This is a genomic window from Pseudomonas sp. NPDC087817, assembly GCF_044742875.1.
GTDB lineage: Bacteria > Pseudomonadota > Gammaproteobacteria > Pseudomonadales > Pseudomonadaceae > Aquipseudomonas.
Window position 1 is genome coordinate 1 of record NZ_JBIUVJ010000025.1, and the last position, 57,671, is coordinate 57,671.

50 protein-coding genes (1 of these 50 running past the window's edge) are annotated in these 57,671 nt (G+C 60.1%); 26 read left to right on the plus strand and 24 right to left on the minus strand.

What is annotated here, in order from left to right; genetic code table 11:
• Both ACIONG_RS17065 and hslO read right to left on the minus strand, forming a co-directional pair.
• A partial coding sequence (locus ACIONG_RS17065; protein ID WP_401301276.1) for a phosphoenolpyruvate carboxykinase (ATP) occupies positions 1–575 on the minus strand: 575 nt, incomplete at its 3' end.
• A 181-nt stretch (positions 576–756) separates the two neighbouring features.
• Positions 757–1,659, minus strand: coding sequence for an Hsp33 family molecular chaperone HslO (gene hslO / locus ACIONG_RS17070; protein WP_103304141.1), 903 nt, complete (start codon positions 1,657–1,659; stop codon positions 757–759).
• A 105-nt stretch (positions 1,660–1,764) separates the two neighbouring features.
• On the opposite strand from hslO, the gene ACIONG_RS17075 reads away from it, so the two are divergent.
• Positions 1,765–2,565: a phosphatase PAP2 family protein gene (locus tag ACIONG_RS17075; protein WP_103304140.1), complete on the plus strand. Its 801-nt coding sequence runs from the start codon at positions 1,765–1,767 to the stop codon at positions 2,563–2,565.
• 159 nt (positions 2,566–2,724) lie between these two features.
• Here ACIONG_RS17075 and ACIONG_RS17080 read toward each other — a convergent pair whose 3' ends face one another.
• Positions 2,725–3,132, minus strand: coding sequence for an RNA-binding S4 domain-containing protein (locus tag ACIONG_RS17080; RefSeq protein WP_103304139.1), 408 nt, complete (start codon positions 3,130–3,132; stop codon positions 2,725–2,727).
• Positions 3,133–3,248: 116 nt separating this feature from the next.
• Here ACIONG_RS17080 and ACIONG_RS17085 point away from each other — a divergent pair, with 116 nt between their 5' ends.
• From ACIONG_RS17085 to rimK, 3 genes are read left to right on the plus strand one after another with little or no spacing between them, the layout of a single operon-like run.
• Entirely contained in the window at positions 3,249–4,028 is a 780-nt protein-coding gene (locus ACIONG_RS17085) for an EAL domain-containing protein (protein ID WP_103304138.1), read from the plus strand.
• 34 nt (positions 4,029–4,062) lie between these two features.
• Entirely contained in the window at positions 4,063–4,524 is a 462-nt protein-coding gene (locus ACIONG_RS17090) for an ATP-dependent zinc protease (RefSeq protein ID WP_175555634.1), read from the plus strand.
• The gene (rimK, locus tag ACIONG_RS17095; RefSeq protein ID WP_007949201.1) at positions 4,521–5,426 is read left to right on the plus strand and encodes a 30S ribosomal protein S6--L-glutamate ligase; all 906 of its coding nucleotides are present in this window, start codon (positions 4,521–4,523) and stop codon (positions 5,424–5,426) included. Before ACIONG_RS17090 ends, rimK begins: the two co-directional genes overlap by 4 nt.
• Before the next feature lie 199 nt (positions 5,427–5,625).
• Here the strand turns inward: rimK and ACIONG_RS17100 are convergent, their stop codons facing one another.
• Positions 5,626–6,939 (minus strand): ATP-binding protein, encoded by a 1,314-nt coding sequence (locus ACIONG_RS17100; protein WP_401301281.1) that lies wholly within the window; start codon positions 6,937–6,939, stop codon positions 5,626–5,628.
• Between the two features lie 113 nt (positions 6,940–7,052).
• Positions 7,053–7,793, minus strand: coding sequence for a two-component system response regulator OmpR (gene ompR, locus ACIONG_RS17105; protein ID WP_016986271.1), 741 nt, complete (start codon positions 7,791–7,793; stop codon positions 7,053–7,055).
• Between the two features lie 359 nt (positions 7,794–8,152).
• Here ompR and ACIONG_RS17110 point away from each other — a divergent pair, with 359 nt between their 5' ends.
• The 7 genes from ACIONG_RS17110 (at position 8,153) to tauD (ending at position 16,696) form a co-directional block, all read left to right on the plus strand.
• Positions 8,153–10,477, plus strand: coding sequence for a Tex family protein (locus tag ACIONG_RS17110; protein WP_401301283.1), 2,325 nt, complete (start codon positions 8,153–8,155; stop codon positions 10,475–10,477).
• Positions 10,477–10,860, plus strand: a complete 384-nt coding sequence (locus tag ACIONG_RS17115; RefSeq protein WP_401301286.1) for a PaaI family thioesterase — start codon at positions 10,477–10,479, stop codon at positions 10,858–10,860. The genes ACIONG_RS17110 and ACIONG_RS17115 overlap by 1 nt, the downstream gene beginning before the upstream one ends.
• A gap of 317 nt (positions 10,861–11,177) precedes the next feature.
• Positions 11,178–12,761 (plus strand): glutamate--cysteine ligase, encoded by a 1,584-nt coding sequence (gshA, locus tag ACIONG_RS17120; RefSeq protein WP_103304133.1) that lies wholly within the window; start codon positions 11,178–11,180, stop codon positions 12,759–12,761.
• 328 nt (positions 12,762–13,089) lie between these two features.
• Positions 13,090–14,067, plus strand: a complete 978-nt coding sequence (gene tauA / locus ACIONG_RS17125) for a taurine ABC transporter substrate-binding protein (RefSeq protein ID WP_315445215.1) — start codon at positions 13,090–13,092, stop codon at positions 14,065–14,067.
• A 16-nt stretch (positions 14,068–14,083) separates the two neighbouring features.
• On the plus strand, positions 14,084–14,878 hold the full coding sequence (gene tauB / locus ACIONG_RS17130) for a taurine ABC transporter ATP-binding subunit (protein ID WP_097086895.1): 795 nt from the start codon (positions 14,084–14,086) through the stop codon (positions 14,876–14,878).
• Positions 14,875–15,708 (plus strand): taurine ABC transporter permease TauC, encoded by an 834-nt coding sequence (tauC, locus tag ACIONG_RS17135; protein ID WP_166221357.1) that lies wholly within the window; start codon positions 14,875–14,877, stop codon positions 15,706–15,708. Before tauB ends, tauC begins: the two co-directional genes overlap by 4 nt.
• Before the next feature lie 145 nt (positions 15,709–15,853).
• On the plus strand, positions 15,854–16,696 hold the full coding sequence (gene tauD / locus ACIONG_RS17140) for a taurine dioxygenase (RefSeq protein ID WP_103304129.1): 843 nt from the start codon (positions 15,854–15,856) through the stop codon (positions 16,694–16,696).
• A 160-nt stretch (positions 16,697–16,856) separates the two neighbouring features.
• Here tauD and mgrA read toward each other — a convergent pair whose 3' ends face one another.
• The 3 genes from mgrA to ACIONG_RS17155 form a co-directional block, all read right to left on the minus strand.
• On the minus strand, positions 16,857–17,894 hold the full coding sequence (gene mgrA, locus ACIONG_RS17145) for an L-glyceraldehyde 3-phosphate reductase (RefSeq protein ID WP_315445213.1): 1,038 nt from the start codon (positions 17,892–17,894) through the stop codon (positions 16,857–16,859).
• A gap of 174 nt (positions 17,895–18,068) precedes the next feature.
• Complete coding sequence (locus ACIONG_RS17150; RefSeq protein ID WP_401301293.1) at positions 18,069–19,388, minus strand: LLM class flavin-dependent oxidoreductase; 1,320 nt, start codon at positions 19,386–19,388, stop codon at positions 18,069–18,071.
• 1 nt (position 19,389) lies between these two features.
• Entirely contained in the window at positions 19,390–21,615 is a 2,226-nt protein-coding gene (locus ACIONG_RS17155; protein WP_401301296.1) for a TonB-dependent receptor, read from the minus strand.
• Between the two features lie 205 nt (positions 21,616–21,820).
• Here ACIONG_RS17155 and ACIONG_RS17160 point away from each other — a divergent pair, with 205 nt between their 5' ends.
• A complete protein-coding gene (locus ACIONG_RS17160) occupies positions 21,821–22,858 on the plus strand; it encodes a LacI family DNA-binding transcriptional regulator (RefSeq protein WP_401301299.1) in 1,038 nt (345 codons plus the stop codon).
• A gap of 183 nt (positions 22,859–23,041) precedes the next feature.
• The gene (locus ACIONG_RS17165) at positions 23,042–23,302 is read left to right on the plus strand and encodes a hypothetical protein (RefSeq protein ID WP_103304124.1); all 261 of its coding nucleotides are present in this window, start codon (positions 23,042–23,044) and stop codon (positions 23,300–23,302) included.
• Positions 23,303–23,325: 23 nt separating this feature from the next.
• Here the strand turns inward: ACIONG_RS17165 and betT are convergent, their stop codons facing one another.
• Together betT and epsC are read right to left on the minus strand one after the other, a co-directional pair.
• Positions 23,326–25,287 (minus strand): choline transporter BetT, encoded by a 1,962-nt coding sequence (gene betT, locus ACIONG_RS17170; protein ID WP_401301367.1) that lies wholly within the window; start codon positions 25,285–25,287, stop codon positions 23,326–23,328.
• Positions 25,288–25,686: 399 nt separating this feature from the next.
• On the minus strand, positions 25,687–26,613 hold the full coding sequence (gene epsC, locus ACIONG_RS17175; RefSeq protein WP_103304122.1) for a serine O-acetyltransferase EpsC: 927 nt from the start codon (positions 26,611–26,613) through the stop codon (positions 25,687–25,689).
• Positions 26,614–26,803: 190 nt separating this feature from the next.
• Between epsC and ACIONG_RS17180 the strand changes: the two genes are divergently transcribed.
• The 11 genes from ACIONG_RS17180 (at position 26,804) to ACIONG_RS17230 (ending at position 38,523) form a co-directional block, all read left to right on the plus strand.
• Positions 26,804–27,814 (plus strand): D-cysteine desulfhydrase, encoded by a 1,011-nt coding sequence (locus ACIONG_RS17180; RefSeq protein WP_103304121.1) that lies wholly within the window; start codon positions 26,804–26,806, stop codon positions 27,812–27,814.
• Positions 27,815–28,179: 365 nt separating this feature from the next.
• The gene (gene tcyJ, locus ACIONG_RS17185; RefSeq protein ID WP_103304120.1) at positions 28,180–28,980 is read left to right on the plus strand and encodes a cystine ABC transporter substrate-binding protein; all 801 of its coding nucleotides are present in this window, start codon (positions 28,180–28,182) and stop codon (positions 28,978–28,980) included.
• Positions 28,980–29,645, plus strand: a complete 666-nt coding sequence (tcyL, locus tag ACIONG_RS17190; RefSeq protein WP_007918741.1) for a cystine ABC transporter permease — start codon at positions 28,980–28,982, stop codon at positions 29,643–29,645. Before tcyJ ends, tcyL begins: the two co-directional genes overlap by 1 nt.
• A 4-nt stretch (positions 29,646–29,649) precedes the next feature.
• The gene (gene tcyN / locus ACIONG_RS17195) at positions 29,650–30,399 is read left to right on the plus strand and encodes an L-cystine ABC transporter ATP-binding protein TcyN (RefSeq protein ID WP_213027224.1); all 750 of its coding nucleotides are present in this window, start codon (positions 29,650–29,652) and stop codon (positions 30,397–30,399) included.
• 473 nt (positions 30,400–30,872) lie between these two features.
• The gene (locus tag ACIONG_RS17200) at positions 30,873–31,637 is read left to right on the plus strand and encodes a hypothetical protein (protein WP_401301305.1); all 765 of its coding nucleotides are present in this window, start codon (positions 30,873–30,875) and stop codon (positions 31,635–31,637) included.
• A gap of 381 nt (positions 31,638–32,018) precedes the next feature.
• Positions 32,019–33,260 carry an SfnB family sulfur acquisition oxidoreductase gene (locus ACIONG_RS17205; protein WP_401301308.1) on the plus strand — a complete coding sequence of 414 codons (1,242 nt, stop codon included), beginning with the start codon at positions 32,019–32,021 and terminating at the stop codon, positions 33,258–33,260.
• 24 nt (positions 33,261–33,284) lie between these two features.
• Complete coding sequence (locus ACIONG_RS17210) at positions 33,285–34,478, plus strand: SfnB family sulfur acquisition oxidoreductase (RefSeq protein ID WP_401301311.1); 1,194 nt, start codon at positions 33,285–33,287, stop codon at positions 34,476–34,478.
• Positions 34,478–35,830 (plus strand): LLM class flavin-dependent oxidoreductase, encoded by a 1,353-nt coding sequence (locus ACIONG_RS17215; RefSeq protein ID WP_103304115.1) that lies wholly within the window; start codon positions 34,478–34,480, stop codon positions 35,828–35,830. The genes ACIONG_RS17210 and ACIONG_RS17215 overlap by 1 nt, the downstream gene beginning before the upstream one ends.
• 125 nt (positions 35,831–35,955) lie before the next feature.
• The gene (locus ACIONG_RS17220; RefSeq protein ID WP_401301315.1) at positions 35,956–36,765 is read left to right on the plus strand and encodes a MetQ/NlpA family ABC transporter substrate-binding protein; all 810 of its coding nucleotides are present in this window, start codon (positions 35,956–35,958) and stop codon (positions 36,763–36,765) included.
• A 2-nt stretch (positions 36,766–36,767) separates the two neighbouring features.
• Positions 36,768–37,889 (plus strand): methionine ABC transporter ATP-binding protein, encoded by a 1,122-nt coding sequence (locus ACIONG_RS17225; RefSeq protein WP_401301318.1) that lies wholly within the window; start codon positions 36,768–36,770, stop codon positions 37,887–37,889.
• Positions 37,879–38,523 carry a methionine ABC transporter permease gene (locus tag ACIONG_RS17230; RefSeq protein ID WP_064116958.1) on the plus strand — a complete coding sequence of 215 codons (645 nt, stop codon included), beginning with the start codon at positions 37,879–37,881 and terminating at the stop codon, positions 38,521–38,523. The genes ACIONG_RS17225 and ACIONG_RS17230 overlap by 11 nt, the downstream gene beginning before the upstream one ends.
• 83 nt (positions 38,524–38,606) lie before the next feature.
• Here the strand turns inward: ACIONG_RS17230 and ACIONG_RS17235 are convergent, their stop codons facing one another.
• Positions 38,607–40,016: a hypothetical protein gene (locus ACIONG_RS17235; RefSeq protein ID WP_401301321.1), complete on the minus strand. Its 1,410-nt coding sequence runs from the start codon at positions 40,014–40,016 to the stop codon at positions 38,607–38,609.
• 241 nt (positions 40,017–40,257) lie between these two features.
• Here ACIONG_RS17235 and ACIONG_RS17240 point away from each other — a divergent pair, with 241 nt between their 5' ends.
• A complete protein-coding gene (locus ACIONG_RS17240; RefSeq protein ID WP_401301324.1) occupies positions 40,258–40,884 on the plus strand; it encodes a class I SAM-dependent methyltransferase in 627 nt (208 codons plus the stop codon).
• Position 40,885: 1 nt separating this feature from the next.
• Here ACIONG_RS17240 and ACIONG_RS17245 read toward each other — a convergent pair whose 3' ends face one another.
• From ACIONG_RS17245 to ACIONG_RS17260, 4 genes are all read right to left on the minus strand, one after another.
• Positions 40,886–43,138 carry a glycoside hydrolase gene (locus ACIONG_RS17245; RefSeq protein ID WP_401301327.1) on the minus strand — a complete coding sequence of 751 codons (2,253 nt, stop codon included), beginning with the start codon at positions 43,136–43,138 and terminating at the stop codon, positions 40,886–40,888.
• Between the two features lie 90 nt (positions 43,139–43,228).
• Positions 43,229–46,294, minus strand: a complete 3,066-nt coding sequence (locus tag ACIONG_RS17250; protein ID WP_213027216.1) for an efflux RND transporter permease subunit — start codon at positions 46,292–46,294, stop codon at positions 43,229–43,231.
• Positions 46,291–47,355 (minus strand): efflux RND transporter periplasmic adaptor subunit, encoded by a 1,065-nt coding sequence (locus ACIONG_RS17255; protein ID WP_401301331.1) that lies wholly within the window; start codon positions 47,353–47,355, stop codon positions 46,291–46,293. The genes ACIONG_RS17250 and ACIONG_RS17255 overlap by 4 nt, the downstream gene beginning before the upstream one ends.
• A complete protein-coding gene (locus tag ACIONG_RS17260) occupies positions 47,352–48,455 on the minus strand; it encodes an efflux RND transporter periplasmic adaptor subunit (protein WP_103304107.1) in 1,104 nt (367 codons plus the stop codon). Before ACIONG_RS17260 ends, ACIONG_RS17255 begins: the two co-directional genes overlap by 4 nt.
• 286 nt (positions 48,456–48,741) lie before the next feature.
• Here ACIONG_RS17260 and ACIONG_RS17265 point away from each other — a divergent pair, with 286 nt between their 5' ends.
• Positions 48,742–49,902 carry an AAA family ATPase gene (locus tag ACIONG_RS17265; protein ID WP_315445207.1) on the plus strand — a complete coding sequence of 387 codons (1,161 nt, stop codon included), beginning with the start codon at positions 48,742–48,744 and terminating at the stop codon, positions 49,900–49,902.
• Positions 49,903–50,024: 122 nt separating this feature from the next.
• Here ACIONG_RS17265 and ACIONG_RS17270 read toward each other — a convergent pair whose 3' ends face one another.
• From ACIONG_RS17270 to ACIONG_RS17310, 9 genes are all read right to left on the minus strand, one after another.
• The gene (locus tag ACIONG_RS17270; protein WP_401301336.1) at positions 50,025–50,906 is read right to left on the minus strand and encodes a transporter substrate-binding domain-containing protein; all 882 of its coding nucleotides are present in this window, start codon (positions 50,904–50,906) and stop codon (positions 50,025–50,027) included.
• Entirely contained in the window at positions 50,903–51,685 is a 783-nt protein-coding gene (locus ACIONG_RS17275; protein ID WP_213027213.1) for an amino acid ABC transporter ATP-binding protein, read from the minus strand. Before ACIONG_RS17275 ends, ACIONG_RS17270 begins: the two co-directional genes overlap by 4 nt.
• On the minus strand, positions 51,682–52,341 hold the full coding sequence (locus tag ACIONG_RS17280) for an amino acid ABC transporter permease (RefSeq protein ID WP_401301339.1): 660 nt from the start codon (positions 52,339–52,341) through the stop codon (positions 51,682–51,684). The genes ACIONG_RS17275 and ACIONG_RS17280 overlap by 4 nt, the downstream gene beginning before the upstream one ends.
• Complete coding sequence (locus ACIONG_RS17285) at positions 52,322–52,987, minus strand: amino acid ABC transporter permease (RefSeq protein ID WP_213027212.1); 666 nt, start codon at positions 52,985–52,987, stop codon at positions 52,322–52,324. Before ACIONG_RS17285 ends, ACIONG_RS17280 begins: the two co-directional genes overlap by 20 nt.
• A 685-nt stretch (positions 52,988–53,672) precedes the next feature.
• Entirely contained in the window at positions 53,673–54,470 is a 798-nt protein-coding gene (locus ACIONG_RS17290) for a MetQ/NlpA family ABC transporter substrate-binding protein (RefSeq protein WP_027611172.1), read from the minus strand.
• A 168-nt stretch (positions 54,471–54,638) separates the two neighbouring features.
• Positions 54,639–55,571: a sigma 54-interacting transcriptional regulator gene (locus ACIONG_RS17295; protein ID WP_103304101.1), complete on the minus strand. Its 933-nt coding sequence runs from the start codon at positions 55,569–55,571 to the stop codon at positions 54,639–54,641.
• Positions 55,572–55,626: 55 nt separating this feature from the next.
• Positions 55,627–56,208 (minus strand): alpha/beta hydrolase, encoded by a 582-nt coding sequence (locus ACIONG_RS17300; RefSeq protein ID WP_042557103.1) that lies wholly within the window; start codon positions 56,206–56,208, stop codon positions 55,627–55,629.
• 379 nt (positions 56,209–56,587) lie between these two features.
• Complete coding sequence (locus ACIONG_RS17305; protein WP_003220570.1) at positions 56,588–56,989, minus strand: biopolymer transporter ExbD; 402 nt, start codon at positions 56,987–56,989, stop codon at positions 56,588–56,590.
• A 1-nt stretch (position 56,990) separates the two neighbouring features.
• Positions 56,991–57,671, minus strand: the 3' portion of a protein-coding gene (locus ACIONG_RS17310) for a MotA/TolQ/ExbB proton channel family protein (protein WP_042557102.1). Its footprint extends 45 nt past the window's final position; 681 of the gene's 726 nt are visible here — the last part of the coding sequence; its start codon lies beyond the right edge, outside the window — the gene reads right to left on this strand; its stop codon occupies positions 56,991–56,993.

The window sequence follows — 57,671 nt, forward strand, 5'->3', positions numbered from 1 at the left end:
TTCTGCACGGAAAACATGGCTTTCTTCATTTCACCGGCGTAACGCATGCCGGCGATCAGCACTTTCTTCTGTGCGAAGTTGAGGATCACGCAACCGTCGGAGTTGGTGCCGTCACGCTCTGGCACGCACTCGAAGTTGGCCACGTTGAGCACCTGCCACTCTTCACGACCAGCCGGGTTGTACTGCGCCGGGTTGATGAACAGGCAACGACCGAACAGGTTCTGCCAGGCAGTCTGGGTGGTCATTTTCACGGCCAGGTAGTGATCTTCGGCCGCGCCTACATGCACGTGGGAAACAAAGTGCTCTTGCGCGTTGTTGAACGCCTCGACGCGAGCCCACAAGGCATCGAACTTGTCGGCCGGGAACTTGCGGTTGATCGGGCCCCAGGCGATAGCGGCCTGGGTGGAAGGCTCTTCAACGATGAAACGGTCAACAGGCGAACGACCGGTGCGGTGACCAGTGCGAACAACCAGAGCGCCGGTATCGGCAAGCTCGCCCTCACCGCGGTTCAGGGCTTCTTTTACCAGATCATCAACACTCAGATCGGTGTACACGGCGTTATTGGCTTGCGTCATGAGGTTCCCCGTCGGCCAGTGGCCGAGTGTGCTCCAAACGTTTTGTAGTAGAAAGTCGTGCACTACTACCGCGAAAAAAGTGGGCCGGATTATGCCAGAAAAGCCCAAAAAGAGTAGGGTCCTCCCGTCGTAACGGCGATATTCCGTCGTTACGCAGTGAATTTACCTGCGCTGAACCGTTTTAGTGCCGGGTATCTGACGGCGTGTCGACGCCTGCGCCAGCGAACAATTGAGCTACATCGGTCGCATCAAACAGGTAGCGCTGGTTGCAGAACTGGCAATCGATCTCGATGTTGCCGCCGTTTTCCACCACCAGAGCCTGTGCATCTTCCTGACCCAGACTGACCAGTGCATTGCCCGAGCGCTCCCGCGAGCAGCTGCAATGGAAGCGCAGTTTCTGCACATCGAACAGGCGCACCTGCTCTTCATGGTAGAGACGGTGCAGGACGGTTTCATTGTCCAGGCTCAACAGTTCATCGGCGGTCAGCGTGCTGGCCAGCGCGGTGATGTGCTGCCAACTGGCGGCGCGGTCTTCTTCGTCTTTCAAGCGATCGGCGGGCAGTTGCTGCAGCAGCAGGCCACGGGCACGACGACCGTCGGCGAACAGCTGGAAGCGGGTGCCGACCTGTTGCGACATGACGAAGTAATTGGTGAAGCACTCGGACAGGGTTTCGCCGTCGAGGTCGACGATGCCCTGATAGCGCTGGCCGACAGTCGGGTCGACGGTCAGAGCCAGGACGCCGTTCGGCATCAAGTCGCTGAGGGTCGCATCCGCCGCGATCTGATCGGCGTGGTAACGCGCCAAACCACGGATTTCACGGTCGCTGGAGCACTCGATCATCAGCATCGGGATCGGGCCTTCGGAGCGTGCCTGCAGGATCAGCAAGCCGTCGAACTTCAAGGTGCCCACCAGCAACGAGGCCGCCGCCATCAATTCGCCGAGCAACTGCGCGACCGGTTCCGGGTACGGGTGCTTGGCGAGGACTTCGGCGTAGCTGCGCTCCAGCGCGACCAGTTCGCCGCGCGTGTCGCTGTCATCAAAGATGAAGCGTTGGGTGTAATCGGTATCCGGTAGGTCGGTCATAGGTCTGGGTATCTGAATGAGGTGACAAAATGGTTACAAAGAATGAAAATTTGCGCTTCTTGGCACTTATTTTGGTGCCGACTGCTTAGCCATGGGAGGCATTTTATGAACAATCCGGGTTTGTTCCAACAAAGGTGGAACCTCGGCCGGCTGGTTCTGTGCAATGTGGTGCCATTGGCGCTACTGGCTTTCTGGTTATGGCCTACGGGCAACGCGCTGTGTGTGTTTTTCGACGAGTGGCTGTTCCGCTCACTCAACGCACCGCTGGCCAGCAACCCGATATGGCTCCACATCTGGGCAATTGCAAGTCTGCGCCCTTTCGACATTGTGGTCGGGCTGATTCTGCTGACGCTGCTGATCAAGGGCGACTGGGTGTTCAAGGCGATTGATGTGCGTCGCGCCTTTTTCGGATTTTTCTCGATCCTGCTGTTGATGGTGGTGATCCGCACGCTGTTTTCCAAGTTCGCCGACCACATGGACTGGCAACACAGCAGCCCGTCGATGGTCCTTGAAGGCGCGGTGCACATCAGCGACTACTTCCCACATCTGGAGAAGACCTGGGAGCTGAAGGATCGCTCCAGCCAGAGCTTCCCCGGTGACCATGCTTCGGTGCTGTTGATCTGGGCGCTGTTCATGGGCGTGTTCAGCCGTACGGTCGGCCAGTTCCTGGTGATCTGGGGCCTGGCGCTGCTGTTCATGCTGCCGCGGCTGGTGGCCGGCGCGCATTGGGGTCAGGACGATTACATCGGCGGCGTGTTGCTGGCGGTGTGGGCGTTGGGCTGGGGTTACTACACGCCGTTTGCCTATCACGCCGCGAATTTCTGGCTGAAGGTGACTTCGCCGATCTTCAATTTGCTGGGCAAGTTGCCGCTTGTTTCGCGGATGAGTGTGGTGCGTAGCGCCTGATACCGCGTCGTCCATGGCGAGCGCTGCGCACTCGATCGCGGGCAAGCCACGCTCCCACAGTGATATTCAGTGAACATAAATTTTGTGAGCATCTGAAATACCTGTGGGAGCGGGCTTGCCCGCGATGACGTCAGCACAGACAACACAGCAACTACGGCTCTACTCGTCGTTACTGTTCCCACGAAATTTAAACAGATCCCGCCGCTGCTTCTTGCTCGGCTTGCCATCGGTGCTCACGCCCAAGGCACCCGCCTTGCGCATCGCCGCAGCCGCTTCGCGTTTTGCCACGCTCGCTTCGGTTTCCGCATACAACGTCTGCGCTTCAGGCGCGCCACGACGCACAATCGACAAGGCTTCGACCTTCACCGTACGCACTTCGAAACCAGTACGGATCTCGAATTCATCGCCGATGCGTGGCTCTTTGCCTGGTTTGCAGCGCTCGCCCCGACAATGCACTTTGCCACTCTCGATCGCTGCTTTGGCCAAGGCCCGGGTTTTATAAAAACGCGCAGCCCACAACCATTTATCGAGACGGACCTTGTCGTCTTCTTCCTGTTTTTGCGCCATATGAATTCCTCGTTCTGCCAGTAGTCGGAACTGTACTACCGTTTCTGTCGGGCGCAAGAATTCGGCCCTCCAGATAGACTGTGATCTTCGCCGGTTCAGCGGCATGGAGTGATCGAGTGACTAAATTTCCGTCTTCATTGACCTCGCCACAGGCCGGTTGCCAGGGCTGCCAGCAAAGCGAACCGCTGGGTTTTGATTTTGACTTCGCCTACCAACCTATCGTCGATCTGCGCGACCAGTCGATTTTCGCCCATGAGGCGCTGGTCCGTGGTCTGGCTGGTGAAGGCGCATTGACGGTGTTAGATCAGGTTACAGAAGACAACCGCTACCGCTTCGACCAACTCTGCCGGACCCGCGCCATCGAAGGCGCGGCCAACCTTAATATGCAGACACACTTGTCGATCAACTTCATGCCCAACGCCGTCTATCGTCCAGAGCTATGCATTCGCAGCACCCTGGAGGCCGCCAAAAAACACAGTTTCCCGATCGACCGACTGATTTTCGAAACCCTGGAAAGCGAGCACGTAGATAACTATCGCCATTTGACCAATATTCTGCGTGAATACCGCGAATTCGGCTTCAAGACCGCCATCGACGATTTCGGTGCCGGTTATTCGGGGCTCAATCTGCTGGCTGATTTCCAACCGGACCTGATCAAACTCGACATGGCGCTGATCCGCGATGTCGATCAAGACCGCGTTCGTCAGGCTATCGTCCGGGGTATTGTCACAATCTGTGCGGAGTTGGACGTTACAGTCATCGCCGAAGGCATCGAGAGCGCCGGTGAACGGGATTTCCTGGCGGACTGTGGAATATTTCTGATGCAGGGGTACTGGTTCGCCAAACCTGCATTCAAAGCGTTGGCCCAGGTTTCACCTGAGGCGTGGACGCGTTAATCGTTGGTTTTATCCATTGAAGACATTTGACCATTTGACCGTTGTCGGTCTGCGCGAGTGGGTGGCGCTCCCGGATTTGGGAGTCGCCGGCCTGCGGGCGAAAATCGACACCGGTGCCAGCACCTCCAGCCTGCATGCCACCGATATCGAGCCGTTCGAGCGCGACGGCGAGAAGTGGGTGCGCTTCACCGCGCACCTGGGCACGGTGGTGCAGTTGCGTCACCGCCGTTGCGAAGCGCCGCTGGTAACGCGCAAAACCATTAAAAGCTCCAACGGCCATGCCCAGGAGCGCTATGTGATCAGCACCACCCTGGCCCTGGGTGATCGGGTCTGGCCGATCGAGTTCACCCTCGCCTGCCGCAAATCCATGCGCTATCGCCTGTTGCTCGGTTCCAAAGCCCTGATTGACGGCCATCTGGTGGTCAATCCGGGCATCAAATATGTACAAGACAAGCCGGTGTTCCCGGTATCTACCTCCTCCACAGGTGTTGCATGAAGATCGCTGTGCTGTCGCGGAATCCGCGTCTGTATTCCACCCGTCGTCTGGTCGAAGCCGGCACCGAACGCGGGCATGAAATGGTAGTGATCGACACTTTGCGCGCCTACATGAACATCGCCAGCCACAAGCCGCAGATCCACTATCGCGGCAAACCGCTGGAAGGTTTCGACGCGGTAATCCCGCGGATCGGCGCGTCGGTGACGTTCTATGGCTGCGCAGTGTTGCGTCAGTTTGAAATGATGGGTGTCTTCCCGCTCAACGAATCGGTGGCGATTGCCCGTTCGCGGGACAAGTTGCGCTCGCTGCAGTTGCTGTCACGGCGCGGCATCGGTTTGCCGGTGACCGGGTTTGCCCACTCGCCGGATGACATCCCCGACCTGATCGACATGGTCAACGGCGCGCCACTGGTGATCAAAGTGCTGGAAGGCACTCAGGGCATTGGGGTGGTGTTGTGCGAAACCGCGACCGCTGCGGAGTCGGTGATCGAGGCGTTCATGGGCCTGAAGCAGAACATCATGGTTCAGGAATACATCAAGGAAGCGGGCGGCGCGGACATCCGCTGCTTTGTGGTCGGCGACAAGGTGATCGCGGCGATGAAGCGTCAGGCCAAACCGGGTGAATTCCGTTCCAACCTGCATCGCGGCGGCAGCGCCAGCCTGATCAAGATCACCCCGGAAGAACGCATGACCGCGTTGCGTGCTGCCAAGGTCATGGGCCTGGCGGTGGCGGGTGTGGATATCCTGCGTTCCAATCATGGGCCGCTGGTGATGGAAGTGAACTCGTCGCCGGGGCTGGAGGGGATCGAGACCACCACAGGGAAGAATGTGGCGGGGATCATCATCGAGCACCTTGAGAAGAATGGCGGGCCGAATATGACTCGCACCAAGGGTAAGGGCTAGAGCGAAGAGCAAGAGCCCCGCACCCTAACCCTCTCCCATAGGGAGAGGGGACTGATAGGGAGATGCTTAAGAGATACGCCGACCTGATCCTGCTGTGCCGAATCCACAATCGAGCCAGTCTTTCAGGTCGATGTACAACGCCAGACACCTCGGTCGGCCCCTCTCCCTCTGAGAGAGGGCTGGGGTGAGGGTTTATGCTTTAAACGGCATCCCGCGGCAACATCAGCCCCAACGGCAACCGTACCCGCGCTTCAAGCCCACCCCCAGACCGGTTACGCAACTCAACATTGCCCCCATGCATCGAAGCAATCCGCTTCACGATCGCCAGCCCCAACCCGGTGCCCTTGCCGCCCCGCGCCCGATCTCCTCGGGTAAACGGGTTGAAAATCGCTTCAAGTTCGGAAGGATCGATCCCCGCCCCGCGGTCCATCACGCTCAGCACCACATACGGCGCGCTGACATCACCGGACACATAGGCGGCGACTTCCACACTGCTGCCAGCATGATTCAAGGCGTTGCCGATCAAGTTGTTCAACAGGCGTTTCATCGACACCCGACGTAGCGGAAACGGCTGGATCGGCTCGAGGCGCAAGCGCACCCTCTCTTCGTTCTGGTTGTACGGTGCCGCCACCTCACGCACCAGATCGCTGAGATCGACCTCCTCCACCGACTCATCACGACCATCACGGATGAACGCTAGGAACTGGTCGAGAATCGCGTCCATGTCTTCGATATCGCGCACCATGTCGTCAGTCAGGTCGTTGCGGTCGCCCATCAACTCCAGCGACAGCCGTAATCGGGTCAACGGTGTACGCAAGTCGTGGGAAACCCCTGCCAACATCAATTCACGCTCACGGCCGGCCTGTTCGACATCTTCGGCCATCTGGTTGAAGGCGCGATACACCTCGGTCATTTCGCTTGGCGTATCGCTGATCGGCAGGCGCACGCTGCGACCCTGACCGAGTTGCCGGGCAGCGTAGACCAGACGCTTCAAGGGTTGGTTGAGCTGGCTGACGAAAATCCACGCCGAGGCGGTCGACAGCAAACCGATCGCCAGGAACCAGCCGAGCACGTTCCAGATTTTCTGGCCACGTAACGGGTGCGGGTACAACGGGACTTTCAACCAGCCATCGCCCAGGCTCGGCGCGCGAACCCACAATGCCGGCGGCGAGTGCATGCGCAATCGCACTTCGGTGTCGGCACCGAGTTCCGCCTGCATTTGCCGTTGGTAGATTTCGCTGTAGGGCCAGTGCTGTTCGCCTTCCGGCACGCCGGCACCCACCACCCGGATCAGGGTGGCGGCGTCAGCGATCTTCGCGCGATTTTCTTCGTCAGCGGCCCAATAGGCGCGCAGCGTCAGGGCGACGCCGTGGCTGTATTGGCGATCCACCAGCACGTCCTCGTTCATCAATAGATAAACCAGGGTCAGCGCCTTGGAAAACAGCACGACGATGAGCACCAGCCAGAGGGTGCGGGAGAAAAAACTTTGGGGGAACCAGACGGGGGTTTTCATCTATAACCGCTACACACTTGCAGGAGCGAGCAATGCTCGCATATTGCGGATTGCGAGTCTGCGGGCATGGCCGTTCGACCAGCCCCCGCAGACCCGCTCCTACAAATCGCCGATCACTTGGTGGCGGCGCCATCCGGTACGAACACGTAGCCCACGCCCCAGACAGTCTGGATATAGCGCGGTTTCGACGGATCAGGCTCGATCATCCGGCGCAGACGGGAGATCTGTACGTCGATGGAACGCTCCAGAGCATCCCACTCGCGGCCACGGGCCAGGTTCATCAGTTTGTCGCGGGTCAATGGCTGACGCGCGTTCATCACCAAGGCCTTGAGTACCGCAAACTCACCGGTGGTGAGCATGTGCACTTCGTCGCCGCGCTTCAGTTCGCGAGTGGCCAGCGACAATACGTAATCACCGAAAGTGACGTTTTCGTCTTCGCTGCCCGGTGCGCCCGGTACCGGTGCGGCCTGACGACGCAGCACCGCTTTGACCCGAGCCATCAGCTCGTCCGGGTTGAACGGCTTGGCCAGATAATCGTCGGCGCCCAGCTCCAGGCCCTTGATGCGGCTCATCTCATCGCCCTTGGCGGTGAGCATGATAATCGGAATCTGGTTGTTTGCCGCCCGCAAACGGCGGCAGGCGGTCAGACCGTCTTCGCCAGGCAGCATCAGGTCGAGTACGACCAGATTGAAAACTTCACGCGACAGCAGACGATCCATCTGCTCGGTGTTCGGTACGGTACGGGCGCGGTAGCCCTTGCTGACGAAAAACCGTTCCAGCAGGCTGCTCAGCCCCGGATCGTCGTCAACGATGAGAATTTTTTCGCCTTCAGCAGTTTGTGCAGTGCTGCTCATTGGATGCTCCTTTTAGCTCGGCGCGCATTATGGCGTAGCTGCCGTTATACGCACCGTGTGCATTGTTAGCAGATTTTTCCTTCACTGCCAGAAAACCGGGGTTTATGCCTACAGACTGCAACGCCCCCGAATGACAGAACGCTGGTTATAATGCGCGGCGTTTTGTGCCAGGCAACGTCTGAATCGTTACCGCAGGTGGCAGGCCTTTTTTTCCTGCCCGGCGCAGTAATTGTTCGATTTCACGGGTCAATGGGCTGCCTTTTGACCCAGGCAGCGGCAATCTTCAAGCCGCTCAACCAGACTCCGGGCCTTTATTTCCGTGCCTGCGAGCCTGCTTTCACAATATGTCAGGTGGTTTTATGGACAGCATCAACAGCCGCATCGCCGAGGAACTCGGCGTACGCCCACAACAGGTCGAAGCGGCCGTCGCGCTACTCGATGAAGGCTCTACCGTTCCCTTCATCGCCCGTTACCGGAAAGAAGTCACCGGCAGCCTCGATGACACCCAGTTGCGTCATCTGGAAGAGCGCCTGCGCTACCTGCGAGAACTCGACGAACGGCGCATCAGCATCCTCGCCAGCATCGAAGAGCAAGGCAAACTCACTCCGCAGCTTGAACGCGACATCAAGCTCGCCGACACCAAGACTCGCCTCGAAGACTTGTACCTGCCGTACAAGCAGAAGCGCCGCACCAAGGGCCAGATCGCCCTTGAAGCCGGCCTCGGCGAGCTGGCCGACGGCCTGTTCAACGACCCGAACCTGACCCCGGAAGCCGAAGCCGCACGTTTCGTCGACGCCGAAAAAGGCGTGGCTGATGTGAAGGCGGCGCTCGAAGGCGCCAAATACATCCTGATGGAGCGCTTTGCCGAAGACGCCAGCCTGCTGGAAAAGCTGCGCAATTACCTCAAGCAGGAAGCGACCCTCAGTGCCCGCGTCATCGCCGGCAAGGAAGAGGAAGGCGCCAAGTTCCGCGACTACTTCGAACACGACGAACCGCTGAAAAGCATGCCGTCGCACCGCGCGCTGGCGATTTTCCGTGGCCGTAACGAAGGCATCCTCAGCTCTGCGCTGAAGGTCGGCGACGAGCTGCCGGGCACCATGCACCCGTGCGAAGGCATGATCGGTCAGCAATTCAATATCCAGAACCAGAACCGTCCGGCCGACAAATGGCTCGGCGAAGTGGTGCGTTGGACCTGGAAGGTCAAGCTCTACACCCATCTGGAAACCGACCTGCTCGGCGAGCTGCGCGACGGCGCCGAAACCGAGGCGATCAACGTGTTCGCCCACAACCTGCATGACCTGCTGCTGGCCGCGCCGGCCGGCCCGCGCGCGACCCTGGGCCTCGACCCGGGCCTGCGTACCGGCTGCAAGGTCGCGGTGGTCGATTCGACCGGCAAGCTGCTGGATCACGCCACGGTTTACCCGCACGTTCCGCACAACAAGTGGGACCAGACCATCGCCATCCTGGCCGCCCTGTGCGCCAAGCACTCGGTGGACCTGATCGCCATCGGCAACGGCACCGCCAGCCGTGAGACCGACAAACTGGCGATCGAGCTGATCAAAAAATACCCGGCCATGAAGATGACCAAGGTCATGGTTTCGGAAGCCGGCGCATCGGTGTACTCGGCGTCGGAGCTGGCGGCCAAGGAATTCCCGGATCTGGACGTGTCGATCCGTGGTGCAGTGTCCATCGCCCGTCGCCTGCAGGATCCACTGGCCGAGCTGGTGAAAATCGATCCGAAATCCATTGGTGTCGGCCAGTACCAGCATGATGTTTCGCAGCTGAAACTGGCGCGTGGCCTGGATGCTGTGGTTGAGGACTGCGTGAACGCCGTCGGTGTTGATGTGAACACCGCTTCGGTAGCGCTGCTGGCGCGGATCTCCGGCCTCAACGCGACACTGGCGCAAAACATCGTCGCTCACCGCGATGAACACGGCGCCTTCAAAACCCGTGCAGCACTGAAGAAAGTCGCGCGTCTGGGCGAAAAAACCTTCGAACAGGCCGCCGGCTTCTTGCGCGTGATGAACGGCGACAACCCGCTGGATTCCTCTGCAGTTCACCCGGAAGCCTATCCGCTGGTGCAGCGCATTGCCGCTGAAACCGACCGCGATATCCGCTCGCTGATCGGCGACGCCGCGTTCCTCAAGCGTCTGGACCCGAAGAAATTCACCGACGAGACCTTCGGTCTGCCAACCGTGACCGACATCCTGCAAGAACTGGAAAAACCGGGCCGTGACCCGCGTCCGGAATTCAAGACTGCCGAGTTCCAGGAAGGTGTCGAAGACCTCAAGGATCTGCAACTGGGGATGATCCTCGAAGGTGTTGTCACCAACGTGACCGCGTTCGGTGCATTCGTCGACATCGGCGTGCATCAGGACGGTCTGGTGCACATTTCGGCGCTGTCGGAGAAGTTCATCAAGGATCCGCGTGAAGCGGTGAAGGCCGGTGATGTGGTGAAAGTGAAGGTCATGGAAGTCGACATCCCGCGCAAACGCGTTGGCCTGTCGATGCGCATGGGCGACACCCCGGGCGAGAAGATCGACGGCGCCCGTGGCTCGCGTCCGGGCTCGGCACAACGCCAGCCTTCGAACAACGCGCCACGCAAGGAAACCGTCACCGCCGCGCCGGTGAACAATGCGATGGCCTCGCTGTTCGCCAACGCCAAGCAGTTGAAGAAACGCTGATGGAAATTCCGGCCGGGCTCGTCGAGAGCGCGTTTTTCAAGCTGTTGGGCTGCCGCCTGCACAGCCTGGAAACCGGGGTGGCGCAAGTCACCCTGGGGCTGGAACCGCAACTGCGCAATCGCGGTGGCAAATTGCACGGAGGCGCGCTGTTCAGTCTGGTCGATATCGCCATGGGGCTGGCCTGTTCCAGCACCCACGGCTTTGACCAGCAGAGCGCGACCATCGAGTGCAAGATCAACTATATCCGTGCCGTTTCCGAGGGCGAGGTGATGTGCACGGCGCGGGTGATCCACCCGGGCCGGCGCACGCTGGTGGTCGAGGCCGACGTAATGCAAGGCGACAAACTGGTCGCAAAAGCGCAAGGCACGTTCGCTGTCCTGTAGATGTTGTTCATCATTTTGAGTTAATTTCGGCGCTGTGATCGCAGCGTCGAGCTTTTCTGTGGGAGCGGGCTTGCTCGCGAAAGCGCTGTGTCAGGCAACTTGAGGTTGACTGACACGCCCTCTTCGCGGGCAAGCCCGCCCCCACAGGGATCGCGTATTCTTCGAGTGCATCAGCCAGATTCAGGGAATGAAGTTGGCGTTTCAACGGGGGCTTTGAGGCCCGAAAAACCAGGCGAAAACGCCAGTTTCAACTTCACCCTTGTAGACCGTCCTGCCCACCCCCATATTGGGGCGACTGACGCGTGAAGGAATCCAAATTGAGCGAACTTCTCAACCGCCGCCTGGCTCTGCTCGGCGAGCGCGCCAACCTCTCTCTGCTCGAACAGTGCCTTCACGGTATCGAACGTGAATGCCTGCGCGTGACCAGCGAAGGTCGACTGGCGCAAACGCCGCACCCGGAAGCCTTGGGTTCCGCGCTGACCAACGAACAAATCACCACCGACTATTCCGAGTCGCTGCTGGAATTCATCACGCCCGCCCTGCCCGACCCGGCGGATACGCTGGCGAGCCTGGACAAGATTCATCGCTTTGCCTACAGCAAGCTCGGCAACGAGTACCTGTGGAGTCCATCGATGCCGTGCCCTTTGCCGGCCGAGGAAGACATCCCGATCGCCTATTACGGCACCTCCAACATCGGTCAGCTCAAGTACGTCTACCGCAAGGGCCTGGCCCTGCGTTACGGCAAGACCATGCAGTGCATCGCCGGGATTCACTACAACTTTTCCCTGCCGGAAAAGCTCTGGCCGCTGCTGCGCGAAGCCGAGGGTTTTGTCGGCACTGACCGCGATTTCCAGTCGGTTTCCTACATCGCGTTGATCCGTAATTTCCGTCGCTACAGCTGGCTGCTGATGTACCTGTTCGGTGCATCGCCGGCGCTGGACGCAGGCTTCCTGCGCGGTCGTTCGCATCAGCTGGAACAGCTCGATCCGGACACCCTGTATCTGCCCTACGCCACCAGCCTGCGCATGAGCGACCTCGGTTATCAAAGCAACGCCCAGGCCGGCCTGACGCCGTGCTACAACGATCTGGCGAGCTACACCGACAGCCTGCGCAAAGCCGTGGCCACGCCGTACGCGCCGTACGTTGAGGTCGGCACGCACAAGGATGGTGAGTGGGTGCAGCTCAACACCAACATCCTGCAGATCGAAAACGAGTACTACTCCAACATCCGCCCGAAACGCGTGACCTACACCGGTGAGCGGCCGATCCAGGCCTTGATGGCCCGTGGCATTCAGTACGTCGAAGTGCGTTGCCTGGACATCAACCCGTTTCTGCCGATGGGCATCGACCTGACCGAGTCGCGCTTCCTCGACGCGTTCCTGCTGTACTGCGCGCTGAACGACAGCCCGCTGCTGACCAACACGTCGTGCGGCAACGCCACCTCGAACTTCCTCAGCGTGGTCAAGGAAGGTCGCCGTCCGGGCCTGCAATTGCAGCGTGACGGTGAGCCGGTCGAGATGAAGACCTGGGCGACCGAGCTGCTGGAACAGATTGCCCCGCTCGCCGCGCTGCTGGATCAGAGCCATGGCGGCGACGCGCACAGCAAGGCGCTGGATGCGCAACTGGCCAAGGTCCGCGATCCGTCGCTGACGCCTTCGGCGCAGGTGTTGGCGGCGATGGCTGAGCACAAGGAAAGCTTCGCGCAGTTCTCCCTGCGTCAGAGCCAGGCGCATGCCGAATTCTTCCGCAGCGAGCCGTTGGCGGCGGATGAGCAGGCGAAGTTTGAGGAACTGGCGCGATCTTCGCTGGCGGCGCAGGCTGAGTTGGAGCAGAACGAAGTGGGCGATTTCGATGTGTTTGTCGGGTCGTACCAGGCGAGCATTCTGGCGATCAGTAACTGAAGAGCCCCTCACCCTAACCCTCTCCCAGTGGGAGAGGGGACTGACCGCGGTGTTGATGCGAAGTACGCCGACCTGAAATACCGTGTGATGATCGTTCCCATGCTCTGCGTGGGAATGCCTCAAAGGACGCTCTGCGTCCCAGTGACGCGGAGCGTCACAAGCTGAATTCCCACGCAGAGCGTGGGAACTATCGAAAGGCTCTCTCTACCCTCCTTCTTAGATTTTTCCGCTCATAAGCTAAGTCTAAAAAGTTATTTATTTTTAGATTCTTAGATCATTTAGTCTCCTTTCCACGCCGATCCTCGGTCGCCTGAACTGGAGCACTCCCATGAAACTGCATTTCCCGCTTCGCCTGCTGGCCGTGGCCTCTCTGGCTGCTGCGAGCTTTCTGGCGCAGGCCGCCGACCTCACCGTCGCTTATCAAACCACCGTTGACCCGGCGAAAGTCGCCCAGGCCGACGGCGCCTACGAGAAGGCCACCAAGGCCGACATCAGCTGGCGCAAATTCGATAACGGGGCCGACGTGATCACCGCCATCGCTTCCGGCGACGTGCAGATCGGCTACCTCGGTTCAAGTCCGCTGACCGCTGCGATCACCCGCAAAGTCCCGGTGGAAACCTTCCTCATCGCCACCCAGATCGGCGCCGCCGAAGCGCTGGTCGCCCGCGACGGCTCCGGCATCAAGACTCCACAGGATCTGGTCGGCAAGAAAATCGCCGTGCCGTTCGTATCGACCGGTCACTACAGCCTGCTCGCCGCACTCAAGCACTGGAACATCGACCCCTCGAAAGTCACCGTGCTCAACCTCGCGCCGCCAGCAATCATCGCTGCGTGGAAACGCGGTGATATCGACGCCACTTACGTGTGGGATCCGGCGCTGGGCGTGGCCAAGGAAAACGGCAAAGTGCTGATCACTTCCGGTGAACTCGCCAAGTTCGGCGCGCCGACCTTCGATGCGTGGATCGTGCGTAAAGACTTCGCCGAGAAGCACCCGGAAATCGTCAGAGCGTTCGCCAAAGTCACCCTCGATGCCTACGCCGATTACCGCAAGGACCCGAAAGCCTGGCTCGCCGATCAAGCCAACGTCGACAAACTGGTGAAACTCTCCGGCGCCAAGGCCAGCGACATTCCATTGCTGCTGCAAGGCAACGTCTACCCACTGGCGGCTGATCAGGTCAGCGACCTTGGCGCACCGACCACCAAAGCCATCACCGACACCGCCGCGTTCCTCAAGGAGCAAGGCAAGGTCGAAGCGGTTCTGCCGGACTACGCGCCGTACGTCAGCGCCAAATACATCACCAACTGATCGGGAGTTAACTGCGATGGCTTTGCTACAGCTGGAGCGCATCAGCGCACAGTACCCGGGCAGCCCGGAACCGGTGCTGGCGGATATTTCTCTGACCCTGGGGCCGCAGCAATTGCTGGTGGCCCTCGGCCCGTCCGGCAGTGGCAAGACTTCGCTGTTGAACCTGATTGCCGGCTTCGTCGAACCGAGTGCCGGGCGCATCACCCTCGACGGCGTGCCGGTCAAAGGCCCGAGCGCCGAGCGCGGCGTGGTGTTCCAAGACGATGCCCTGCTGCCTTGGCAGGATGTGCTGGCCAACGTCGCATTCGGTCTCGAACTGGCCGGTGTCGCCAAGGACAAGCGCGAAAAGATCGCCCGCGAGATGCTCGCGCTGGTCGATCTATCCGGTTTTGAAAACCGCCGTATCTGGCAACTTTCCGGTGGCCAGAAACAACGCGTCGGCCTCGCCCGTGCACTCGCCGCCGACCCGCGCGTGTTGCTGATGGACGAACCCTTCGGCGCCCTCGACGCATTTACCCGCGAACAAATGCAAGAACTGCTGCTGCAAGTCTGGCAGCGCACCGCCAAACCGGTTTTTCTGATTACCCACGACATTGAAGAAGCGGTGTTCCTCGCAACCGACCTGATTCTGCTGGCGCCGAATCCGGGGCAGATCGTTGAGCGTCTGCACCTGGATTTCGGCCAGCGTTACGCCGCTGGCGAATCGGCACGGGCGATCAAATCCGACCCGCGTTTTATCGAAACCCGCGAACACGTGCTGAGCAAAGTGTTCTCGCAACGCAGCGCCGTTCAACGACAGGAGCGCGCATGAGCAGTTACGACGTTTCCGCCCCGGCAGTGAAAACCCCATCGGTAGCGATCCCGGTGCGCCGCAGTCTCAGCACGCGCTGGATCAGCCTGCTGACGTTGTTCGCCTTGCTGGTGATCTGGTGGGCGGTGACCGCCACTGGATTGATCGAGCCGCTGTTCCTGCCACCGCCCTCCGCTGTGCTGCAAAAAGGCTGGTTGCTGGCCACCAGCGGCTATATGGATTCGACCCTGTGGCAGCACCTCGGCGCGAGCCTGAGCCGCATCGGCCTGGGCCTTGGTTTTGCGATTCTGACCGCCGTGCCGGTGGGCATCGCCATCGGTGCCAACCGCATCGCCCGTGGCGTGCTCGATCCGCTGATCGAGTTCTACCGCCCGATTCCGCCGCTGGCTTATCTGCCGCTGATCGTGATCTGGTGCGGCATCGGCGAGTTGTCGAAAGTGCTGCTGATCTACCTGGCGATTTTCGCCCCGATCGCGATTGCTACCGCGACCGGCGTGCGCACCGTCGACCCGGCGAAATTGCGCGCTGCACAGTCGCTGGGCGCGACTCGCGCACAGCTGATTCGCCATGTGATTTTGCCGAGCGCACTGCCAGACATTCTCACCGGTGTGCGCATTGGGCTGGGGGTTGGCTGGTCGACGCTGGTCGCCGCGGAACTGATCGCTGCCACCAGCGGCTTGGGCTTCATGGTGCAGTCGGCCGCGCAATTCCTGGTCACCGATGTGGTGGTGCTGGGGATTCTGGTCATCGCCCTGATCGCCTTCGCCATGGAAATGGGCCTGCGCGCTTTGCAACGCAAACTGGTGCCGTGGCACGGGCAGGCGCACTGACCCATTTCATGTAAATCCCTTGTAGGAGTGAGCCTGCTCGCGATTGCCGAGTGAAAGGCAACGGCTGTTGTGAATGACGCAACGCTATCGCGAGCAGGCTCACTCCTACAAAAGCTCTGCCCCCCCGAATTTGAAGAGTAAGACCATGAGCAGCCTGAACATCACCCCATTAAGCTCGGCCCTCGGCGCGCAGATCAGCGGCGTCGACATCAGCCAGCCGTTGAGCCTGGAACACCGCGACGCCATCGAGCAGGCGCTGCTCAAATACCAAGTGCTGTTCTTCCGCAACCAGCCGATCGAACCGTCGCAACAGGCGCGCTTCGCTCATTATTTTGGTGATCTGCACATTCACCCGATCTACCCGAACGTGCCGGAACAACCGGAAGTGCTGATCCTCGACACCGCCGTCACCGACGTGCGCGACAACGCGATCTGGCACACCGACGTGACCTTCCTGCCGACGCCGGCGATGGGCGCGGTGCTCAGCGCCAAGTTGTTGCCGGAATTTGGTGGCGACACGCTGTGGGCAAGCGGCATTGCCGCGTATGAAGCGCTGTCGGCGCCGATGAAAGGCTTGCTTGAAGGGCTGACCGCAACCCACGATTTCACCCGCTCGTTTCCGCTGGAGCGCTATGGCAACACGCCGGAAGCGCTGGCGCAGTGGGAAGAGGCGCGACGCAAGAACCCGCCGTTGTCGCATCCGGTGATCCGTACGCATCCGGTCAGCGGGCGGCGTTCGTTGTTCGTCAACGAAGGCTTCACGTCGAAGATCAATGAGCTGTCGGAAACCGAGAGCGAGGCGATTCTGAAGTTCCTGTTCGCCCACGCGACGCGGCCGGAGTTCACCATTCGCTGGCGTTGGCAGAAGGACGACATTGCGTTCTGGGACAACCGCGTGACGCAGCATTACGCGGTGGATGATTACCGGCCGGCGCGGCGGGTGATGCAGCGGGCTACGGTGTTGGGCGATGTGCCGTTTTTCAGATAAGACCCGGTTTCCTCGTTGTCTGAACTGACCCCTTCGCGGGCAAGCCCGCTCCCACAGGTACAGCGCCGTTCACAGCTTTTGTGTACGACTGGAACCCTGTGGGAGCGGGCTTGCCCGCGAAAGCGTCAGAGCAGGCGCCGAATCATTCGGCGCCAGTCACTTATTCCGCCGTCGAAGGCTTCTCCCACAGATTGATCCCGCCCTCTTGGGCAAACCGGTCAATCTCCGCCAACTCTTCAGCACTGAAGCTCAAATTCTTCAACGCTCCGACGTTCTCGATAATCTGCTCCGGCCGGCTCGCACCGATCAGCGCCGAGGTCACTCGTGGATCACGCAGGGTCCACGCCAGCGCCAGTTGCGCCAGGCTCTGCCCACGACGTTTGGCGATCTCGTTCAACGCACGCACATGCGCGATGTTCGCCTCGGACAAGTGCGAAGCCTGCAGCGATCCGCCGCCCGGGCGATTGACCCGCGCATCTTCCGGTACGCCGTTGAGGTATTTGTCGGTCAACAGGCCCTGCGCCAATGGCGTGAAAGCGATGACGCCCGTGCCGAGTTCCTCGGTGGTATCGAGCAGATCCTTTTCCACCCAGCGGTTGAGCAGGTTGTACGCCGGTTGATGGATCAACAGCGGCACTTTCCACTCTTTCAGCAACGCGGCGATTTCGCGGGTTTTCACCCCGGAATACGACGAGATACCGATGTACAGCGCCTTGCCCTGCTGAACCGCAGTGGCGAGGGCGCTGGCGGTTTCTTCCAGCGGGGTGTCCGGGTCGAAGCGGTGCGAATAAAAGATATCCACATAATCCAGACCGAGGCGCTGCAGGCTCTGGTCGAGGCTGGCCAGCACGTATTTGCGCGAACCGCCGCCCTGGCCATAAGGGCCGGGCCACATGTCCCAACCGGCCTTGCTGGAGATGATCAGTTCGTCGCGGTACTGCTTGAAGTCTTCGCGCAGAAGGCGACCGAAATTGGTTTCGGCGCTGCCGTACGGCGGGCCGTAGTTGTTGGCCAGGTCGAAGTGGTTGATCCCTAAGTCGAAGGCGGTGCGCAGCAAGGCGCGCTGGGTGTCGATCGGCGTGCTGTCGCCGAAGTTGTGCCACAGGCCCAGTGACAGCGCCGGCAGCACCAGACCGCTGCGACCGACGCGGCGGTAAGGGATGGAGTCATAGCGGTTTTCGGCAGCGGTGTAAGTCATCGAATCCTCTCTTGTCTGTCTTTTGGTCATCTGAAGTCGAACACTTTGTGGTGAGGGGATTTATCCCCGATGGGTCGCGAAGCGGCCCCAAAATCTGCGGTTACTGTTCAGATTTTTTGGGGCGGCTGCGCCGTCCATCGGGGATAAATCCCCTCACCACAACAGCTCTATCAATCACAAAAATCTGTTTTTGGGCCGGGCCAGGCCTAGGTTGTCGCGCAATGTCCGACCCTCATACTCGGTTCTGAACAGCCCACGCCGTTGCAGTTCCGGCACCACGGCATTGGCGAAATCTTCGAGCCCGCCCGGCAGATGTGGCACCAGCACGTTGAAGCCGTCCGCAGCGCCCTGCTCGAACCACTCCTGCAAGCGATCGGCAATCTGTACCGGCGTGCCCACCAGAGTGTAATGCCCTCGCCCGCCAGCAATCTTGCGGCCCAGCTCAGCCAGCGTGAGGTTTTCCCGCCCCGCCAGTTCGGTCAGCAACTTCTGCCGACTCTGCTGTCCGCTGTCAGTCAGCGGCAACTCGGGCAGTGGCCCGTCCAGCGGGTACTTCGACAAGTCGAAGTTGCCCAGCATACGCCCAAGCAAGGCGACGCCAACCTCGGGTTCGACTAATTGCTGAAACGTTTCACATTTTTCCTTCGCCTCGGCTTCCGTCTGTCCGACGACGACAAAAACTCCGGGCATGATTTTCAACGAATCGGCACTGCGGCCGTAATTGGGCAAACGCCCTTTGAGGTCGGCATAGAACGCTTGCGCGCCGGCCAATGAAGTCTGTGCGGTGAACACCACTTCAGCCGTTTGCGCCGCCAGTTCGCGCCCGGTTTCGGAGGAGCCTGCCTGCACAATCACCGGTTGCCCCTGAGGTGAGCGTGCGACGTTCAGCGGACCTTTGACGCGAAAGTGCTCGCCGACGTGATCGAGCACGTGGAGCTTTTCCGGGTCGTAATACACACCGCTGGCCTTGTTGCGGTGAAAGGCATCATCCTCCCAACTGTCCCAGAGCCCGGTCACCACCTGATGAAATTCACGGGCACGGCTGTAGCGTTCAGCGTGGCCGATATGCTCCTCGCGACCGAAATTCAGAGCTTCGGCGGCGTTATCCGAAGTCACCAGATTCCACCCCGCTCGCCCACCCGACAAATGATCCAGCGAAGCAAATTTACGCGCCACATGGTACGGCTCGTTGTAGCTGGTGGTGGCCGTGGCGATCAGGCCGATGTGCTCGGTCACCGCACTCAATGCCGAAAGTAACGTCAGTGGCTCGAAGTGATCCGAGCGCGCCATGCGACTGGCGATGTCCTGGGTCGGCGCGGCGACGCTGTCGGCAACGAACAGCGCATCGAACTTCGCCGCCTCGGCAATCTGCGCCAGCCGTTTGTAATGGGCGAAATCGAGACCGGCATTGGCCGGCACATCCGGATGACGCCACGCGGCAACGTGGTGCCCGGTGGCCATGAGGAACGCACCAAGCTTCAGCTGTCTGCTCATCTCAGAAATCCTTGCGTAATTGCACGCCGAAGTAGCGCTCGTCATCCCGTGGCACGGCGCGGTAGATGTAGTTGCCGCCGCTGGCGAGCAGTGGCGAATACGACTTGTCGGTGAGGTTTTTGCCGAGCAGCGCCACGCGCCAGCCATTGGTGTAATCGGCCAGGGCGATGCTAGCGTTCCACAGGCCGTAGGCGCCCTGTTTGGTGTCGGGGTTCTGGCTGATGTCGTACTGCACTTCGCTTTGCCAGCTGTAATCGGTGCCGAGTTCGATATCCAGGCCGTTATCCAGCGGGATGCTGTAGTCGGCGCGCACGTAACTTTTCCAGTCCGGGCTGAACGGCAGCGGTTTGCCGTTGACGTTGCACGACGCCGCCGCGCCCGCCGGGCAGGCGAATTCGTCGATGCGTGCACGGGTGTAAGCCAGTGCGCCGGAGAGTTTCAATTGCTGGGTCGCCTGCAACGCGTAATCGAGTTCGACGCCCTCGGTGCTGACGCTGCCGGCGTTGATCAGGCGCGTCACTACTTGCCCGGCCACCGTGTCGAAAAAATTGGCCTGATAGTTGTCGTAATCGCTGTGGAAAACCGCGAGGTTGGTGGTCAGGCGATTGTTCCAGCTCGTCGCTTTGATACCGGCCTCCCAGGTGTTGGAGGTTTCCGGCTTGAGTGCTTCGGTGTCACGCGGCTGCATGTTGAAGAACACGTTGTAGGCCGGGCCTTTGTAGCCGCGCGAGTAAGTCAGGTAAGTGGTGACTGCGTCGCTCAAGTCGTACTGCACGCCGAGGCGGCCGGACCAGCCGTCCTCATCCACCGAACCGGAACTGCTGGTCGCCGGCTGGATGCCGCTGACGGTGGTCGCCGAGGTGGAGACGCGGCGGTGATCGTATTCCAGATCATCGTGGGTGTAGCGCAGACCGGCGATGCCACGAAAGTCCGAAGTGAAGTTCAACGTCGTTTCACCGAACGCCGCGTAGCTGTCGCTGGTGGTGCTGTAATCGGCCACACCTCGGTTGACGCTGGTGGTCGTGGTCAGCGTGCGCTGATAGGTTTCGTCGTCCTTGCCGTGCATGTAAAACAGGCCGCCGACGTATTCGAGGAATTCACCCTTCGGCGATGCCAGACGCAGCTCCTGCGAGTATTGATCGAAGGCCAGATCGCCCTTGTCCGCCGTGCCGGGGAACGCCGCCGTTACAGTGCCGAGGCGATCGCCGTCTTGATACTGGGTGTTGTCCCAGCCGCGCCACGCAGTGATCGAGGTCAGGGTGTAATCGCCCAGTTGCCAGTCGAGCTGGCCGGAGAGGCCTTTGTTGGTGTCTTCGACGTGGCTGCGGGTGTCGGTATTGATGTCACGGTTGTGGCTGGTCGCATTGACCGGGCTCAGCGCATTGGCGAAGGCCGGAGTCAGTGACTTGCTCACCACACCATTGGGGCCGTCGTCGTGGGATTGCATGTAGTCGGCGATCAGGGTGAAGGTGACGTCATCGTTCGGGGTGAATTCGAGTTTGCCGCGCACGCCACGATGGTTGTAGCCGTTGACCTCCTGACCGTTGTGTTTGTTGTCGACATTGCCGTCGTAGCTGCCGAACAAGGTGCTGATCGAGCCCTTGAGCGTGTCCGGAATCAGGCTGCCGCCGATGCCGAAACGCGTGCGGCTTTCGTTGCCGCTGTAATAGGACTGATTGATGTAACCGTGGGTCTCGGCGGTCGGTGCTTTGCTGGTGATGTTGAGTACACCGGCCGAGGCGTTCTTGCCGAACAGCGTGCCTTGCGGGCCGCGCAAGACTTCGACGCGCTCCAGATCCAGGAGGTCGAGGGTCGCCTGACCGGGACGCGCATAAACCACCCCATCAATCACCGTGGCCACGGTCGGCTCGACGCCGGGTGAGGTGGAAATCGTGCCGACGCCACGGACGAACAACGAGGTGTCCTTGTTCGACGCGCCGGTGCGGAAATTCAGCGACGGCACTTGCTGGACGATGCTCGCCACGCCGTTGCGGTTGTCGCGTTCCAGCTGTTCGCCGTCGATCACCGAGACCGCCACCGGCACCTTCAGCAGCGACTCTTCGCGGCGCGTCGCCGTGACGGTCACCGACTTGAGTGTCGGCTCCTGATCAGCACTCTCAGCCGCGAATGCATTGGGCAGCGGCAGCGCCGCCAACCCGGTAAAAAGCCAGCCTGCCGCGCGAATCGATTGCGCCAGTTTGTGTGTCGCCCCAGGAATGTTGTGCATGTTTGCCCGCTCGAAATTGGCCCTGAACCGCTGCCGTTCTGCGACGACAGCGCCTGAATCGGTGTCGTGGGCATTCGCTCGAGCGAGTAGCAGACAATGCGCTTTGTTAGCGCTACCATCGCCAGTATCTGCAAGCCGTACATAGAACGTCCAATACTGAAAAATTACTTTTATATGCGTTTTGGTTTTTAAGAAGGATCGAACCTTGAGCGAAGAGAAGCCCCGCAAACGCCGTGGCGCCGGTCGTGTAACCCTTAACGCGGTGGCACGACAGGCCGGCGTGTCGGCGATTACCGTATCGCGTTATTTCAATCAGCCAGAGCAAGTCTCGCCCGAACGCCGTGAACGCATTGCGGCGGTGGTCGCAGAACTGGGTTACGTGCCGAATCTAGTGGCCGGCGGTCTGGCCTCAGCGCGAGGGAAAATCGTTGGAATGGTAATCCCGAACATCTCCGGACCGATCTTCGCCAACACCATTCAGGGCTTCAGTGACACTCTTAGTCGCAATGGCTATCAGCTGCTCCTGGCCTCGAGTTACTTCAGCGCCGAGCAGGAAGAAAACGCGGTGCGCGCGTTTCTCGGCTGGTCACCGGCAGCGTTGGTGCTGACCAGTCACTTCCACAGTGCGGGCACCGAAAAGATGATTGCCGAGGCCGATGTTCCGGTGATCGAAACATGGGATTACCAGCCGGATCGCGGGCCGATGCAGATCGGTTTTTCGCATTTTGAGGTCGGTGTCAGCGCCGCTCGCTATCTGCACGACAAAGGCTATCGGCGTATCGCTTTCGTGCAGAACAGCGCACCGGGAGACTTCAGTGCGCTGGAACGCCGCGACGGTTATGCCGCGACTGTCCGAGCATTTGCAATGGAACCCTGGGTATTCGCCCCGGACGCCGACCGCGCGCCTTTCGAAGCTGGCAAACAAGCCATGGAAGCGCTGATGAATAGCTCACCACGCCCCGACGCGATCATCTTCGCCAACGACAACCTCGCCGCCGGCGGCCTGCTCGCCGGGCAACGCGCAGGCATCAAGATCCCCGAAGACTGCGCCGTCCTCGGCTTCGGCGATTACCCGTTTGCCGAAATGCTTTTGCCAAGCCTCAGCACCATCAAACCCCCGGCACTGGAGATCGGCGTACTGGCCGCGACACGGGTGCTGGAAAGCCTTGGCGTGTTGCCGACCGAGGAGGTGCAACGACTTAATCTGCTGCAGTGCCAGGTCATCGAGCGCGAGAGCACCTGACGAATACGGGGTTGGCTAGTTTGGCTATGCTCTAAAGGACACAGAGGTGGCCCCTTCGCAAGCAAGCCCACTCCACAGGTTTCTGCGTTGAATAAAACCTTTGGGAACGACGCCAAACCCTGTGGGAGCGGGCTTGCCCGCGAAGGCGTCCGACCAAACACTGCATATGCCGCAGGCACACCCATGCACACCGCCATCATCATCTTCTTCGGCCTGGTCCTTCTGGCCCTGATGCTCTACATCGGCGAGCGCATCGGCTTCAGCCGTCAAACCATGGCCTACGGCTTCGCCGCGCTGTGGCTGGCGTTGACGGTGATCAATGGCGCGGTGGGGGTGGTGCATGCCGGCCAGTCGCTGGGGTCGGAAATCGCGATCGGCAGTGCTGTATTCGGCGTGCCGCTGGCGGCGCTGGTGTTGTTCATGGTGCTGAGCGCCGAGTCGTAAACGGCCCGGCGCCCAGCCGTAGATCAACGCACCAGGTGCAGGAACTGCATGTGCCGTTCGTACTGATCGAGGATGTCGTTGATGATCTGTTCTTTGGTGTAGCCGACCAGATCGTAGTCCTGACTGCCCTCGCTCAGGTGCACTTCGGCGCGGTAGTAGCGGCGATTGTTGAGCTGTTTGGAGCCCATCCCGCCCCGCGCGAATGACGGCGTGAAGTAGCCGCGCATCTGCACTTGATAGATGAACGGATGCTGCTCGCCATGGCCGATTTCCAGACTGACGTTGTCATGCGACGGATCCGGCTGAGTGACCACATTCAAGCCTTTCTCGACGAACACCGCCGTCACTTCTTCGATTGCCGGGCGCACGGTGGTGTCCATGAAACGGTACACCTCGTCTCGCGACGGGAAGTGCACGGCCTGGCTCAGGCGCTGGCGCCAGCCACCTGTACCGCGCCGCGCACCGGACACCGGCGCCAGCGAATGCAGTTGCGCAATCTGCTTCTGCGATTCCAGGTAGAACGCCTTGTGCAGACCCCACATCATCAGCAGCAGAATCAGCGAGAACGGCAGCGAGGTCAGCACCACCGCCGATTTCAGCGCATCGATGCTGCCGGAGAACAGCAGCGCGCTGGTGATCAGCGCGGTCATCGCGCCCCAGAACACCCGCAGCCATTTCGGCCCGTCTTCGTCCGGATTGCCGCCCTTGGCCGACAAGGTCGAGAGCACCACAGTGCCCGAGTCGGCAGAGGTGACGAAGAAGACGAAGCTGATGAACACCGTCACAGCGATGACGGTTTTGCTCCACGGGTAGGTTTCCAGCAGCAGGTAAATGCTCATCGACGGGTTGTCGATGGCCGACATGCCGAGGGCGCTCATGCCGTGATTGAGCACCTGATCGAGGGCGCTGTTGCCGAAGATCGACATCCACGCCAAGGTGAAACCGAGCGGGATCAACAGCACGCCGAACACAAACTCACGGATGGTCCGACCACGGGAAATCCGTGCGATGAACAGGCCCACGAACGGCGACCATGCGATCCACCAGGCCCAATAAAACACGGTCCAGCCGCCGAGCCAGTCGCTCGGTTTGTCGTAGGCATAGAGGTCGAAACTCTTCATCGGCAAGGCGCCGAGGTAGTCGCCGAGGTTCTGGATAAGTGTGTTGAGCAAGTGCTGGGTGGGCCCGGCAAACAACACGAACAGCAGCAGCGCACAGGCCAGCAGCATGTTGATGTCGGACATCACCCGCACGCCTTTATCGACGCCAGACACGGCAACGATGATCGCCGCGCCCATCATCAGCGTGATCAGGCCGACCTGAATCCACTGGGTGTGAGCGATGCCGAACAGGTAGTCCAGGCCCGAGTTGAGGTGCAACACACCGAAGCCCATGTCGGCACCCAGACCAAACACCGTGGCGATGATGCCGAAGCCGTCCACCGCGTAGCCGATGGGGCCGTTGATGCGCTTGCCGATCAGCGGATACAACGCCGAACGCAGGGCCAGCGGCAGGTTGTGCCGGTAAGCGAAGTAGGCGAGCGCCATGCCGACGAAGGCAAAAACGCCCCAGCCATGCAGGCCCCAATGCAGAAACAGAATCTGCATCGCCTGGCGCGCCGCGTCCGCCGTGCCCGCCTCGCCCTGTGGCGGCTGGAGCATGTGGGTCAACGGTTCAGAGACGCAGAAGAAAAACAGCGTGATGCTGATCCCGGCGGCGAACAGCATGCCGGCCCAGGACAGGTAACTGAATTCGGGCTCGTCGTGGTCGGCACCGAGTTTTATCTTGCCGTAGCCGGATAACGCGGTGACCACCACGAAGACCAGATACAGGGTCATCGCGAGCATGTAGTACCAGCCGACCGTGTTGGCCGCCCAGTTTTGCGCTTCCAGCAGCCAGGCTCCGGCCTGTTCCGGCATGACGATGACAACGAGACCAAATAACAGAATGACCGTCGCGGCGAAGTAGAACACCGGCGGATTCATGCGCACCAGACCGCTGGCGGGGGTAGACGATGCACTCATGAAACGTGCACCTCGAGGGTTTGAAACGTGGCTGAAATGATCGGACTCAGCAAAGGCAAGCCTCCTGTTGTGAGCGGGCAGCGAACCACCGGTTTAACTTGAATGAACGTTCAAGTTAAACATGGATGGGGTCGCAAGGACTAATCGTACGGCTAGGCGGTAGTTTTCCTACGCTAGCTCAAGGAGGGGTATGACGTGGGTTTGGGGCGAATCGTTCACTGGAGAATTGGCGGAAGGCCATTATCTCGATACAACCTTAAAACATTCGCGAGCAGGCTCGCTCCCACCTTGGAATGCGTTCCACTGTGGGAGCGAGCCTGCTCGCGATGAGTCCTGATACTGCAACGCAGATTCAGAAACCTACTTCTGCGTCCCGTCATCATGCTGCAAATTGGCCTGGGTCAGATTGCACCCCGCCGGCACACTCCTGGTCAGCCAGACGTTGCCGCCAATGGTCGAACCCTTGCCAATGGTGATCCGTCCGAGAATCGTCGCCCCGGCATAAATCACCACGTCATCCTCGACAATCGGGTGGCGCGGATGGCCCTTCTGCAACTGCCCGTCTTCATCCGCCGGGAAGCGCTTGGCGCCCAGGGTCACGGCCTGATAAATCCGCACCCGCTCACCGATGATCGCGGTTTCGCCAATCACCACACCCGTACCATGATCGATAAAGAAGCTACGGCCGATCTGCGCGCCCGGATGGATGTCGATGCCGGTGGCCGAGTGCGCAATTTCCGCGCTGATCCGCGCCAGCAACGGCAGCCCTGCGCGGTACAAATGGTGCGCCAGACGATGGTGAATCACCGCCAGAATCCCCGGGTAGCACAGCAACACTTCATCGACACTGCGCGCCGCCGGATCACCGTGATAGGCCGCAAGCACGTCGGTATCAAGCAGCGTGCGCAAGCCCGGCAAGGCGAGGGCAAAATCCTGAACGATCTGGATTGCGCGGGCCTCGACTTCGGTGTCGGCCTGCGCACTGTGCCGGGCGACATACCGCAGCTCCAGCCGAGTCTGTGCCAGCAACGCGTTCAACGCCACGTCGAGGGTATGGCCGACGTAAAAGTCCTCACTCTCTTCGCGCAGATCCACCGGCCCCAGGCGCATCGGAAACAACGCACCGCACAGCGCTTCGAGAATCTCCGCCATCGCCGCCCGCGAGGGCAACTCGCGGCCACCCTGCTCGCCGGAAGCCCGGCCATTTTGTGCACGCCACTGATCCCGCGCGCCGCGCAGTTGGCTGACGATGGTCTGCAATTGCCAATGGCTGGAACGTTCGCTCACGGTAAAGACTCCTCACGAGCGGCCGGACTGTCTGGCCGCGTCAACGGCGACCACTTTACGGCATGCCTGCGAGGGCGAATTAAGAACCGATAGTGCTGGCCTCAGTCCATTTGGCTATAAGCGATTCGCGGTTGCCCCTGCAAAAGCGCGTGCCTATAGTCCTTCCATCTTCCTCCGCCAGTACGGAACCATGTCCACACAACCGATCAAACAACAGCTTGCCCGCTTTAACCGCCTCGACCTGCTCGGCCAACCGACACCTCTGGAAAAACTTGAGCGCCTGTCCACCTGGCTCGGCCGTGACGTTTACATCAAACGCGATGACCTGACGCCGCTGGCCATGGGCGGCAACAAGCTGCGCAAACTCGAATACCTCGCCGCCGATGCGCTTGCCCAAGGTGCCGACACGCTGATCACCGCTGGTGCGCTGCAATCGAACCACGTGCGCCAGACCGCCGCGCTCGCCGCCAAACTCGGCCTGGGCTGCGTCGCGCTGTTGGAAAATCCGCTGGGCACCGACGACAGCAATTACACCGGCAACGGCAATCGGCTGTTGCTGGATCTGTTCGACACCAAGGTCGAACTGGTCGACAACCTCGACAACGCCGATGAACAACTGGCCGCCCTCGCGGTGCGCCTGCGCAGCAACGGCAAGAAGCCATATCTGGTGCCGATCGGTGGCTCCAACGCGCTCGGTGCGCTGGGTTACGTGCGCGCTGGCCTTGAGCTCGCCGAGCAGATCAAGGACACCGGCCTCGACTTCGCCGCCGTGGTGCTGGCCTCGGGCAGCGCCGGAACACACAGCGGCCTCGCGCTGGCGCTAAGCGAAGCGCTGCCGCAACTGCCGGTGATCGGCGTGACCGTGTCGCGCAGTGAAGAAGATCAGCGGCCGAAGGTTCAGGGCCTGGCCGAACGCACGGCGGATCTGCTCGGCGTCGCGCTGCCGGAAAGCTTCAAAGTCGAACTGTGGGACGAATACTTCGGCCCACGTTATGGCGAGCCGAATGCCGGAACGTTGGCAGCGGTGAAACTGCTGGCGAGTCAGGACGCGGTGCTGCTTGATCCGGTCTATACCGGCAAGGCCATGGCCGGGTTGCTGGACGGGATTGGTCGCGGGCGTTTCGAAGAAGGTCCGATCATCTTCCTGCACACCGGTGGCGCGCCGGCGTTGTTTGCGTACAAGGATTCGCTCACAAGTTAATCCTCCCGATTGCGGAGACTCCTGTGGCGAGGGGATTTAGCGAAACGTCGCACCGCACCGATGGGTCGCGAAGCGGCCCCCTTTTTATTCCACTGCCGGCGTATGTGAATGGTTTTACGACTGCTACGCAGCCGGTCGGGGATAAATCCCCTCACCACAATGGATCAGCGACATATTCCAAATAACACTAAAGGATCGAAAATTTAGTATTTTCAAGTCTAAAGCAGGCATCTTATAGTCTCGCCGCAGGCGGAATTCGCGGGAGACGCATAAGCTGCTTTAAGGCAGGATAGCGCTGTCGTCGAACTCCCGGATTCGCCAAACTTTCCTTAAGCGTCTTCCATAAGAAAACACAGGGGCTTGTCATGAATTTTTCCGCACTACGTCGCAATCTGCTGGTAGGTTCGCTGGGCCTGGCATTGAGCGCCGGTCTGATCAGCCAGGCAGTGGCCGGTGAGCAGCTGCAACAGATCAAGGACAAAGGCGTCATCAACGTCGGCCTGGAAGGCACCTACCCACCGTTCAGCTTCGTCGATGCCGACGGCAAGCTGTCCGGTTTCGAAGTCGAACTCTCCGAAGCGCTGGCGCAAAAACTCGGCGTCAAAGCCAAGATTCAGCCGACCAAGTGGGACGGTATCCTCGCAGCGCTGGAATCCAAGCGTCTGGACGTCGTCGTCAACCAGGTGACCATCTCCGACGAGCGCAAGAAGAAGTATGACTTCTCCGAACCGTACACCGTTTCCGGGATTCAGGCGCTGGTGCTGAAGAGCAAGGAAGCCGCGCTGAACATCAAGACCGCCAATGACCTGTCCGGCAAGAAAGTCGGTGTAGGCCTGGGCACCAACTACGAACAATGGGTCCGCGCCAACGTGCCGGGCGCTGACGTGCGTACCTACGATGATGATCCGACCAAGTTCGCCGACCTGAACAATGGTCGTACCGATGCCATTCTGATCGATCGTCTGGCCGCACTTGAGTACGCCAAGAAAGCGCCGAAAACCGTCGCCGCCGGTGAAGCCTTCTCCCGTCAGGAATCCGGTATTGCCCTGCGCAAAGGCGAGCCTGAACTGCTGGCCGCCGTGAACAAGGCCCTCGACGAACTGCGTGCCGACGGCACCCTGGCGAAGCTGTCGACGAAGTACTTCAACGCTGACGTCACTAAATAATGGAAGAAGCTTTCCAACTCGCACTGGACTCCGCGCCCTTTCTGCTCAAGGGCGCGTATTACACGGTAGTCCTCAGCCTCGGCGGCATGTTCTTCGGCCTGTTGCTGGGCTTCGGCCTGGCACTGATGCGCCTGTCGCGCTTCAAGTCGGTCAGTTGGCTGGCGCGCATCTACGTGTCGTTCTTTCGCGGCACGCCGTTGCTCGTGCAGCTGTTCGTGATCTATTACGGCTTGCCGCAACTGGGTCTGGAACTCGATCCGCTGCCAGCGGCGCTGATCGGCTTCTCGCTGAACATGGCCGCCTACGCCTGTGAAATCCTCCGTGCCGCGATCGGTTCGATCGAGCGCGGTCAATGGGAAGCTGCCGCGAGCATCGGCATGACCCGCGCGCAAACGCTGCGCCGGGCCATCCTGCCGCAAGCGATGCGCACGGCGTTGCCGCCGCTGGGCAACAGCTTCATTTCACTGGTCAAGGACACGGCACTGGCCGCCACCATTCAGGTGCCGGAGCTGTTCCGTCAGGCACAGTTGATTACCGCCCGGACTTTCGAAGTCTTCACCATGTATCTTGCCGCCGCGCTGATCTACTGGATTCTGGCCACGGTGCTTTCGCACTTCCAGAACAAGTTGGAAGAGCGGGTCAATCGGCACGACCAGGAGTCCTGACGCGATGATTGTCGTGGAAAAACTGACCAAGCAATTCAAGGGTCAAGTCGTGCTCAACGGCATCGACCTCGAGGTCAAGGAAGGCGAAGTGGTCGCGATCATCGGCCCCAGCGGTTCGGGGAAAACGACGTTCCTGCGCTGCCTGAATTTCCTTGAGCAACCCACCAGCGGCCGGATCAAGGTCGGCGATATCGAGATCGATACCAGCCGCCCGTTGAATCAGCAGCAAAGTCTGGTGCGCAATCTGCGTCAGCACGTGGGCTTCGTGTTTCAGAACTTCAACCTGTTCCCCCATCGCACCGCCCTGGAAAACGTCATCGAAGGCCCGATCGTGGTCAAGAAGATGCCGCGTGACGCAGCGATTGCCCTGGGCAAGAAGCTGATGGCCAAGGTCGGTCTCGCCGGCAAGGAAGACGCCTATCCGCGTCGTCTGTCCGGCGGTCAGCAACAGCGCGTGGCAATTGCCCGGGCGCTGGCGATGGAGCCGGAAGTGATCCTCTTCGACGAGCCAACCTCGGCCCTCGATCCGGAACTGGTGGGTGAAGTACTGGCGACCATCCGCGGCCTCGCCGAGGAGAAACGCACCATGGTGATCGTCACCCACGAAATGGGTTTCGCCCGCGACGTGGCCAACCGCGTGGTGTTTTTCGACAAGGGTGTGATTGTTGAACAAGGCGAAGCCAAAGCGCTGTTTGCCAACCCGAAAGAAGAACGCACCAAACAATTCCTCAGCAAGTTTCTGAATCACGCCTGAGAACTTTCAACGTACCAAACCCCAACTTCCACGGACGGAAGTTATCTTTATCCCGCCTCCCCTCTCTTATAAACATACACAAATAAACATCCACCGCACCGAACCCGTATATGTTCTGCAACAGATAACACATGTCTGATGGACGTTGCTGGCCGGGTGACTGGGTAGCAAATAACTTCGCGGAAAAACCAGCGAAAAGCCCTGAGATGCGTGGCTCAATTCGCCATGCAACCTAGGCATATGGCCTCGGCATCGTAGGAACTTTCTGATTAGCCGGTAATTTACGGATTAACTAACACGGTCTATTGACACCCCTCTCCCCACACTCTTATCTAGTCGCCAACGGGCGTTACTTAATCCAAATCAATAAGCATTAAACACGAGCACAAGTTCATAACTTTATTGCTGATTGATACACGCCTTTTGTTCTTCCAGAAACGGACTTCGCTGCAAGGCTTCAAGGAGAGAAATCGATGACCCGCACTTCGCATACCCCCGAACTCGCAGCGCCGACCCTGGCGCCAGCGCAAAAAACCGCCATCAATCTGGCCGACGCCGGACATCTGTTGGTCAACGTGCTGCCCTACCCCGACATGGATGGCGGCGACCTGATCGAACTGTTCTGGAACAAATGCTATGTCGCCTCACGTGTGCTCACACCCGAGGACGTCGGTGCGTCGGTCAGCCTGCGGGGGCCGGAGAGTTTCATTGCCAGCGGCACTGCGCGCATCCACTACCGGGTGATGCAAGTCGGTCAGGGCGCGGCGCTGTCGGCGGCAACGCGGGTGGAGGTCAAGCTCGAATGCCCCGGCGGCCTGCCGTCAGCTCTGTGCGGTGACGAAAACCAGCAACTGGCGCCAGTGACGATTCCCGAAACGATTCACCGTCAGGGGGTGAACCCGAACCAGATCAAACGCGGTGTGCCACTGACTATCGAGCCCTACCTGAACATGGCTGAAGGCGACGCCATCACCTTGCGTTGGGGCGACGTACGCATGGATCTGGCGCCGATCACGGCAGCAGATGTCGAACTGCCGATTCAGGTCTGGGTGCCGCCATCAGTCATTGTCGAAGCAGGTGAGGATCTGCGCCTGGACGTGACGTATTGCATCCTCGACCGGGTCGGCAATAACTCTCGCTGGGCACCGCCAAGGGCATTGAAGATCGGCTGTGTGAATCCTTACTTGAAGGTGCCGCTGAAGCCGGCGCTCAAAGCCGCTGAATCGTACAAAGAGTGAATACCCTTTCCGTGGCAAATGAGCTTCTGTGGTGAGGGGATTTATCCCCGATGGACTGCGCAGCAGTCCTGTTTTCTGGGGCCGGTACGCGCCCCATCGGGGAGAAATCCCCTCACCACAATACTGACTCACCTCATTATCTCCATCGCCCTGGAATTCTTAACCATCCAGACCACCGCCCCTTCTATACATATTCCTAAAAGTTAGTTTATTTAAAATTAATACACGCTTAGGGTATATGAACCGGACCACCGGACATTCTTTCGTTCGCCGCACTTTTGCGGCGTTTTTCATGAGATGTGAGGTAGGTAGTATGGTCCGGAACACAATCACCCCAGTGCAGATCGCCAGGGCATTGCGTGCAGCCAAGGAGCGGCACTGATGTCCAGTCTGGCAGATGCAACCATCCAGTCTGATCTGGACATCGCCCCATTGTTGTTGCCCGCGCAGGTCTTGCGCAACGACGCCCAAGCCATCAAGGCCGCCCATGAGCTGGCGCAAGTCGCCCGCGTGCAGGCCGCCAAACGCGACCGCCAGCGCAAGCTGCCGTGGTCGGAAATCGAACAGTTCACCCGCAGCGGTCTAGGCAGCATCGCCATTCCGCGCGAATACGGTGGCCCGCAAGTTTCGTTCGTTACCTTGGCCGAGGTGTTCGCGATCATTTCCGCAGCAGATCCGGCACTTGGTCAGATCCCGCAGAACCAGTTCGGCATCATCAATCTGGTGCTCGGCAGCGCCACTGAAGAACAGAAAAAGCAGTTGTTCCAGAGCGTTCTGGAAGGCTGGCGCATCGGCAATGCCGGGCCGGAGCGCGGCACCAAAAACACCCTGGAACTGAAAGCGCGAATCACCGCCGACGGCGATGACTACGTGATCAACGGGCAGAAGTTCTACTCCACCGGCGCACTGTTCGCGCACTGGGTCGCGGTCAAGGCGCTCAACGATGAAGGCAAGCAAGTGCTGGCTTTCGTCCGTCGCGGCACACCGGGTTTGCGCATTGTTGATGACTGGTCGGGCTTCGGTCAGCGCACCACCGCCAGCGGCACGATTCTGCTGAACAACGTGCGCGTCGAATCGAGCCTGGTGGTCGACAACTGGAAGATCAACGAGAAGCCCAATACCCAAGGCGCCGTGTCGCAATTGATTCAGGCCGCCATCGATGCCGGTATCGCCCGTGGCGCCATCGACGACGCCATCGAATTCGTCAAGACCCGCGCCCGGCCGTGGATCGACGCCAAGGTCGAACGCGCCAGCGATGACCTCTACGTGATCGCCGACATCGGCAAGCTGAAAATCGAACTGCACGCCGCCGAAGCGCTGCTGCGCAAGGCCGGGCAAGTGCTCGATCAGGTGCATGCCGCGCCGCTCACCGCCGACTCCGCCGCCCGCGCCTCGATTGCCGTGGCCGAGGCCAAAGTGCTGACCACCGAGATCTCGCTGCTGGCCAGCGAAAAACTGTTCGAACTGGCCGGCAGCCGCGCGACGCTCGCCGAATTCAACCTCGACCGCCACTGGCGTAATGCCCGCGTGCACACCCTGCACGACCCGGTGCGCTGGAAGTATCACGCGGTCGGCGCCTATCGCCTCAACGGCACTTTGCCGGCTCGCCATTCCTGGATCTGACGACCAGACATCTGGAGAAAACCTATGACCTTTTCCCATCCCGTCGCGGTCATCACCAGCGATGAGCAAGCCCTGATCGTCGCCAGCGACCTGGCCGAAGATTTCAAACGCGACAGCGCCATTCGCGACCGTGAACGTCGCCTGCCGCTGCCGGAACTCGACGTGTTTTCCCGCTCGGGCCTGTGGGGCATCAGCGTGCCGAAAGAATACGGCGGCGCCGGCGTATCCAACGTGACCCTGGCCAAAGTCATCGCCCTGATCGCTCAGGCTGACGGCTCTCTCGGTCAGATTCCGCAGAACCATTTCTATGCCCTCGAAGTGTTGCGCGTGAACGGCAGCCACGAGCAAAAACAACGCCTGTACGCCGAGGTACTGGCCGGCCAACGTTTCGGTAACGCCCTCGCGGAGTTGGGCACCAAAACCGCCCACGACCGTGTCACCAGCCTCAAGCGTGACGGCGACGGCTACCGCATCAACGGCCGCAAGTTTTATGCGACCGGTGCGATTTATGCGCAGCGCATTCCGACTTCGGTGGTCGATGAAAACGGTGTGCAGCAACTGGCCTTCGTGCCGCGCGACAGCAAAGGCCTGAGCGTGATCGACGACTGGAGCGGCTTCGGCCAGCGCACCACCGGCAGTGGTTCGGTGGTGTTCGAAGACGTCTACGTTGCCGCCGAAGATGTGATTCCATTCCAGAGCGCCTTCGAACGTCCAACCACCGTTGGCCCGCTGGCACAGATTCTCCACGCCGCCATCGACACCGGCATCGCCCGCGCCGCTTACGAAGATGCGCTGCACTTCGTGCGCAGCAAAACCCGGCCGTGGATCGATTCCGGCAACGACAAAGCCACCGAAGATCCGCTGACGCTGAAAAGCTTCGGCCACTTGAGCATTCGCCTGCATGCCACCGAGGCGTTGCTGGAACGCTCCGGCGAATTTCTCGACAAAGCCCAGGCCGAAACCACTGCCGAAACCGTCGCCGCCGCCTCGATTGCCGTCGCCGAAGCACGCGCAATCAGCACCGAAATCTCCCTGGCCGCCGGCAGCACGCTGTTCGAACTGGCCGGCAGCCAGGCCACCCTGATCGAGCACGGCCTCGACCGTCACTGGCGCAACGCCCGCGTGCATACCCTGCACGACCCGGTGCGCTGGAAGTATCACGCGGTCGGCAATTACTACCTCAACGATGAAAACCCGCCACTGCGGGGGACCATCTGATGGCGAAGAAAAAGATCCTGCTCAATGCGTTCAACATGAACTGCATCGGCCACATCAACCATGGTTTGTGGACCCATCCGCGTGACACATCCACCCGTTACAACACGATTGAATACTGGACCGAACTGGCGCAATTGCTGGAGCGCGGACTGTTCGACGGCTTGTTCATCGCCGACATCGTCGGCGTGTACGACGTCTATCAGAACTCAGTGGATGTCACGCTGAAGGAGTCGATCCAGTTGCCGGTCAACGATCCGCTGCTGCTGGTGTCGGCGATGGCCGCTGTGACCAAAAACCTTGGTTTCGGCCTGACCGCCAACCTCACTTACGAACCGCCCTATCTGTTCGCCAGGCGCATGTCGACCCTTGATCATTTGAGCCGTGGCAGGGTGGGCTGGAACATCGTCACCGGCTATCTGGACAGCGCCGCCAAAGCCATGGGCCTGCGCGAGCAGGTCGAGCATGACCGTCGCTACGACCAGGCCGACGAGTACCTGGAAGTGCTTTACAAACTCTGGGAAGGCAGTTGGGAAAACGGCGCGGTGCTCAATGACCGTGAGCAACGGATCTATGCGCAACCGGAGAAAGTGCACAAGGTCGAGCACCAGGGCGAGTTCTATCAGGTCGAGGGTTATCACCTCTGCGAACCGTCGCCGCAACGCACGCCGGTGCTGTTTCAGGCTGGCAGTTCCGATCGCGGTTTGCTGTTCGCCGGGCGCCACGCCGAGTGCGTGTTCATCAGCGGCCAGAACAAACCGTCGACCAAGGTGCAAGTGGACAAGGTGCGTGCCAGCGCCGTCGAAGCCGGGCGCAATCCCGAGGACATCAAGGTGTTCATGGGTCTGAATGTGATCGTCGGCGAAACCGAAGAAGCTGCGTGGGCCAAGCACGCCGAGTACCTGAGCTACGCCAGTGCCGAGGCAGGCGTGGCGCATTTCTCGGCGTCCACCGGCATCGACTTTTCCCAGTACGAAATCGACGAACCGATCCAGTACGTCAAGAGCAACGCCATCCAGTCCGCCACCAAGAATCTGCAAAACAACGACTGGACCCGGCGCAAATTGCTCGACCAGCACGCCCTCGGTGGCCGTTACATCACCGTGGTCGGCTCGCCTGAGCACGTGGCAGACGAGCTGGAATCGTGGATCGCTGAAACCGGTCTGGACGGCTTCAACCTGACGCGCATCGTCACCCCGGAAAGCTATGTGGATTTCATTGAGCTGGTGATTCCGGAGTTGCAGCGGCGCGAGTCGTACAAGACTGCGTATGACACGGGCAGCCTGCGGGAAAAACTGTTTCACGGCGAGGCACATTTGCCCGAGCAGCACACTGGATCTTCGTTCCGCCGCTAAAAGCATCGCTGGCAAGCCAGCTCCCACAGGTTTTGTGGACACCGCAGATCCTTGTGGGAGCTGGCTTGCCAGCGATGAGGCTCGACCAGAACCACTCATTCATGCACTGACTGGAAAAAACCATCATGACCAAGAATCGCCTCTCCCACCCAGTCAAAGCACTGGCCCTGGCCCTCGGCCTGTTCAGCTCGGCAGTCTTCGCTGCCGACGCTCCGTTGAAAATCGGCACCACCGCCGCGTTCGCCATCCCGCTGGAAGCCGCTGTCGAAGAGGCTTCCAAACAAGGCCTGAAAGTCGAACTGGTGGAGTTCACCGACTGGATCGCGCCGAACGTCAGCCTCGCCGCCGGCGACATCGACGTGAACTACTTCCAGCACATCCCGTTCCTCGAAAACGCCAAGGCTGCCTCCGGTTTTGATCTGGTGCCATTCGCCCCGGGGATCATCAACAACGTCGGCCTCTACTCGAAGAAATACAAAAGCTTCGATGAGCTACCTGAGGGCGCCAGCGTCGCCATCGCCAACGACCCGATCAACAGCGGCCGCGGTCTGCAACTATTGGCCAGGGCTGGTTTGATCACGCTGAAACCGGGCGTCGGTTACAAGGCCACCGAAGACGACATCGTCGCCAATCCGAAGAAAATCAAAATCCTTCAGGTCGAAGCCGTGCAACTGGTGCGCGCCTACGACGACGCCGACCTGGTCCAGGGCTACCCGGCCTACATTCGTCTGGCGAAGACCTTCGATGCCGGCTCGGCGCTGCTGTTCGACGGTCTCGATCACAAGGAATACGTGATCCAGTTCGTGATCCAGCCGAAGAGCAAAACCGATCCGCGCCTGATCAAATTCGTCGACATTTATCAGCACTCGCCAGCCGTTCGCGCGGCGCTGGATAAGGCTCACGGCAAGCTGTACCAGGCCGGTTGGGAAAGCTGAGCATGACGGCAGCGATCCAACGGCGACTGGAAATTCCAGAGCCCCACAATGCGGAAAAAACCGAACTTCATCCTGAGTTGAACCGCGCCCATGTGCGCTTCATCGGCCTGGGTAAAACCTATGACGGCCGCCAGGGCCCGGTCGCCGCGCTGCAAGGCATCGATCTGGCGATCCAGCGCGGTGAGGTGTTCGGCATCATCGGCCGCAGCGGCGCCGGCAAGTCGTCGCTGATCCGTACGATCAATCGTCTGGAGCAACCGACTTCCGGACGCGTGCTGATCGATCAGGTCGACATCGGCGAGTTCGATGAAGACCGCCTGGTCGCCCTGCGCCGCCGGATCGGCATGATCTTTCAGCACTTCAATCTGATGTCGGCCAAGACCGTTTGGCAAAACGTCGAACTGCCGCTGAAAGTCGCTGGCGTGCCGAAAGAGCAACGCGAGAAAAAGGTTCGCGAACTGCTCGAACTGGTCGGCCTGCAAGCCAAGCACAAGGCCTATCCGGCGCAACTCTCCGGTGGGCAGAAACAGCGCGTCGGCATTGCCCGCGCGTTGGTGCATGACCCGGACATTCTGCTTTGCGACGAAGCCACTTCGGCGCTCGATCCGGAAACCACCCAGTCGATTCTCGGCCTGCTGCGCGAGATCAACCAGCGCCTCGGTCTGACGATTGTTTTGATTACCCACGAGATGGCGGTAATCCGCGAAATCTGCGACCGCGTCGTGGTGCTGGAGCACGGCCGTATCGTCGAGCAAGGCCCGGTCTGGGAAGTCTTCGGCAATCCGCAACACGAGGTCAGCCAGACCTTGCTCGCGCCGCTGCAACACGCCTTGCCGGAAGAACTGCAAAGCCGCTTGCATGCGCAACCGCGCTCTTCCGAGGCCGCAGTGGTGCTGCGTTTGCAGTTCACCGGCAGCGCCAGTGACGAGCCGGATCTGGCGGCGCTGTTTGCTGCCCTCGGTGGCCGGGTGAAATTGCTTCAGGGTGGTGTGGAACGGATCCAGGGCCATGCACTGGGGCAACTCTTGCTGGCAGTCAGCGGCTCGCCAGCGAGCGCCGAACAATTGCGCGAGCGTGCCGGGCAATGGGCGCAACGGGTGGAGGTCTTGGGTTATGTGGTTTGATCGCTTGCTGCAGGGCTTTATCGACACGTTTTTGATGGTCGGCGTGTCATCACTGATTGCGCTGCTGGTGGGGATTCCCATGGCGGTGATTCTGGTCACCAGCGACAAGGGCGGGATCTACCAAGCGCCCGTGCTGAACCGCGCCTTGGGTGCATTCGTGAACCTGTTCCGCTCGATCCCGTTTCTGATCCTGATGGTCGCGCTGATTCCGTTCACCCGATTGATCGTCGGCACCACCTACGGCGTGTGGGCGGCGGTGGTGCCGCTGACCATCGCCGCGACACCGTTCTTTGCGCGGATTGCCGAGGTGAGCCTGCGTGAAGTCGATCATGGTCTGATCGAAGCGGCGCAGGCCATGGGTTGCCGGCGCTGGCACATTGTCTGGCATGTGCTGTTGCCAGAGGCGCTGCCGGGGATTGTCGGCGGTTTCACTATCACCCTGGTGACGATGATCAACTCCTCGGCCATGGCCGGGGCGATCGGGGCAGGAGGGCTGGGGGACATTGCCTATCGCTACGGCTATCAACGGTTCGATAGCCAGATCATGCTCACGGTGATTGTGCTGCTGGTGGCGTTGGTGGCGGTGATTCAGTTGGGTGGGGATCGGTTGGCGCGGGGTTTGAACAAGCGCTGAACCCAGATCAGAAGATCGCAGCCTGCGGTAGCGCTCATGGCGAATACCGCAGGCTACGACTCTTTTCGTTCGGGTCGTGCCCCTCAATCATCAATCAGGCTGTCGAGCCACGCGAATTCGGTTTTGCTTTGATGCAGCGTCTGCATGCTTTTTGCCGCGTACACCAGGCTGTCAGCGTTGTTGACTGCCAAGTGCGCTCGCAGTGACGGGTTGGCATTGAACAGATCAACCGCCGTCTGAAGCGGCAGGTCGTCGCCGATTCCGAGGTAATCGCTGACACCGAACAGGAAGTTATCGTGGTCATTGGTAAAGGCGTTCAAATACTCGACCGTCAAACCGCCGCGCATGATCGCGTCAGAAACACTGCGCTCCGGTACGTCGTAATCAGCCAGCGTATCCCAATCCAGCAAGAGGCCCAGTCGGCTGTCCAGATAGAAATAATCCGCCGCGTTCGGCCCGATGGTCTGGAATCGGTCAATTCTGTTGGTATGCAACATTTCATGGCCCAGCGAAATGCTCAAAACCCCGCGCTGCATGTACTTGCGATTGATGAAGAAGCGGCCATGAAAATCTCTTTTGTACATCCACGCCGCGCTGTTGCTGTCTGCATCAACCCCAACGAATTTCTCGTCTCCCCAGGTTCCTTGATACTCACTGGACAACGCCTGGCCTCGAGCGACTGAGTCGGCGAATCGCTGCGCAACAGCGTGGTGATCAACGCCAAAGAAACTTTCGTAAACCGCGTCGGCGTCTTTGTACTTCTGGCCAATGGCATGTCCCGCATCAGCGAAAATGCTTTCGACCGCTTGCAGCTCCGAGCGAATGATCGCTGCCTGCTCCGGCGGAAACTGCTTCAACCCGCGCGCGACCAGCGCGCCCTCCTGTGCCGCCGAGTACTCAAACGAATCGTCGTTTCCGGTATGCACCCGGTGCTTCTGGGCATGCTCTTTTCTGACCTTGCGAACGAGCTGATCAATGTCGATATCAATGACTTTGCCCGGCTCGGGCAGAGGGTGCGGCCGTTCGAGCGTCCAGGTCTTGCTTAGCGGGTGGTAAAACAGTACCGGCCCCAAAGCCACCAATTCAGATACCAGCGCCGCTCGATATTCACCGGCCGTGCCGGTTTCCCGAACCAGGACGATCTCGCCGGGCGCGATATCGACATAATTTCGGCTCTTGAACACCCTCAGGCCCAGAGCATTGGCTGCGGGCAGGTTGGCCGGCGCTCTCAGGCTGTAGCGCGCAAGTGAACCGGCCATCGGATGCATGGGCAGGATCTGAGCCGACGGCATTGATGAAACCGTGATCATGGAATCTGCGGCGGCAGATTGCCGGGGAACTTCCACCTGAGCCTGATCCGTGTCAGGTCGAAAAATTTTCACCGCAGGCCCATCACCGAACGTGGCACTGCCAGGTCTTGTGCGTGATGGGCTTGCGTCCACCGGGCTGCGGCTGGACGGCGGAGTGACGCCGGGTTTACGAACAATGCCCATAAAAAATCCTTTTTTTTGAGTGAATCCCCCCGAAGAAAAAAACAGGGCAGATATCGCGATAGTCGTCTATCGCGCAGGCGTCATTGCATCCAGTTGCGAACCGCCAGGTGCGGTACATATGTATTGCACAGACGCTGGCGTTTTGTGCTTCCCGGCCAAAGCCTGAGGCAGGCTGCAATCCTCTCAAGCACAAAAGCGCTTATAGTCAGCCCCACCTCCTTTTTGCCACGCAGCCGCACCCATGAAGCAGACCCCCAGCGACCTCGAACAGATCACCGCCACCACCCTCGGCCATTACAACTCGGTGGCAGAAGATTTCCGTGAGGGCACCCGCGATCACGATGTCAGCCAGAACATCGACGCGCTCCTGCGGCACATTCAGGGCACAGCGCCGTTGACGATTCTCGATTTCGGCTGCGGGCCGGGGCGGGACTTGCAGACGTTTACGCGCATGGGTCACGTCGCGGTCGGCCTCGACGGATCGGAAAAGTTTGCGCAAATGGCCCGCGAGGACAGTGGCTGCGAGGTGTGGTGCCAGGACTTTCTGAAGCTTGATTTACCGGCCGAACGCTTCGACGGCATCTTCGCCAACGCGGTGCTGTTTCATGTGCCGTTGCAGGAGTTGCCACGGGTTCTACAACAACTGCGCGATACATTGAAACCGAGTGGGGTGTTGTTCAGTTCCAATCCGCGCGGGGATAACCGCGAGGGCTGGAATGGGCCACGTTATGGCTCGTATCACGATCTGGAGGCGTGGCGCGGGTTGTTGACCGCTGCCGGGTTTGTAGAGCTGGAGCATTATTTCCGCCCGGCGGGGCTGCCGCGGGAGCAGCAGCCTTGGTTGGCGAGTGTCTGGCGCAAGGGCTGAGTCAGGGCGAAGACTGCACGCGGTAGCGGCTGACGGCCCCGTCGGGCGTCAATACCGTAATGCTTTCACCGGGCAAAGTCTGGCCGAGCACTTCACGCGAAGCCTGATCGAAATTGGCCAACAGCCGAGTGCCGTCTTCAAAGGAAGTCTGCTGCACCCGTCGATCCTCGCTCAGCCATTTGAAACCGATCAGGCTCTGCATCGCCAGGCGCTCGTGCAGCGGGCGGAAGAACGCATCCTGACGCGCAATCAACGGTAAGCGTTGCGCCAGCGTTGCCGCACTCAGGTGATAGAGCGGCGGTACGTTGTAGAGCAACTGAGTCAGTTCATTCTCCACCCGTACATTGCTCAGCTTGAAACTGTCATAAAGCCAGTGATGCGTGGTGATGAGCGACCCGTGGAACACCGCCTGGTACAACGGTAAACGGCTGGCCGGATCAAAATGAAGACGCCGATACGGCTCTTTGATCGGTACAGACTTGAAGAACACGGCCGGTTGCTCAGGCGGATACCATTTGCCAACGAAGTACTCGGAATCAGTGTTCTTGCTCATGTCGGCGTCGCCCCAACCGATCACCGGCGTCTGCATGCCATGGGCGAACAGCACGCCTTGAGCCGTCGTTGCGTTGCCGTCTTCGGAGCCGCTGGGTAGTTGCAATGCCTGGTTGATCCAGCGCGAAGCTTCGACGTTACCTTCGGCGTTTTGTGCCTGAGTCATGGTGGCGCCGGGACGGTAGCTGTCGAACACCATGCCTGTGGCATAGGCGTCGAGGAACCAGCTGTTGAAACCGGCGGCAGTGCTGATGGCTTTGACCCGCTGTTCCAGCAAAGGACGCACGCAACGGGGGTCGGTGTAATGTCCCGACTGCTGAAAGCCGCTCTTCATCAAACCGCTTTCCAGCACGATGGCGCACTCGATGTTCGCCCTGTCGCCCAGATGCGCCGTGGTCCAGTCCGGGTTCTCGTCCCGGCTCAGCGCTGTTTCGTAAGAATCATACGGCGCGATCAGATACCCCGCCTTGACGCCTGCGCTAACCGCCTCCGGGTGCCAGAGTCCGCCCTCCCAGCCCTCGCCAAGTCCCAGCCACAAGCGCGACAGCACGGCGCTTTGCAAGCGCTCGACCGTATCGAGCGACAGGCTGTTGCCCCAACGCTTGGGATCGACAGTCAAGGCTTCGGCGAACTGGTCAGCCAATTCCCCGCGCAGCACTGCGTAACCTTTGACCAATGCCCGTACGTCCGGCTCGGCGCGGGCTTGCCAGGTTTTACGCGCCTGGGTGTTCAGCGCACGGTTGAGGCCACGCAACACGACAGTTTGCTGGTAGCGATTGAGCACCGTTTCGCTGGCAAGCAGCTGCAAGGATTCACGGTCCATGCCGGCGCGCAGCGCACTGGCCAAAGGCGTCTGGCCACGTAACTTGCCGAGCAGTGCCGGCCAGTTTTGCACATCTTTTTGCCCCAGTAGATCATTGCCCCACAGGTAGATATGACTGGCTCCCAGCAGCTTGGCGGCCTGCGGAGTTTTCTCAAGTTTGCCGGCAAGGGTTTCATAACGACCGTTATCAATCAGCCATTGCCGGTAACGTCTGGCTCCCGCCAACGGGTCGCTTTCGCCCAGATACAGACTGAACGTCAGCGGCGTCGAAGGAGCGAGTGGCGTGAATTGATGCCGCACCGCCAACGCCAGCGTGTCGCCGTCGGCACTGAACAGCAGTTGATTGTTGTAGGGATTGCCCAGCAACCAGTTGAGGCTGAAACCCTCGTGTTCGACACCCCACAGCGGCAGGCTCAGATCCTGGGTGCTGTTGAGCGGCCCCTGATTCAACAGAAACGCCTGCCAGACCGGATCGCCACGCGGTACGTAATGCCCTTCGGCCAAGGGCCAGATCAAGCCTTTGCCCATGGCAGTGCCGGGTTGGCGCAAAAAATCGAGTTCGGCGGGATCACGAGCGCTGATAGAAAAGGACAGGTCACGCTCATCAAGATCGACGCTGAGGGACCAAGCGCCGTCGTCCCAGTGCCAGTCGAGGTGATTACCACGCTGTACCAGGTTGCTGACTTTGTGTGCTTCAACACCAGACGAGGTCTGCACAGCTGCACTGTTGGTCGGAGTGACTTGCACAGCGAGGGTCGCTGGGTCGATCTGCACCCGCCACAGCGAATTTTGCAGAAACGTCTCGGCGTGCAACGAGGGTGGCAGGCACAGGCCGACCATCAGCAGCAGTTGGCGCAACCAGCAAGCAACAGTCGACATCAGGCGTCCCTCCCCCAAACGGAGGAAGGACGATAAAGCAATCGACCGTGGTTGTAAGTCAGACCGTTCCCAAAGATGTAACGGGCGCAATCAATGGCTCGATGACGATGAGTCCTTCTTCGGCTCACGAATCTTGTACCAGGCCACATACAGCGCCGGCAGAAACAGCAGCGTCAGCAGCGTCGCAATCACGATGCCGCCAATCATCGCGTAGGCCATCGGCCCCCAGAACACTTCCCGGGCAATCGGGATCATGCCCATGCTCGCCGCCGCTGCGGTCAGCAGGATCGGGCGGCGCCGGTGTTCGGTGGCTTCCACCACCGCGTCCCACGGCGCGTAGCCTTTCTGCTCGAACTCATCGATCTGCGTCACCAGAATCACCGAGTTGCGGATGATGATGCCGATCAGCGCCAGAATCCCCAGAATCGCCACGAAGCCCATCGGCGTACCGGTCGGCACCAGCGCCAGCACCACACCAATCAGCCCCAGCGGCGCGACACTCGCCACCAGGAACATCTTCTGCACGCTGTGCAGCTGGATCATCAGGAACGTCGCCATCAGGAACAGCATCAGCGGCAACACCTTGGCAATCGGCCCTTGCGCCTTGCCGCTCTCCTCCACCGTACCGCCGGTGGCGACTTTGTAGCCGACCGGGAGTTTTTCGGCGAAGGCATCGATGGACGGCTTGAGCAGTTTCACCAGATCGGTTGGCTGAATTTCGTCGCGCACCGACGCCTTAATGGTGATGGTCGGCAAACGGTCGCGACGCCACACCAGCGGCTGTTCCAGTTCATAACGCACAGTGGCGAACGCCAGCAGCGGAATCGACGTGCCGCCGGGCGTGACGATTTGCAGGTTTTGCAGGGTTTCTGGGGTACCGCGTTCGGAATCCACGGCGCGCCCGACCACGTTGATCAGGTAGATATCGTCATCGACCTGGGTCAACGGCGAGCCACTGACAATGCTGTTCATCAGGTTCGCCACGTCTTCGGACGACAGCCCGAGCTGGCGGGCCTTGTCTTGGGCGATGTCGATGCGCAGGACTTTGCCCGGCTCGTTCCAGTCGTAAATGATCTCGCCGATGTGTGGGTTCTTGTCCAACTCGGTGGCGAGGTCGATGGCGTGTTTGCGCACCTGATCGATGTCCTTGCCGCTGACCCGGTACTGGATCGGGCGCCCCACCGGCGGGCCCATTTCCAGCGCCTGCACGTAGCTGCCGATGCCAACGAAGTCCTTGTGCAAACGCTCACGCAAGCGCTGGCTCAACGCTTCGCGGGCCTCGAAGTCTTTGCTGACGATGACCAGTTGCGCGTAGTACGGGTTTTGCAGTTGCTGATCGAGCGGCAGGTAGAAACGGATCGCGCCCTGGCCGATGTAAGTGCTCCAGCGCACGATATCCGGATCGCCCTTGAGGCTTTCCTCAAGCTTGTCGACAGCCTTGCGGGTTTCATCGATAGAGGCGTTTTGCGGCAGGTTCAGGTCGACCAGAATCTCCGGGCGATCAGAGGAAGGGAAGAACTGGTTCTGCACAAAGCGCATGCAAAACACCGCCAGCACAAAGCACACAACCGTGATGCCGATCGCCCACCAGCGGTTGCGCATCGACCACAACAAGCCATGGTTGAATGCACGACCGATGCGACCGGGTTCGGCCGCATGGGGTTTCACGTTGGCGCTGAGAATGTGCACGCCGATCACCGGCGCAAAGAACACCGCTACCACCCACGACACCAACATCGCCACGGCGATTACCGCGAACAGGGTGAAGGTGTATTCACCGGCAGAGCTGGCGTTGAGGCCGATGGGCACGAAACCGGCCACGGTCACCAGCGTGCCGGTGAGCATCGGGAACGCCGTCGAGGTGTAGGCGAACGTGGCCGCCTGCTCCCGGGTCTCGCCCATTTCCAGGCGCGTGACCATCATCTCCACGGTGATCATCGCGTCGTCGACCAACAGGCCGAGGGCGATGATCAGTGCGCCAAGGGAAATCCGCTGCATGGTGATGCCGCTGTATTCCATGAACACAAACACCATCGCCAGCACCAGCGGAATCGAGCACGCCACCACCAGCCCGGCGCGTACACCGAGGCTGATGAAGCTCACCACCAGAACGATGATTACCGCTTCGAACAAGGCGCTGGTGAAACCGCCAACAGCCTCTTCCACCACCACGGCCTGATCGGAAACCGTGTGCACGCCGACGCCTACCGGCAGATCAGCGGTGAGTTGATCGATACGCGCGTGCAGGGCTTTGCCGAACTCCTGAACGTTGCCGCCCTTCTGCATGGCAATCGCCAGACCGATCGCCGGTTTGCCGTCGAAACGAAACTCCGGGGTGGCCGGGTCGACGTAACCACGGCTGATGTCAGCGATGTCGGCCAGACGATAGAAGCGGTCATTGAGTTTGAGATTGACCTCGGCCAGATCCTTTTCCGAAGCAAACTGCCCCGAAGTGCGCACGGAAATGCGCTCCGGACCGGCCTCGATCACCCCGGCCGGCGTCACCGCGTTCTGCGATTGCAGGCTCTGCACCACCTGGCGCTGATCGATGCCCAGCGCCGCCAGTTTGCGCGTGGAGAAGTTCAGGTAAATCACTTCGTCCTGCTGGCCGACCATCTCGATCTTGCCCAGCCCGGGCACATTGCGGATCTCGGCCCGCGCCTGTTCCACGTAGTCGCGCAACTGGCGCATGGTCAGGCCGTCGGCGGTAAACGCGTAGACCGAGCCGTAGACGTCGCCGAACTCATCGTTGAATCCCGGCCCCTGAATACCCTTGGGAAATTGACCGCGAATGTCATCGATCTTCTTGCGCACCTGGTACCAGATTTGCGGAATGTCCTTGGCGCTGGTGGTGTCGCGCAGGTACACGTACACCGTCGACTCACCGGGGCGCGTGTAGCTTTTCACGTAGTCGAGGGAGTCGAGCTCTTCAAGTTTTTTCTCGATGCGGTCGGTGATCTGCTTGAGGGTTTCTTCCTGGGTCGCACCCGGCCATTTGCTCTGGATCACCATGGTCTTGATGGTGAACGACGGGTCTTCCTCACGACCCAGATTGAAGTACGAAAACACCCCCATCAGCAATGCCACGAACATCAGGTACCAGACGAACGACTGATGCTTGAGGGCCCATTCGGAGAGGTTGAAAGAGCCTTTCATTGACTGTCCTCGTCAAGTTTCACGGGTTGTCCGGGTTTTAGGCTGTTGACGCCGGCGCTGACCACGCGTTCGCCATTTTTCACGCCGCCGGCCAGCACCACCGTGCTGTCGGTGCGGCTGACGAGACTGACGTCGCGGGGGCTGACGGTTTTGCTTTGGGTGTCGATCACCCAGATCCGCGTTTTACCGTCGACCTCTTGCAGCGCTGTCGCCGGCAATTCGATGCGTGGCTTGATCGCTGAACTGAGGGTCACGCTGATCGCGGTGCCGAGGCGAAACCCGGGCGGTGTATCCGCCAGGGTCAGCCGCGCACGACGGGTGCGTGTAGCACTTTGTGCCTGCGGTTCGATTTCGCGGATGACCGCTGTGGTGTTGATGCTCGGATCGAGTTGCGCGGCGACAAGAAACACCACGTCACTGGGGATCTGGTCGACCAAGGTATCCGGCAGATCGATCACCGCTTCCTTGATGTCCGGTTGCGCCAACGTCACCACTTGCTGGCCGGCAGTGACCACTTGCCCAGCCTCGGCATTCCACGCGGTGACCACGGCTTTGTGGTCGGCACGCAGTTCGGTGTAGCCGAGTTGATCCTTGCTCTGGTTGACCGCCGCCCGCGCCTGCTCCAGCGAGGCCTGGGTGGTTTTCAGATCCGTGGTGGCGATGTCCAGTTGCGCCTGCGCGCCGACCCCGCGATCGAACAGGGCCTGCTGACGCCGGGCGTTGGCCTGGGCATTGATCAGTTGCGCCTGAACCTTGGCCAGATCGCCTTGGGCAGAGCGCAACTGGTTCTGCTGATCGGATGGGTCGAGGGTGGCGAGCAGCGTGCCCTTCTCCACTTCGGCGCCGACATCGACGTTACGGCTGGCAATACGCCCGCCGACACGGAAACCGGTGTTGCTCTCGTAGCGCGCCTGAATACTGCCGGCAAAACGTCCGAGGGTTTCCTCGTTCAACGCCTGAACCTTGATCGACAGCACCGGGCGCACAGGCTCGGGCGGCGGTTCTTTCTTCGAGCACCCGGCCAACAACACTGCTACGGATAACAGCCATAGAGACTTCATGGCTGTGCTCCCGGTTGCAGATCCTTATAGGTGTTTTCGGCAATCTCGACTTTCATGCCGGGGTGCAACAACTGTCCGCCGGCAACGATAACTTTCTCGCCGCCCTTGAGGCCTTCGCTGATGATCACTTTGCCGGTCAGGTAACGGCCGACCGTGACCGTGTGCAATTGCGCCAGCCCTTGCTCGTCGACCATCCACACGGCGGGGTCGCTGATGTTTTTGGTCAGCGCCGACCAAGGCAACTCGACCGCCGATTTGCCGGAGCCTTTGGCGGTGGCGCTGACCACCGAGCCGAGCTGCATGCCCGGCGGCAGTTTGTCGAGGGTGACTTTGACTTGCACGGTTCCGGACTGCGCCGACACCGCCGGGGTGACTTCTCGCACGGTGCCGGTGGTTTTGATATTGGGATTGTCGAGCAGGCTGACCACAATCGAGCGATCCGACGGCCGCTCGGCCAACAGCGATTCGTACACATTGAAGACCGCGTCGCGGTCACCGTCACGGGCCAGTTTGAACATCGGCGCCGTGGCCTGCACCACTTGGCCGACCTCGGCCTGGCGCTCGGTGATGATCCCGGGGGCGTCGGCAATCAACGAGGTGTAACTCAGTTGATCCTTGGCATTGGCCAGTTGCGCCTGCGCCGCGCTCAACGCGCTCTGGCTGCTGCGCAACGCCGCCTGCGCGGAATCGTATTCGCTTTGGCTGGTGTAACCCTTGGGCAACAGTTTTTGCTGACGCACGAATGCCGCAGCGGTCTGCTTGACCCGCGCCTGTTCGGCGACCACTTGGGCCTGCGCCGAGTCGACGTTGGTCTGCAAGTCCTTGGGATCGAGTTTGGCCAGCACTTGTCTGGCCGTCACCCGGTCACCGACATCGACCATGCGCTGGATGATCTTGCCGCCGACGCGGAACGACAACTCGGTCTGCACACGCGCCTGCACATCGCCGGTGAGGGTCACGGCAGCCGCGTAGTCCGCGGGTTTGACCTCTTGCACGAAGACGCGTGGCAGGTATTCCTGCGGCGCTTTTTTCTCCCCGCAAGCGGTCAGCAATGTGAACAGACTCAGCATGACCGCTGTTTTCAAACCGGGACTCGCCATGCAGACTCCTTCCTGTGTACGAACGTGCAAGTGACGATACGACTGTGAGCTTAGAACAGGGTTCAACGTTCGCTCACGGGAATAACGCAATTTTCGCCATGATTCCTGTGGCGAGAGAACTTGCTCCCGCTGGGGTGCGAAGCGCCCCCGACAGTCCACCGTCACGCTCTTTCTGTTAAAACGTGGCGGCCGCTTTACGACTGCTGCGTAGCCGGGCGCGAGCAAGCTCGCTCGCCACATAGGTACCAGCGCGGCAAACTAGCGGCTCCGGCATAAGGAAACGCCCATGCTCAAGACCCTCGCGGTGGCCAATTACCGCTCGATCAATAAATTGGTAATCCCGCTGGGTCGGCTGAATCTGATCACCGGCCCCAACGGCAGTGGCAAATCCAACCTCTACCGCGCCTTGCGTCTGTTGGCCGAGACCGCGCAGGGCGGCGTGGTCAATGCGCTGGCCCGTGAGGGCGGGCTGGACTCGACGTTCTGGGCCGGTCCGGAAACCATCAGCCGACGCATGCGCAACGGCGAAGTGGCGATCGAGCCAACCGTGCGTCAAGGCGTGAAGCGTCTGCGTCTGGGGTTTGCCGGGGAGGATTTCAGTTATTCGATCGCCCTGGGCTTGCCCGAGCCCAGCCACTCGTTTTTTTCCCTCGACCCGGAAATCAAAAAGGAATGCATCTGGGCCGGGCCGTTCTATCGCCCGGCCAGCCTGTTGGTGGATCGCGACGGGCCGATGATCCGCGCTCGCGAAGGCCGCAGCTGGGATGTGCTGGCGCAACACACGCCGAATTTCGACAGCCTGTTCGATCAGGTCGGCAGCCTGCGCAGCTCGCCGGAAGTGTTCCAGATGCGCGAGTTCATCCGCCGCTGGCGCTTCTACGATCACTTTCGCAGCGACGCCGATGCCCCGGTGCGTCAGCCACAACTGGGCACGCGCACGCCGGTTTTGCATCACGATGGGCGGGACCTGGCGGCGGCGTTGCAGACGATCCGCGAAATCGGCGACCCGGATGCTTTGCAGGCGGCGATCAGCGACGCGTTTCCCGGCGCACGACTGAACATCGCGCCGCTGGCCGGTGGACGCTTTGCCATCGAGTTTTATCAGGAAGGGCTGTTGCGGGCGTTGTCCGCCGCCGAGTTGTCGGACGGGACCTTGCGTTATCTGCTGCTGATTGCTGCGTTGCTGACGCCACGGCCGCCGTCACTTATGGTGCTGAACGAGCCGGAAACCAGTCTGCATCCGGACCTGTTGCCGGCGCTGGCGCGGTTGATCATTCGCGCCTCGGAGGAATGTCAGGTGTGGGTGGTGTCCCACGCACGGCGATTGATTTCGGCGTTGCAGGAAGACCCCGAGTGCAATTGCATCGTGCTTGAGAAAACGCTGGGGCAGACCGGGATTGTCGGGCAGCGGGTACTGGATGAGCCGGCGTGGCATTGGCCTGACTAATCACCACTGATCGTTCCCACGCTCTGCGTGGGAATACAGCCCGTGACGCTCTGCGCCACTGGACGCAGAGCGTCCCAGGAGGCATTCCCACGCGGAGCGTGGGAACGATCATCAACAGGAAATCACCCCTGCCACTTGCCACCCTCAACAATCACGCTCTCAGGCTTGGTGTCATCGCTCAGCTCTTTACGCACATATTGGTCGTACAGCTTGAGTAGATACTTCTCCTCACCGAGCTTGGCCAACTCGGTATTCACCCAGTCACGCAGTTCGACGTTGCCCTTCTTCACTGCCGGCGCAATCGGCGCTTCGGCCCCGAGCTTTTCATCCAGCACGCGGTAACCCGGGTTCTGTTTGGCCCAGCTGAACAGCACCAGATTGTCCTGCGCGTAGGCATCGCCGCGACCATTGGCCAGGGCTTGCAGCGACTCCGAGTTTTTCTCGAATTTCAGCAGTTTCCAGTCCGGGTGATTCTTGGTCAGCCAGATGTCGGCCGTGGTGCCGGTGGTGACGATGGTGGTGCGGGTTGCCAGATCATCGAGGTTTTTCACCGAGCTGTTCTGCGGCACCAGTGCCTGCACGGCGACCTTGAGGTTCGGGTTGGTGAACTCCACCGCCTCCTTGCGCTCCGGGGTCACGGTCATGTTGGCGAGGATCAGATCGACCTTGTCGCTTTGCAGGAACGGAATGCGGCTGGCAGGTTCCACCGCGACGAATTCGACCTTGTTCTCGTCGCCCAACAGATCCTTGGCGAATTGACGGCCGATGTCGGTATCGAAACCGACGTAGCGCCCCGCTTCATCGACGAAACCGAATGGCGGCTTGTCGGTGAAGACGCCGACGATGAGTTTGTCGCGGGCCTTGATCTTGTCCAGATAACCGGCCGGCGCAGTGCTTTCGTTGGCGACTTTCGGCTTGGCCGGCTCTTCGGTCTTGTTGCAGCCAGCCAGCAGGGCGAGGCCGAGCAGCGGCAGTACAAACAGGGATGACTTGGCAGTTTTCATAGCGGTTCCAGTTCCTTTGTCGGATTCGTTTTTGGCAGTGTTGCAACGAAGGAGAACTTCTCCAGAAACTGCTGCGCGCGTGCGGTTTGCGGGTTCGTAAAGAAAATCTCGGGCGGGGTCTGTTCAAGGATGCGTCCGGCATCCATGAACACGATGCGGTCGGCCACCGCGCGGGCGAAGGCCATTTCGTGGGTGACGATCAGCAGGGTCATGCCTTCGCGGGCCAGGCCCTGAATCACTTGCAATACTTCCTTGACCATCTCCGGGTCGAGGGCCGCCGTGACTTCGTCGAAAAGCATGACCCGTGGGTTCATGCACAACGAACGGACGATGGCGATGCGTTGCTGCTGGCCACCGGAGAGCTGCCTTGGATACGCATCGCGCTTGTCCGCCAGGCCCACGCGTTCGAGCAGGGCTTCGGCTTGCTGCTGCGCTTCGCGGCGTTGGCGCTTCTGCACTTTCAGCGGGCCTAGCAACAAATTGTCGAGCACGCTCATGTGCGGGAACAGGTGATAACTCTGAAAGACCATGCCGATCTGCTGACGCACTTCGCGCCAGTCGGTGGCCGTGTCGAGCAACTCGCGACCGGCAAACTTCAGGCTGCCGCTGTGAGCAACCTCTAGACCATTAAGGCAGCGCAGCAGTGTGCTTTTACCGCAGCCGCTGGGGCCGAGGATGACGATCACTTCGCCCGACTTCACCTGCAGGTCGATGCCGTTGAGCACCTGCTGCTCGCCGTAGAATTTGTTGAAACCGTGAAACTCGATCAATGCGCTCATGCTTGCGTCCAGCGCCGTTCCAGCACGCGCGAGGCGGCCGAGAGCGGGTAGCAGATAAAAAAGAAAAACAGGAACAGCGCGCCGTAAATCAGCACTGATTCATAGGTGCGCTCAATGATCTGCTGACCGACCTTGATCACATCGACCACGCCGATCAGCACCGCCAGTGAACTGGTCTTGATAATGCGCGTGTAGACGTTGATGGTCGGTGGCGTCATGCGCTTCAGCGCTTGCGGCAGCAGCACGTAGCCGAACAGTTGCGGTGCGTTCAGACCAATCGACAGTCCCGCTTCACGCTGCCCGCGTGGCAACGAATGCAACGCACCACGCGCCACCTCACCGATCTCGCTGGCGCCCCACAACGACAGCACCAGCACCGCGCACCAGAAACTCGGCAGGCTCAGACCAAAGAAAATCGGCAGGCCGAAGAACAGCAGGTACAACCAGACCAGCACCGGGATCGCCCGGAACAGCTCCAGATAGACCCGCAGGATCGCATTCAGCCACGTCACGTTGAGCGTGCGCAGCACACCGTAGAGCACACCGCCGACAGTGCTGATGGCGATGCTCAGAAACGAAATCGAAAGGGTTTGCCCGGCGCCTTTCGCCAGTTGCGGCAACGACACCCAAAGCAATTCAAGACCCGAACTGGCCATGCTGGAGCCTCCTTTCCAGACGGCTGAGCAACAGTGACAGCGGCAAGAACAGCAACACGCAGATCAGCGTCAGCACGGCGAGCATTTCGTAGGTTTTGTAATAGAGCGCGATGTAGCTTTTGGTGGTGTAGAGGATTTCCGGCACCGCCACCGCCGAGACCACGGTGGTTTCCTTGAGCAGGAAAATGAAATTGGCGAACAGTGACGGCAGGCTGAGAATCCCCGCTTGCGGCAGGATCACGTAGCGCAGCAACTGACCGTGCGACAGGCCGATGGAACGACCTGATTCCAGCTGTGCCTGCGGCACCGCATCGACGCCCGCACGCAGCACTTCGGTGAGGTAAGCGCCGCCGAGGAAAGTCATGGTGATGATCGCGGCGGTGAAGCCAGAGACCTGAATCCCCACTGCCGGCAAGGCGAAGTAGACGAAGAACAACTGGATCAGCAGCGGTGTGTTGCGCGCCAGCTCCACATACAGGCCGACAGCGCGCTGCAAGTAAGGCGTGCGAAACACCAGAATCGTCGCGTTGAGCAGCGCCACCAGCAACGACGTGCCGATGGCGATAAAACCAACCTGCAACGTCACGCCCACGGCTTTTAGAAACGCCGGCAGGGTGCTGAGGATAAAAGCGTAATCGAAAGTCATGAAACGTCCTGTACGCCGCTCGGTAAGCGACGGTGGTGCAGTCCATGGGCAGCGGGTAACTGTCCGGCAGGCAGTGACTTTATAGGTATAAAAAAAAGAATTTAAATACCGTTAAAGCATATTGATATCACCCAAAAAACTATCTTGTGGGTTTGCCGGGAAGGAATAAGAAGGCTATTTTCCTTTGCGCTGTAGGAAGGGTCTCTTTTTCATGAAAGCCCTCCAAGGACGAACAGCTTTTGGCCAGACTCCCTCGGCCAAACCATTACAAGGAAGACAACATGGACGTAAAAGTGCCGCAGCGACTGGATCCGCAGGACATTGTGAAATTGTTGGTGGCGTTGCGCCGGGCTTTGAAAACCCAAGCGGCCTGACACAATCAAGATCAAAAGATCGCAGCCTTCGGCGGCTCCTACATGGACCTGCTGAAGGCTGCGATCTTTGCTTCTGGCTGCTGACTTTGTGGCGAGGGGATTTATCCCCGATGGGCTGCGAAGCGGCCCCAGGTATCGGGCTATAGATGCACCGTGTTGACTGATTTCACGACTGCTATGCAGCCGATCGGGGATAAATCCCCTCGCCACAGGATCATTCGCAAGCTAAAAGTCGTGCACACAAAAACGCCGATGACCATCACTGGCCATCGGCGTTTTCACACCTTGAAGGGGGTGGTTCAAGCGTCAGATCAGAACGCCGGCAGTACCGCGCCGTTGTACTTCTTCTCGATGAACGCTTTGACTTCAGGGCTGGTCAGGGCAGCGGCGAGTTTCTTGATCGCGTCGCTGTTCTTGTTGTCCTCACGGGCCACCAGGAAGTTCACGTAAGGCGAATCTGCACCTTCGATCACCAGCGCATCCTTGGTCGGATTCAACTTGGCTTCCAGCGCGTAGTTGGTGTTGATCATGTCCAGATCAACTTCCTTCAGAACGCGTGGCAGCAGGGCCGATTCCAGTTCCTTGAACTTGAAGTTGTGCGGGTTCTTGGCGATGTCTTTCGGCGTTGCCAGAGCGTTTTTCGGATCTTTCAGTTCGATCAGGCCAGCCTTCTGCAGCAGGATCAGAGCGCGGCCGCTGTTGCTGCCTTCGTTCGGGATGGCGATGGTTGCGCCATCCGGCAGATCAGCCAGTTTTTTGTACTTGCTCGAGTAGCCGCCGAACGGTTCAACGTGCACGCCTTGCACGGTTACCAGGTACTTGGACTTGTCGTCCTTGTACTTACCGGCGTTGAAGCTGTCCAGGTAAGGCTTGGTCTGGAAGTAGTTGGCATCCAGACGCTTCTCGCCAACCTGTACGTTCGGCTGAACGTAGTCGGTGAAGACTTTGATTTCCAGATCCACGCCTTCTTTGGCCAGGGTCGGTTTGATCAACTCTAGAATTTCAGCGTGCGGGACCGGGGTCGCCGCAACGACCAGTTTCTCACCGGCCTGAGCCAGGGAAGCCGTCAGAGCAGCCGCCAGTGCAGTAAACAACAGAACCTTTTTCATGCAGTGTCCTTATCGAGAATCACGATCGCTGATGGCGACGGCTATTAATACGAGTGCCAGTGAAGTGCTATCTCTGGCGTGAAGCGGACAATACCCGGATTTTTTATTCCCGGACAATAACGTTTATTCACTTTGATATTCCATTTTGTTCATACATAACAAAATGGCTCAAAGCGTCTGGCTCAGGTTAATCAGCAGCTCTTTCAACGCCTTACGCTCATCGACGCTACCGCCGATGTTGGTTTGCCTGACCAGTCTTTCGATCTGAACCTGCGGCCCAGACGCATCGGGAAGGTTCAGATGTTCCGGCAGAATCTCGTCACCGGTACTCACCAGCAAAGCAAAGTGAATGACGTTTTCCAGCTCGCGGGTGTTGCCCGGCCAACTGTGTCGCTCCAGCGCGTGTTGCGCCGCTTCGCTGATGAGCGGCACCGGCAGATCCAGGCGCTGGCTGTAAATGCCGAGGAAATATTCGGCCAGCGAAAGAATGTCACCGATTCGCGCACGCAGGGCCGGCAGTTCCAATTGGCCTTCGCTGAGGTAGTGATAGAGCCGCTCGTGGAATTTCCCGGCGTCCACCGCTTGCGCCAGATCGATGCTGGTCGCCGCGACGAGCCGTACATCCACCGGGCTCGGCTGATGCGCACCAACGCGGGTGACTTCGTGGTTTTCCAGGGCGGCGAGCAATTTGATCTGGATCGGCAGCGGCAGGTCGCCGATTTCATCAAGGTATAACGTCCCGCCATTGGCCGAGCCGAACCAGCCCGCTCGGCTGCTGGCCGAGCCGGTGTAGCTGCCGGCGGCATAGCCAAACAGTTCGGCGTCGGCGTAGGTCGGGCTGATCGCACCGCAATTGACCGAAACGAACAGGCCACTGCGATCACTGGCGCGATGGATGTGGCGGGCGAGCAGTTCTTTACCGGTCCCCGTCTCGCCACGGATCAGTACCGAGACCGAGCGCGGCGCCAATTGCTCAAGTTCTTCACGCAACTGACGCGAGCGCGGGTCAACGAACACCAGCGCTTTGGCGCGAATGCTCAGGGGGCTTTTTTCCGCATCGGGAAAGGTCAGCAACGGCTGACCGAAAGTATCGAAACTCATGACAGACTCCCGCCCAGAACCGCCGGCAGACGGGGGCGTTTAAAGAAATAAAAAATCAGGCGCGACGGCGTGCGTGGTCTTCCATACGGTTTTGCAGGCGATAGAGATAAGCAAAACCCTGCTCCCAGCGCTGATGCCCGGACTTCACATTGATGTGTCCGGCGCCGGCCAGAATTCCGGCCTCGGCACCCCAGTTGCGCGCCAGTTCCAAAGCACGCGGCGCACTGACGGCGGCGTCGTTGTCGGAGCTGACCACCTGGCTCGGGAATGGCAGCAGATCGGTCGGAATCGGTGCGAAATTGCGCAGTGCCGGCGCGCACGTCGGACGCTCGACATCTGCCGGCGCGACCAGCAAGGCACCACGTACCTGACGCAGGTATTGCAGCGGTGCGGTGGCTGCCCAATGGGCAACGGTGACGCAGCCAAGGCTGTGTGCGATGAGGATGACCGGCGTGCTGTCGGCGGCAATCGCCTCGGCCAGCGCGGCGACCCAGTCTTCACGGCGAGGCGTCAGCCAGTCGGCCTGTTCCACCCGCGCGCTGTTCGGCAGGCTGTTCTGCCAGTGGCTTTGCCAATGATCTTCTGGCGATCCTTGCCAGCCCGGCACAATCAGGTAGCGAATTGATTCGTTGCGCATGGGGAAGCTCTCCTGCGTGTCTGTTCCTGAGCGAGTATAGGGACGGGATTTATATTCGTTAAGGAATAAGAAGCTATTTATTAAGACCTGAAATGAATATGAGATTTGTGCATGGCTTGAAATCTTTTCCCCCTCACCCCAGCCCTCTCCCCCATGGGGGCGAGGGGAAAGGGAGCCGATCTCCTGGCCTTTCAAATCCTGAGTTCGACTGGATTTGTCATGTCGATGTATAGCGGCCAAACAACGCGGTCAGTTCCCTCTCCCTCTGGGCGGTCCGACGTTTCGGGAGCGCTAGGGTGAGGGGCTTTTCTCCCCCGCGAGAAATAAAAAAAGGGCCGCACCCTGCCAAGGAGACGGCCCCGGAAAAACGTAAATTCGGTTAACGCGCAGTGATCACCGACAACTTGGTAATCCCCGCCCGCTCGATCGAGGCCATGGCCCGCGCCACTTCCCCGTAGTTCACCCCGTCATCCGCCTGCAATTGCACGCGCACTTCCGGGTCCTTGGCCTTGGCCGACTTGAGGTTGAATTCGAGCAAGTCCGGCTGAATCTCATCCTTGTTGATAAACAGCTTGCCGGCGCCATCGATACTCACCACCAGCGGGTCTTTCTGCTCGACCGGCGCTACCGCTTCGGTCTTCGGCAGGTTGATCGGTATCGCGTTGGTCAGCAGCGGCGCGGTGACGATAAACACCACCAGCAGCACCAGCATCACGTCCACCAGCGGCGTCACGTTGATCTCGCTGAGCACCTCATCACTGTCTTGCGTGGAGAAGGCCATATCAGGACGCCTCCTTCACTTTTGCCGCGTTGCCTTGCGCTGCAACCTTGTGCGCCGTCGGATGAATCAGCACGCGGAACGCACTCTTCTGCGCCAGGCTGTAGAAGTCGTGGGCGAAGTCATCCAGATCGGCGGCGGTCAGTTTCAAACGCCGCAGAAAGTAGTTGTAAACCAGCACTGCCGGTACCGCGACGGCGATACCCACGCCGGTCGCAACCAGTGCCGCACCGATCGGACCCGCCACCGTTTCCAGGCTCGCCGAGCCTGCCGCGCTGATGCCTTTCAACGCTTCCATGATTCCCCACACCGTGCCGAACAGACCAATGAACGGCGACGTACTACCGATACTCGCAACCACCGCCAGACCGGTCTCCAGCGAACGCCGTTCGCGGACAATCTGCTGACGCAAGGCACGTTCCAGTCGATCCTGATGGTTGATCGCCTGGCTCAAATCATTCGTCTGCGGCGCCTCACCAACCTGAATCGCCGCGTAACCGGCCTGTGCCACCCGCGCTGCTGCGCCGGGTTGGGTTTCGCTCAACTCGGCAGCGGAATCCAGACTCGACGCCGCCCAAAAGCGTTTATGAAAGCGCCGATCCTGTGCTTTCAGACGGCCGAACTGCACAGCCTTGAGCAGTGCCAGACCCCAGGTGGCGACGGAAAAAACCACCAGCAGCCAGAT

Coding starts and splice junctions, on each gene's coding strand:
- tauB (WP_097086895.1), top strand. CDS start 14,084: ATGGCTTTGCTACAGCTGGAGCGCATCAGCGCACAGTACCCGGGCAGC.
- ACIONG_RS17290 (WP_027611172.1), bottom strand. CDS start 54,470: ATGAAAAAGGTTCTGTTGTTTACTGCACTGGCGGCTGCTCTGACGGCT.
- ACIONG_RS17295 (WP_103304101.1), bottom strand. CDS start 55,571: ATGAGTTTCGATACTTTCGGTCAGCCGTTGCTGACCTTTCCCGATGCG.
- ACIONG_RS17235 (WP_401301321.1), bottom strand. CDS start 40,016: ATGGGCATTGTTCGTAAACCCGGCGTCACTCCGCCGTCCAGCCGCAGC.
- ACIONG_RS17150 (WP_401301293.1), bottom strand. CDS start 19,388: ATGAGCAGACAGCTGAAGCTTGGTGCGTTCCTCATGGCCACCGGGCAC.
- rimK (WP_007949201.1), top strand. CDS start 4,521: ATGAAGATCGCTGTGCTGTCGCGGAATCCGCGTCTGTATTCCACCCGT.
- ACIONG_RS17260 (WP_103304107.1), bottom strand. CDS start 48,455: ATGGCGAGTCCCGGTTTGAAAACAGCGGTCATGCTGAGTCTGTTCACA.
- ACIONG_RS17240 (WP_401301324.1), top strand. CDS start 40,258: ATGAAGCAGACCCCCAGCGACCTCGAACAGATCACCGCCACCACCCTC.
- betT (WP_401301367.1), bottom strand. CDS start 25,287: ATGAATCCGCCGGTGTTCTACTTCGCCGCGACGGTCATTCTGTTATTT.
- ompR (WP_016986271.1), bottom strand. CDS start 7,793: ATGAGCAGCACTGCACAAACTGCTGAAGGCGAAAAAATTCTCATCGTT.
- ACIONG_RS17245 (WP_401301327.1), bottom strand. CDS start 43,138: ATGTCGACTGTTGCTTGCTGGTTGCGCCAACTGCTGCTGATGGTCGGC.
- ACIONG_RS17305 (WP_003220570.1), bottom strand. CDS start 56,989: ATGGCCTTCTCCACGCAAGACAGTGATGAGGTGCTCAGCGAGATCAAC.
- ACIONG_RS17255 (WP_401301331.1), bottom strand. CDS start 47,355: ATGAAGTCTCTATGGCTGTTATCCGTAGCAGTGTTGTTGGCCGGGTGC.
- ACIONG_RS17220 (WP_401301315.1), top strand. CDS start 35,956: ATGACCAAGAATCGCCTCTCCCACCCAGTCAAAGCACTGGCCCTGGCC.
- ACIONG_RS17205 (WP_401301308.1), top strand. CDS start 32,019: ATGTCCAGTCTGGCAGATGCAACCATCCAGTCTGATCTGGACATCGCC.
- ACIONG_RS17225 (WP_401301318.1), top strand. CDS start 36,768: ATGACGGCAGCGATCCAACGGCGACTGGAAATTCCAGAGCCCCACAAT.
- ACIONG_RS17230 (WP_064116958.1), top strand. CDS start 37,879: ATGTGGTTTGATCGCTTGCTGCAGGGCTTTATCGACACGTTTTTGATG.
- ACIONG_RS17165 (WP_103304124.1), top strand. CDS start 23,042: ATGCACACCGCCATCATCATCTTCTTCGGCCTGGTCCTTCTGGCCCTG.
- tcyN (WP_213027224.1), top strand. CDS start 29,650: ATGATTGTCGTGGAAAAACTGACCAAGCAATTCAAGGGTCAAGTCGTG.
- ACIONG_RS17285 (WP_213027212.1), bottom strand. CDS start 52,987: ATGACTTTCGATTACGCTTTTATCCTCAGCACCCTGCCGGCGTTTCTA.
- tcyL (WP_007918741.1), top strand. CDS start 28,980: ATGGAAGAAGCTTTCCAACTCGCACTGGACTCCGCGCCCTTTCTGCTC.
- ACIONG_RS17265 (WP_315445207.1), top strand. CDS start 48,742: ATGCTCAAGACCCTCGCGGTGGCCAATTACCGCTCGATCAATAAATTG.
- ACIONG_RS17155 (WP_401301296.1), bottom strand. CDS start 21,615: ATGCACAACATTCCTGGGGCGACACACAAACTGGCGCAATCGATTCGC.
- ACIONG_RS17280 (WP_401301339.1), bottom strand. CDS start 52,341: ATGGCCAGTTCGGGTCTTGAATTGCTTTGGGTGTCGTTGCCGCAACTG.
- ACIONG_RS17075 (WP_103304140.1), top strand. CDS start 1,765: ATGAACAATCCGGGTTTGTTCCAACAAAGGTGGAACCTCGGCCGGCTG.
- tcyJ (WP_103304120.1), top strand. CDS start 28,180: ATGAATTTTTCCGCACTACGTCGCAATCTGCTGGTAGGTTCGCTGGGC.
- ACIONG_RS17275 (WP_213027213.1), bottom strand. CDS start 51,685: ATGAGCGCATTGATCGAGTTTCACGGTTTCAACAAATTCTACGGCGAG.
- ACIONG_RS17250 (WP_213027216.1), bottom strand. CDS start 46,294: ATGAAAGGCTCTTTCAACCTCTCCGAATGGGCCCTCAAGCATCAGTCG.
- ACIONG_RS17200 (WP_401301305.1), top strand. CDS start 30,873: ATGACCCGCACTTCGCATACCCCCGAACTCGCAGCGCCGACCCTGGCG.
- ACIONG_RS17080 (WP_103304139.1), bottom strand. CDS start 3,132: ATGGCGCAAAAACAGGAAGAAGACGACAAGGTCCGTCTCGATAAATGG.
- hslO (WP_103304141.1), bottom strand. CDS start 1,659: ATGACCGACCTACCGGATACCGATTACACCCAACGCTTCATCTTTGAT.
- tauA (WP_315445215.1), top strand. CDS start 13,090: ATGAAACTGCATTTCCCGCTTCGCCTGCTGGCCGTGGCCTCTCTGGCT.
- ACIONG_RS17300 (WP_042557103.1), bottom strand. CDS start 56,208: ATGCGCAACGAATCAATTCGCTACCTGATTGTGCCGGGCTGGCAAGGA.
- ACIONG_RS17270 (WP_401301336.1), bottom strand. CDS start 50,906: ATGAAAACTGCCAAGTCATCCCTGTTTGTACTGCCGCTGCTCGGCCTC.
- ACIONG_RS17180 (WP_103304121.1), top strand. CDS start 26,804: ATGTCCACACAACCGATCAAACAACAGCTTGCCCGCTTTAACCGCCTC.
- ACIONG_RS17100 (WP_401301281.1), bottom strand. CDS start 6,939: ATGAAAACCCCCGTCTGGTTCCCCCAAAGTTTTTTCTCCCGCACCCTC.
- ACIONG_RS17210 (WP_401301311.1), top strand. CDS start 33,285: ATGACCTTTTCCCATCCCGTCGCGGTCATCACCAGCGATGAGCAAGCC.
- tauD (WP_103304129.1), top strand. CDS start 15,854: ATGAGCAGCCTGAACATCACCCCATTAAGCTCGGCCCTCGGCGCGCAG.
- ACIONG_RS17110 (WP_401301283.1), top strand. CDS start 8,153: ATGGACAGCATCAACAGCCGCATCGCCGAGGAACTCGGCGTACGCCCA.
- mgrA (WP_315445213.1), bottom strand. CDS start 17,894: ATGACTTACACCGCTGCCGAAAACCGCTATGACTCCATCCCTTACCGC.
- tauC (WP_166221357.1), top strand. CDS start 14,875: ATGAGCAGTTACGACGTTTCCGCCCCGGCAGTGAAAACCCCATCGGTA.
- ACIONG_RS17115 (WP_401301286.1), top strand. CDS start 10,477: ATGGAAATTCCGGCCGGGCTCGTCGAGAGCGCGTTTTTCAAGCTGTTG.
- ACIONG_RS17215 (WP_103304115.1), top strand. CDS start 34,478: ATGGCGAAGAAAAAGATCCTGCTCAATGCGTTCAACATGAACTGCATC.